At 66.6% G+C, this 57112-nt stretch carries 50 protein-coding genes, 2 tRNA genes and 1 pseudogene (2 of these 53 running past the window's edge); 26 read left to right on the forward strand and 27 right to left on the reverse strand.

All coding sequences use genetic code 11. From position 1 onward, the window contains the following. On the reverse strand, positions 1-670 hold the 5' portion of the coding sequence (locus tag LOC59_RS15540) for a sigma-70 family RNA polymerase sigma factor (RefSeq protein ID WP_227896162.1). It extends 179 nt beyond the left edge of the window; the window shows 670 of its 849 coding nt (coding positions 1-670); its start codon is at positions 668-670; the stop codon falls past the left edge of the window. Between the two features lie 263 nt (positions 671-933). On the opposite strand from LOC59_RS15540, the gene flgN reads away from it, so the two are divergent. Genes flgN through fliW form a run of 4 tightly spaced genes read left to right on the forward strand, consistent with a single transcriptional unit; the run spans position 934 to position 4147 of the window. Continuing rightward, positions 934-1419, forward strand: coding sequence for a flagellar export chaperone FlgN (flgN, locus tag LOC59_RS15545; RefSeq protein ID WP_229972972.1), 486 nt, complete (start codon positions 934-936; stop codon positions 1417-1419). 29 nt (positions 1420-1448) lie between these two features. After that, positions 1449-2849, forward strand: a complete 1401-nt coding sequence (flgK, locus tag LOC59_RS15550; RefSeq protein ID WP_229972980.1) for a flagellar hook-associated protein FlgK — start codon at positions 1449-1451, stop codon at positions 2847-2849. Positions 2850-2852: 3 nt separating this feature from the next. Further along, the gene (gene flgL, locus LOC59_RS15555; RefSeq protein ID WP_229972982.1) at positions 2853-3752 is read left to right on the forward strand and encodes a flagellar hook-associated protein FlgL; all 900 of its coding nucleotides are present in this window, start codon (positions 2853-2855) and stop codon (positions 3750-3752) included. Continuing rightward, positions 3749-4147: a flagellar assembly protein FliW gene (fliW, locus tag LOC59_RS15560; protein ID WP_227896166.1), complete on the forward strand. Its 399-nt coding sequence runs from the start codon at positions 3749-3751 to the stop codon at positions 4145-4147. The genes flgL and fliW overlap by 4 nt, the downstream gene beginning before the upstream one ends. 98 nt (positions 4148-4245) lie before the next feature. Here the strand turns inward: fliW and LOC59_RS15565 are convergent, their stop codons facing one another. From LOC59_RS15565 to LOC59_RS15590, 6 genes are all read right to left on the reverse strand, one after another. Further along, positions 4246-5082: an aldo/keto reductase gene (locus LOC59_RS15565; protein ID WP_227896167.1), complete on the reverse strand. Its 837-nt coding sequence runs from the start codon at positions 5080-5082 to the stop codon at positions 4246-4248. A 116-nt stretch (positions 5083-5198) separates the two neighbouring features. Next, positions 5199-5672 (reverse strand): hypothetical protein, encoded by a 474-nt coding sequence (locus tag LOC59_RS15570; protein ID WP_227896168.1) that lies wholly within the window; start codon positions 5670-5672, stop codon positions 5199-5201. A 13-nt stretch (positions 5673-5685) separates the two neighbouring features. After that, a complete protein-coding gene (locus tag LOC59_RS15575; RefSeq protein ID WP_269437265.1) occupies positions 5686-6387 on the reverse strand; it encodes a bacterial proteasome activator family protein in 702 nt (233 codons plus the stop codon). Between the two features lie 214 nt (positions 6388-6601). After that, positions 6602-6793 carry a YbdD/YjiX family protein gene (locus tag LOC59_RS15580; protein WP_227896169.1) on the reverse strand — a complete coding sequence of 64 codons (192 nt, stop codon included), beginning with the start codon at positions 6791-6793 and terminating at the stop codon, positions 6602-6604. Beyond that, entirely contained in the window at positions 6793-9096 is a 2304-nt protein-coding gene (locus LOC59_RS15585; protein WP_227896170.1) for a carbon starvation CstA family protein, read from the reverse strand. Before LOC59_RS15585 ends, LOC59_RS15580 begins: the two co-directional genes overlap by 1 nt. A gap of 123 nt (positions 9097-9219) precedes the next feature. After that, complete coding sequence (locus tag LOC59_RS15590) at positions 9220-10197, reverse strand: NAD(P)H-quinone oxidoreductase (protein WP_227896171.1); 978 nt, start codon at positions 10195-10197, stop codon at positions 9220-9222. A gap of 66 nt (positions 10198-10263) precedes the next feature. Between LOC59_RS15590 and LOC59_RS15595 the strand changes: the two genes are divergently transcribed. From LOC59_RS15595 to LOC59_RS15610, 4 genes are all read left to right on the forward strand, one after another. Next, positions 10264-10351 (forward strand) — tRNA-Ser (locus LOC59_RS15595). Between the two features lie 230 nt (positions 10352-10581). Beyond that, on the forward strand, positions 10582-11154 hold the full coding sequence (locus tag LOC59_RS15600; protein WP_227916845.1) for a septum formation family protein: 573 nt from the start codon (positions 10582-10584) through the stop codon (positions 11152-11154). 219 nt (positions 11155-11373) lie between these two features. Continuing rightward, complete coding sequence (locus LOC59_RS15605; protein WP_229972984.1) at positions 11374-15858, forward strand: ExeM/NucH family extracellular endonuclease; 4485 nt, start codon at positions 11374-11376, stop codon at positions 15856-15858. Positions 15859-15968: 110 nt separating this feature from the next. Continuing rightward, a complete protein-coding gene (locus LOC59_RS15610; protein WP_227896174.1) occupies positions 15969-16841 on the forward strand; it encodes an alpha/beta fold hydrolase in 873 nt (290 codons plus the stop codon). 75 nt (positions 16842-16916) lie between these two features. Here the strand turns inward: LOC59_RS15610 and LOC59_RS15615 are convergent, their stop codons facing one another. The 7 genes from LOC59_RS15615 to LOC59_RS15645 form a co-directional block, all read right to left on the reverse strand. Then, positions 16917-17867, reverse strand: a complete 951-nt coding sequence (locus LOC59_RS15615) for a zinc-binding dehydrogenase (RefSeq protein ID WP_229972986.1) — start codon at positions 17865-17867, stop codon at positions 16917-16919. A gap of 344 nt (positions 17868-18211) precedes the next feature. Next, positions 18212-19963 (reverse strand): aa3-type cytochrome oxidase subunit I, encoded by a 1752-nt coding sequence (ctaD, locus tag LOC59_RS15620; protein WP_227896176.1) that lies wholly within the window; start codon positions 19961-19963, stop codon positions 18212-18214. A 160-nt stretch (positions 19964-20123) separates the two neighbouring features. Next, complete coding sequence (locus LOC59_RS15625; RefSeq protein WP_229972987.1) at positions 20124-21347, reverse strand: amidohydrolase family protein; 1224 nt, start codon at positions 21345-21347, stop codon at positions 20124-20126. After that, positions 21344-22735 carry a formimidoylglutamate deiminase gene (locus LOC59_RS15630; protein WP_229972989.1) on the reverse strand — a complete coding sequence of 464 codons (1392 nt, stop codon included), beginning with the start codon at positions 22733-22735 and terminating at the stop codon, positions 21344-21346. The genes LOC59_RS15625 and LOC59_RS15630 overlap by 4 nt, the downstream gene beginning before the upstream one ends. After that, positions 22732-23931 (reverse strand): allantoate amidohydrolase, encoded by a 1200-nt coding sequence (locus LOC59_RS15635; protein ID WP_229972991.1) that lies wholly within the window; start codon positions 23929-23931, stop codon positions 22732-22734. Before LOC59_RS15635 ends, LOC59_RS15630 begins: the two co-directional genes overlap by 4 nt. 9 nt (positions 23932-23940) lie before the next feature. Then, positions 23941-25626, reverse strand: coding sequence for a urocanate hydratase (gene hutU, locus LOC59_RS15640; protein WP_229972993.1), 1686 nt, complete (start codon positions 25624-25626; stop codon positions 23941-23943). 24 nt (positions 25627-25650) lie between these two features. Then, the gene (locus LOC59_RS15645; protein WP_229972995.1) at positions 25651-26385 is read right to left on the reverse strand and encodes an IclR family transcriptional regulator; all 735 of its coding nucleotides are present in this window, start codon (positions 26383-26385) and stop codon (positions 25651-25653) included. Positions 26386-27260: 875 nt separating this feature from the next. On the opposite strand from LOC59_RS15645, the gene LOC59_RS15650 reads away from it, so the two are divergent. Then, positions 27261-28742, forward strand: a complete 1482-nt coding sequence (locus LOC59_RS15650; RefSeq protein WP_229972997.1) for an aldehyde dehydrogenase family protein — start codon at positions 27261-27263, stop codon at positions 28740-28742. Here LOC59_RS15650 and LOC59_RS15655 read toward each other — a convergent pair. Both LOC59_RS15655 and LOC59_RS15660 read right to left on the reverse strand, forming a co-directional pair. Next, on the reverse strand, positions 28705-30705 hold the full coding sequence (locus tag LOC59_RS15655; RefSeq protein ID WP_229972999.1) for an FAD/NAD(P)-binding protein: 2001 nt from the start codon (positions 30703-30705) through the stop codon (positions 28705-28707). The two genes, LOC59_RS15650 and LOC59_RS15655, sit on opposite strands and share 38 nt — an antisense overlap. Positions 30706-30779: 74 nt before the next feature. Continuing rightward, on the reverse strand, positions 30780-30965 hold the full coding sequence (locus LOC59_RS15660) for a hypothetical protein (protein WP_227896187.1): 186 nt from the start codon (positions 30963-30965) through the stop codon (positions 30780-30782). A 338-nt stretch (positions 30966-31303) separates the two neighbouring features. On the opposite strand from LOC59_RS15660, the gene LOC59_RS15665 reads away from it, so the two are divergent. From LOC59_RS15665 to LOC59_RS15695, 7 genes are all read left to right on the forward strand, one after another. Further along, positions 31304-31393: a potassium-transporting ATPase subunit F gene (locus tag LOC59_RS15665; RefSeq protein WP_229973001.1), complete on the forward strand. Its 90-nt coding sequence runs from the start codon at positions 31304-31306 to the stop codon at positions 31391-31393. Then, positions 31393-33054: a potassium-transporting ATPase subunit KdpA gene (kdpA, locus tag LOC59_RS15670; RefSeq protein ID WP_227896189.1), complete on the forward strand. Its 1662-nt coding sequence runs from the start codon at positions 31393-31395 to the stop codon at positions 33052-33054. The genes LOC59_RS15665 and kdpA overlap by 1 nt, the downstream gene beginning before the upstream one ends. A gap of 1 nt (position 33055) precedes the next feature. Beyond that, entirely contained in the window at positions 33056-35221 is a 2166-nt protein-coding gene (gene kdpB, locus LOC59_RS15675; RefSeq protein WP_229973003.1) for a potassium-transporting ATPase subunit KdpB, read from the forward strand. Positions 35222-35243: 22 nt separating this feature from the next. Further along, positions 35244-35837, forward strand: coding sequence for a potassium-transporting ATPase subunit KdpC (kdpC, locus tag LOC59_RS15680; RefSeq protein WP_229973005.1), 594 nt, complete (start codon positions 35244-35246; stop codon positions 35835-35837). A 3-nt stretch (positions 35838-35840) separates the two neighbouring features. Then, positions 35841-38342: an ATP-binding protein gene (locus LOC59_RS15685; RefSeq protein WP_227896192.1), complete on the forward strand. Its 2502-nt coding sequence runs from the start codon at positions 35841-35843 to the stop codon at positions 38340-38342. After that, entirely contained in the window at positions 38339-39013 is a 675-nt protein-coding gene (locus LOC59_RS15690; RefSeq protein WP_227896193.1) for a response regulator, read from the forward strand. The genes LOC59_RS15685 and LOC59_RS15690 overlap by 4 nt, the downstream gene beginning before the upstream one ends. Before the next feature lie 79 nt (positions 39014-39092). Beyond that, complete coding sequence (locus tag LOC59_RS15695) at positions 39093-39587, forward strand: MarR family winged helix-turn-helix transcriptional regulator (RefSeq protein ID WP_229973007.1); 495 nt, start codon at positions 39093-39095, stop codon at positions 39585-39587. A gap of 30 nt (positions 39588-39617) precedes the next feature. On the opposite strand, the gene LOC59_RS15700 is transcribed toward LOC59_RS15695, so the two are convergent. From LOC59_RS15700 to LOC59_RS15715, 4 genes are read right to left on the reverse strand one after another with little or no spacing between them, the layout of a single operon-like run. Then, positions 39618-40385 carry an ABC transporter permease gene (locus LOC59_RS15700; protein ID WP_227896195.1) on the reverse strand — a complete coding sequence of 256 codons (768 nt, stop codon included), beginning with the start codon at positions 40383-40385 and terminating at the stop codon, positions 39618-39620. Beyond that, positions 40382-41221 carry an ABC transporter ATP-binding protein gene (locus tag LOC59_RS15705; protein WP_227896196.1) on the reverse strand — a complete coding sequence of 280 codons (840 nt, stop codon included), beginning with the start codon at positions 41219-41221 and terminating at the stop codon, positions 40382-40384. Before LOC59_RS15705 ends, LOC59_RS15700 begins: the two co-directional genes overlap by 4 nt. Further along, a complete protein-coding gene (locus LOC59_RS15710) occupies positions 41218-41589 on the reverse strand; it encodes a DUF1048 domain-containing protein (RefSeq protein ID WP_227896197.1) in 372 nt (123 codons plus the stop codon). The genes LOC59_RS15705 and LOC59_RS15710 overlap by 4 nt, the downstream gene beginning before the upstream one ends. Further along, complete coding sequence (locus tag LOC59_RS15715) at positions 41586-41915, reverse strand: PadR family transcriptional regulator (RefSeq protein ID WP_227896198.1); 330 nt, start codon at positions 41913-41915, stop codon at positions 41586-41588. Before LOC59_RS15715 ends, LOC59_RS15710 begins: the two co-directional genes overlap by 4 nt. A gap of 188 nt (positions 41916-42103) precedes the next feature. Here LOC59_RS15715 and LOC59_RS15720 point away from each other — a divergent pair, with 188 nt between their 5' ends. The 3 genes from LOC59_RS15720 (at position 42104) to LOC59_RS15730 (ending at position 44430) form a co-directional block, all read left to right on the forward strand. After that, the gene (locus tag LOC59_RS15720) at positions 42104-43240 is read left to right on the forward strand and encodes a sensor histidine kinase (protein WP_229973015.1); all 1137 of its coding nucleotides are present in this window, start codon (positions 42104-42106) and stop codon (positions 43238-43240) included. After that, positions 43237-43887, forward strand: coding sequence for a response regulator (locus LOC59_RS15725; protein WP_227896200.1), 651 nt, complete (start codon positions 43237-43239; stop codon positions 43885-43887). Before LOC59_RS15720 ends, LOC59_RS15725 begins: the two co-directional genes overlap by 4 nt. 93 nt (positions 43888-43980) lie before the next feature. Then, positions 43981-44430, forward strand: a complete 450-nt coding sequence (locus LOC59_RS15730; protein ID WP_229973017.1) for a hypothetical protein — start codon at positions 43981-43983, stop codon at positions 44428-44430. Positions 44431-44454: 24 nt separating this feature from the next. Here LOC59_RS15730 and LOC59_RS15735 read toward each other — a convergent pair whose 3' ends face one another. Next, positions 44455-45087 carry a trimeric intracellular cation channel family protein gene (locus LOC59_RS15735; RefSeq protein WP_227916862.1) on the reverse strand — a complete coding sequence of 211 codons (633 nt, stop codon included), beginning with the start codon at positions 45085-45087 and terminating at the stop codon, positions 44455-44457. Between the two features lie 84 nt (positions 45088-45171). On the opposite strand from LOC59_RS15735, the gene LOC59_RS15740 reads away from it, so the two are divergent. From LOC59_RS15740 to LOC59_RS15750, 3 genes are all read left to right on the forward strand, one after another. Further along, positions 45172-47286: a prolyl oligopeptidase family serine peptidase gene (locus LOC59_RS15740; RefSeq protein ID WP_229973019.1), complete on the forward strand. Its 2115-nt coding sequence runs from the start codon at positions 45172-45174 to the stop codon at positions 47284-47286. A gap of 72 nt (positions 47287-47358) precedes the next feature. Next, positions 47359-47449, forward strand: a tRNA-Ser gene (locus LOC59_RS15745). A gap of 285 nt (positions 47450-47734) precedes the next feature. Then, the gene (locus tag LOC59_RS15750) at positions 47735-48757 is read left to right on the forward strand and encodes an aldo/keto reductase (RefSeq protein WP_229973021.1); all 1023 of its coding nucleotides are present in this window, start codon (positions 47735-47737) and stop codon (positions 48755-48757) included. On the opposite strand, the gene LOC59_RS15755 is transcribed toward LOC59_RS15750, so the two are convergent. Continuing rightward, complete coding sequence (locus LOC59_RS15755; protein ID WP_227916865.1) at positions 48754-49260, reverse strand: GNAT family N-acetyltransferase; 507 nt, start codon at positions 49258-49260, stop codon at positions 48754-48756. The genes LOC59_RS15750 and LOC59_RS15755 overlap by 4 nt on opposite strands. 50 nt (positions 49261-49310) lie before the next feature. Further along, positions 49311-49952, reverse strand: a complete 642-nt coding sequence (locus LOC59_RS15760; RefSeq protein WP_229973023.1) for a hypothetical protein — start codon at positions 49950-49952, stop codon at positions 49311-49313. A 104-nt stretch (positions 49953-50056) separates the two neighbouring features. Here LOC59_RS15760 and LOC59_RS15765 point away from each other — a divergent pair, with 104 nt between their 5' ends. Together LOC59_RS15765 and LOC59_RS15770 are read left to right on the forward strand one after the other, a co-directional pair. Next, positions 50057-50881, forward strand: a complete 825-nt coding sequence (locus LOC59_RS15765) for a crotonase/enoyl-CoA hydratase family protein (protein ID WP_229973025.1) — start codon at positions 50057-50059, stop codon at positions 50879-50881. Positions 50882-50910: 29 nt separating this feature from the next. Further along, positions 50911-51582: a FadR/GntR family transcriptional regulator gene (locus LOC59_RS15770; protein WP_227896208.1), complete on the forward strand. Its 672-nt coding sequence runs from the start codon at positions 50911-50913 to the stop codon at positions 51580-51582. A 21-nt stretch (positions 51583-51603) separates the two neighbouring features. On the opposite strand, the gene LOC59_RS15775 is transcribed toward LOC59_RS15770, so the two are convergent. After that, positions 51604-53784 carry a RecQ family ATP-dependent DNA helicase gene (locus LOC59_RS15775; RefSeq protein ID WP_229973027.1) on the reverse strand — a complete coding sequence of 727 codons (2181 nt, stop codon included), beginning with the start codon at positions 53782-53784 and terminating at the stop codon, positions 51604-51606. Positions 53785-53915: 131 nt separating this feature from the next. On the opposite strand from LOC59_RS15775, the gene LOC59_RS15780 reads away from it, so the two are divergent. Beyond that, complete coding sequence (locus tag LOC59_RS15780) at positions 53916-55322, forward strand: phosphomannomutase/phosphoglucomutase (protein ID WP_227916867.1); 1407 nt, start codon at positions 53916-53918, stop codon at positions 55320-55322. A 4-nt stretch (positions 55323-55326) separates the two neighbouring features. After that, positions 55327-55797, forward strand: a complete 471-nt coding sequence (locus LOC59_RS15785) for a hypothetical protein (protein ID WP_227896211.1) — start codon at positions 55327-55329, stop codon at positions 55795-55797. An 83-nt stretch (positions 55798-55880) separates the two neighbouring features. Here the strand turns inward: LOC59_RS15785 and LOC59_RS15790 are convergent. The 3 genes and pseudogenes from LOC59_RS15790 to LOC59_RS15800 all read right to left on the reverse strand — a co-directional run. Next, positions 55881-55958: pseudogene (locus LOC59_RS15790) on the reverse strand (IS3 family transposase); the annotation flags it as partial. A gap of 168 nt (positions 55959-56126) precedes the next feature. Further along, positions 56127-56573: a hypothetical protein gene (locus LOC59_RS15795; RefSeq protein WP_229973029.1), complete on the reverse strand. Its 447-nt coding sequence runs from the start codon at positions 56571-56573 to the stop codon at positions 56127-56129. After that, positions 56570-57112: the 3' end of an SdrD B-like domain-containing protein gene (locus LOC59_RS15800; RefSeq protein WP_229973030.1), read on the reverse strand. Its footprint extends 14709 nt past the window's final position; 543 of the gene's 15252 nt are visible here — the last part of the coding sequence; the start codon falls outside the window, past its right edge; its stop codon occupies positions 56570-56572. The genes LOC59_RS15795 and LOC59_RS15800 overlap by 4 nt, the downstream gene beginning before the upstream one ends.

Below are 57112 nucleotides of genomic sequence, written 5' to 3' on the forward strand. Positions count from 1 at the left end.
AATAGTGGGTGCCCAGCCCGTCACGCAGCAGACGGACAGCTTCGGCACGCTGCTGGGACACCGCGGAGTGGGTAGCGCCCAGTTCAGCGGCAAGGTCCTTGACCGAGCGGTCATGGAAGTAGACCTGTTCAACGATGTAGCGCATTTTCTCCGGCAGGGCCTCTACGGCGGCACGCAGGTACTGCATCCGCTCGGAGGACAGGGCGGAGCCTTCGGGCGAGGGCAGCGCGCTGACCAGGGAGTCCGAAGCCGCGTCGTCCAAATGGGAGACAGTGCGTGATGCATCCGCCAGCGCATCCTCGGCCGCAGCCCGGTCCACGCCCATGGCGGAAGCAATCTCGTCCACCTTCGGTGAGCGGCCCAGGGCAGCAGTCAGCGCTTCCTTGACTGCGAGGGTTTCCTTGATGCGCTTGCGTGCGGTCCTGGTTGCCCAGTCGTTCGAGCGCATCTCGTCGGCAAAAGCGCCAACGATCCGCCGTCTGGCGTAGGCCCCAAAAGGCACACCCAGCTCCGCGTTAAAGGAGTCGGCGGACGTAATCAGGGCAATTGCCCCAACCGATGCCAGGTCATCCCTGGAAAGATGCGTGGCTTTGGCACACACCTCTGAGACCAGATAACCAACCAAAGGTAAGTTTTCGACAACCAAAAGGTTGCGTTCTTCGCGATTCAACTAGTGGACCCCCAAGTCCTTGTTCCCCAACAAAACACGCTGACCGCTTGGACAGGAGCTGAGACTCCCGGTTCATCCCTTACTTTGGCGTAATAGCTGCAACATACCACTAACATTGTGGGTAGAAGCGCCGATAGGTGTTTCCGACGGATTAAAAGTTTTTAGGGCCTGCGTCAGCGGGTGTCTTTGAACCCGTTGCTGGGTGTGCGTCCACACCCATCGGAGACAAGACATTCGCGTGCATCGCGGGAGGTGAGCTAGGCATGGGTACCCAGAAATTGTCCGCATTACTCTGGGAAGAACGGGAACTCCTGGAGCTCCTGACCTTCAAGCTCGAAGAAGAACAGCTCCTCCTAACCTCCGGCAAGACGCGTTGGCTCCAGCACGCCACCCGGGAAGTCGAACAGGTCCTTGAACGCCTGCGTATCGCGAATCTGGCCAGGACGGTGGCCGTTTCCGAGCTCGCGCAGGAGTGGGGCATAGCCGAAGACGCAACTCTTCGGCAGATTATCGCCGCCGCACCTCCGGGGCCGTGGACTGAGATCTTCATGTCGCACCTGCAGGCTATGACCGAACTGACCGTGAAGATCCGCGACCTGCGGGACACTAACGAGCAGTTCCTCCGCACAGCGGCGCGGTCCGCCCAGGAAACCCTCGCGGGCCTGGGAACCGAAAGCAAAACGTATAACTCCAGTGGAACTTCGGCCGGGTCCGGAAGCGGCGCCCGGATCGTGGATAAGCAACTCTAGAGACCTGTGAACAAAGGAATCATCACGCCATGAGCACCTTCAGCGGCTTGAACACCGCCTACACCGGTCTGAGTGCAGCCCGAAAGGGTCTCGACGTCGTCGGGCAGAACATCGCCAACGTCAACACTCCCGGCTACACCCGCCAGCGGGTCACCACCTCCGCCATGGGCGGCGCAGCCATCACCGGCAAGTTCGCCACCGGTGCCCGGGTGGGCCAGGGCGTCTCCGTCGACGGCATCGCACGGCTAGGCAGCATGCAACTGGACACCCGGGTCCGTGCCACGGCCGCGGCCTCCGGCTTCTCCGCTGTCCGCGCCAATGCGTTGGCCGGCCTCGAGGCCAGCCTCAACGAGCCGGGCAAGAACGGCATCTCGGCCTCCCTCACGGAGTTTTGGGCGGCGTGGCAGGGAGTGTCCAACAAGCCGGGCAACGAAGCTGCCGCCACCGCACTGATCGGGCAGGCCACCATGCTCGCCACTCAGGTTGCCACCGGCTACCAGGCTGTGGAGGAACAGTGGACCGGCGCCTACAAGCAGCTCAAGGACATGGAAGCCGAGCTCAACGGCACCGCCTCCCAGATCGCCTCGCTGAACGCCCAGATCCGCACGACGCAGGCTTCAGGCGGCACCGCCAATGAGCTCATCGACCAGCGAAACGCACTGACCACCACCATCGCTGCCCTGGCCGGCGGCACCGTCCGCGAGTCGGACAACGGCATGGTGGACGTGCTGATCGACGGCAATGCCATTGTTTCCGGGGACATCGTCCGTCCGGTACAGGTTGCCGGCGGAATCGCCATGGGTGCCGAAGCGCCCCGCCTCGAATGGAGCCACCGCCCGGGCATTAACATGGCCGCCAGCGGCGAGATCGCGGGTGTGCTCAGCGTCCTGGCTCCGGCAGCCGACGGCGGTATCCTCGCCTCCGCTGCCGAGGGCTACAACAACTTCGCCAGGTCACTGGCCACCGCGGTGAACGCCGTGCATAACGGCGGCACCAATACCGCAGGCACCGTCGTCGGCGACTTCTTCAGCCACACCACGGATCCCGCTGCACTGTCACTGAAGGTTGTCCCGGCGAATGCCTCTGGCATCGCCACCGGCGCTGTTGGCAACGGCAACCTGGACAACTCGATTGCGGACGCGATCGCCCAGCTGGGTGCCGGAGCAGGGTCGCCCGATTCCATCTGGGCCAACTTCGTCAGCGGCATCGGCGCCAGTACCCGGGTAGAGATGCAGCAGGCAGACCTCGCCGGTGTAGCCGCTTCCGCCGCCGTCGGCATGCAGCTCTCCAACTCCTCGGTGGACCTGGATGAGGAAAACCTCAACCTGCTGGCCTACCAGCACGCCTACCAGGGCGCAGCCCGGGTCATGACCGCCATCGACGAAATGCTCGACACACTCATCAACCGCACCGGCATTGTGGGAAGGTAACCCGTGATCACCCGCACCTCCAACCTGATGATGGCGCGCAACGCGCAGCAGAATCTTCAGGCGAACATGTCCCGGCTCGCCAAGCTCCAGGAGCAGGCCCACACTTCGGCAGCCATCACCCGCCCGTCGGACGACCCCGCAGGCACTGCGGACGCACTGAAGGTCCGCGGCGAAATCCGCGCCAACACTGCGTACAAGGGCAACATCTCAGACGCGAACAGCTGGCTGGCCACCCTGGACAACGCGCTGACCCGCACCAACGACATCCTGACCCGGATCAAGGACCTGTCGATCACCGCAGCCACCGCGACGACGATGCCCGCCAGCAAGGCTGCCATCGCCACCGAGATCGAGGGCCTCAAGTCGGACCTGATCACCCAGGCCAACACCTCATACCTGGGCCGGACCATCTTTGCCGGTAACTCCGATGCCGGTGCCGCCGTCGTCGTGAATCCGCCCGTGCCGCCCGCCACAGCGTCGACCTACACCTTCACCGGCGCCGGTGACGGCCCGGTGACCCGCAGGATTGACGCCAGCACCACGGTGCGGGTTGATGCCAGCGCCGCTGAAATCTTCGGCGACGTCTTCACCAAGATCGACTCCCTGGTCACCGACCTGCGGGCCAACGCCAGCATCAGCAGCCACCTGGCCGCCATCGACGAGAGCATCAACACCGTGCTCACCGCGCAGACCGATGTTGGCATCCGCCACGCCCGCGTGCTGAAAGCAGAGGAAACCAACGTGGAGCAGTCCGTCAGCCTGGAAACCCGGCGCTCTGGCATCGAAGACCTGGATACCGCGCAGGTCATCCTGGACCTGAAGCTGCAGGAGCTGGCCTACCAGTCATCCCTGGCGGTCACGGCCAAGGTCCTGCAGCCCACGCTGATGGACTTCCTGCGATGAGCACCGTAACGCCGGTTTCCTTCCTGGCCCCGCCTCCCGGGCTGGAGCCCCTCACCGAGTTCGCGCTCGTGGACGTCGACGGCGCCAGCGGCCTGTACTCGCTCACCGGAACGGATACCTCCGCGGGAGTCCGGCGTTTCTACGCCATTGACGCCTCGGTGTACCTGCCGGAGTACCACCCGGAGATCTCTGATGAGCAGGCCGGCCAGCTGGGCCTGACCGACCCCGCGGACGCCCGCGTCCTGGTGGTCGCCAACCCGGCGGACTCCGGAACCACGGTGAACCTGCTGGCACCGGTCATCATCAACACCCGCACCTGGCAGTGCGCCCAGGTCATCCTGGAGGGACGCGACCTGCCGCTGCGTGCGTCGCTGGAAACGGTCGCTGCGGCGTAACCGGCTTCCTCCCCGCCCCTCCCCCCATCGAGATAGCAGAAAGTGCACGTCCCAAAGCTGGGACGTGCACTTTCTGCTATCTCGTTTTTTGGGTGAGGCTAGGCGAAGTCGGACGTCGCCGGGTCTGCGCCGAAGCGGGTGCCGTTATCCAGGGCGTTGATTGCCTGGATGTCCTCGTCGGAGAGCTTGAGGTCCAATGCGGCCCAGTTCTCCTGGATGCGGGACTCTGTCACTGACTTCGGGATCACGATGTTGCCCAGTGCCAGATGCCAGGCGATGACCACCTGGGCCGGGGTGGCGCCGTCGTACTTTGCGGCGATTTCCTGCAGCACTGCGTCATCCAGCAGGCCCTGGCCGGAGCCGAGCGGCGAGTAGGACTCGTGCTTGATGTTGTGCTTCGCTTCGAACTCGCGCAGCTCGGACTGGGCCAGGTACGGATGGGTTTCCACCTGGTTCAGGACCGGCACGACGCCGGTGGCATCAATGATTTCCTGCAGTGCCTCAACCGTGAAGTTGCAGACGCCGATCGACTTCACCCGGCCGGACTTCTGGAGCTCGATCAGCGCCTTCCAGGTCTCCACGTACTTGCCCTGCTTCGGCTGCAGCCAGTGGATCAGGTACAGGTCAAGGTATTCCAGGCCCAGGCGCTCCATGGACGCGTCGAAGGCCGCCAGCGTCTCTTCGAAGCCCTGGTCGGCGTTCCAGACCTTGGTGGTGATGAACAGGTCTTCGCGCGGCAGGCCGGAAGCGGCAATGGCGCGGCCGACGCCTGCTTCATTGCCGTAGATCTTGGCGGTGTCGATGTGGCGGTAGCCGGCCTCGAAGGCCATGCCCACGGTCTTCTCCGCGAGGTCGTCCGCAACGCGCCAGACGCCGTAGCCGAGCTGGGGGATGGTGTTGCCGTCGTTGAAAGTCACGAGTGGGGATGTAGTCATGGTCACCATCCTCCACCCAGTACCCCCGGCTCCAGGACCAAACCGGCCGCTGTTTGCTGGACGCGAAATCGGTGCGGGAAGGGTTTGGGCAATGTGACGCCCGGTTACTGCCGCTCCTACGCGGGGGTGCTGCCCGCCCGGTACGTTCCCAGTGCCCGCTCAGCTTCGGCGATGTCCTCTTCCACGAGCTGGGCCCTGCGCCGGACGTTCTCCAGGCCTGCGGAGGCAATCCCCCAGCGTTCGCCTTCCAACCGGGACATGGCTGCGGCTTCGGCTGTGGCAGCCAACGAGTTGCCGGACCGGGACAGGGCACGGTGCACGGCGATCAGTCCGCCCGGAATGTCCTGCCCGGTGCTGGGCAGGTGTTTCTGGGCGGCTGCACAGACGGCGCGGACGCGCGGCAAAAGTCCCGAGAGCTCGTTCGCTACCAGGGCCAGCTCGTTGTAGAGCGCGTCGTCAGCTACGCCTTCGAGCATCTGGTGGTAGCGGTCCAGCCCGCGGGTGAAACGGTCGTGGGCGCGGCGCCACACACCCTTGCCGAGTTCAACGTCGTCCTTGCGCCCCTGCCGGGCTGCTGCGAAAAGTGCCATCCTGCCCGAGATTCTACAGATATTGTCCGGGGCCGGCCTGGGGCTCGGCCTGGGAACCCATTCCGCCCTGGCCGGACTGGCCCGTACTGCCGGCCATGCGGCGCGGTTCACCGTTCTCCCCGATCACCACGCCGGGGGCGAGGACTGTCCCAGGTGGGAGCTGCCGCAGCTGCAGCCGGCTTTGGAGCTGCTGGTTGGCGGTCTGCTGGGCGGCAATCGCAGTCTGGATCCCCCGGAAGAGTCCTTCAAGCCACCCCACCAGCTGAGCTTGGGCGATCCGCAGCTCGGCGTCCGTAGGGGTGGCGTTGTCCAGGAAGGGCAGGTTGATGCGTTCCAGTTCGCTGACCAGTTCCGGGGCCAGCCCGTCACAGAGTTCCTTCAGCGACCGGTCGTGGATCTCCGCCAGACGGTTGCGGGCGGCGTCGTCCAGTGGGGCGTTGCGCACCTCTTCGAGAAGCTGCTTGATCATGGTTCCGATGCGCATGACCTTGGCCGGTTCATCCACCAGCTCATTCAGTTTGGGCGGGCCCGACTTGCTCGGAGTCTCTGCCGCTTCGTCGGACTGGTCTCCGGGCTGCCCGGCTGATCCGCCCGTCCGGGCGTCCGGGCCGGCCGCGTCCCGGGACTCAGCAGCCGGGTCCGCCGCTGGGCCCGCACCGGGACCCGCAGCGTGTTCGACACCGGGACCGGCGCCAGGTCCGTTCTGTTCAGTCATGGATTAATGCTCTCACGCCTGCCCCGGGATGTTCCGGGGTCCTGCCCGCTTTCGGGTTCTTCCCCGCGCTTTTCTGCGAAGTAGTGGCGGCCGCGCGCTGCCCCTCACACCGAGAGGCCAGTTGCGGCTCTTTTCAGGGCTGAAAGGAGCCGTAACTGGCCTCTCGATGGGTAATGCACCGGAGGGGGCACGGACAGGATGCGGATTTACGGGGTCAGCAGCAGCGCCCGCCGGGATTGGCGTCCTGCCGGTCCATCTTGTCCCGCCAGAACTCCCGCTCGCTCAGCATCGGCCCGGAACAGCCCGACGCCGCATGGTGGGCCTGGTACTTGCGGTACGCGTCCTCCCCCATCACGTCGCGGAAGAAGCGGACAAATCCGCGCAGGTGTCCAACTACGGCTGTCATCAGTGCCCCGCCACCGCCGGTTTCTTGTCCTCCGGCAGTGCATCCCACTCTGCCTGGATCTTCTTCTCCTCCTCAGTGGCGAAGAAGCCGGCCGGTGCGAAGGTCCGCGACGGCACGGCGGGATCCTCGGCGCTCGGAGCCCCGCCGGAGCGGTAGGACCGGATCGAAGCGATCACTGCGGTGATGATCACGATGATCGCCAGCGTCACGAACAGGATCGAGAGCACACCCTGCACGAACGTGTTCCGCACAACGGCTTCCATTGCCTCCACCGTCTTTGCAGTGCCGAAGCTGGTCTCCCCTGCCTCCAGGGCGTTCCGGAACGCGTTGTGCTGCGCCCAGTAGCCCACGGCCGGGACGGGGGAGAAGATCTTGTACATCGACGCGGTGATGGTCACGACCGATGCGAACGCCAGCGGAAGCACCACTACCCAGATGTATTTGAAGACATTCTTCTTGGCCAGGATCGCCAGGCAGATGGCCAGCGCAATGGCTGCCAGGAGCTGGTTGGCTATGCCGAACAGGGGGAAGAGCGTGTTGATGCCGCCCAGCGGATCGGTGACGCCCATGATCAGGATCGATCCCCAGCCGGCGACCATGATCGCCGTACAGATCCAGGCGCCGGTGCGCCACCCCGTATCCCGGAACTTCGGAATGAAGTTCCCGATCGAGTCCTGCAGCATAAAGCGGGCCACGCGGGTGCCGGCGTCAACGGCGGTGAGGATGAACAGCGCCTCGAACATGATCGCGAAGTGATACCAGAACGCCATCATTGCCGGGCCGCCGATGAAGCTCTGCATGATCATCGCCAGGCCGACTGCCAGCGTTGGCGCACCGCCGGTGCGCGACACAATGGACTCCTCGCCGACGTCGGACGCCAGGGAGGTGAGCATGTCCGGCGTGAGGTTCACGCCCACCAGGCCCAGGGAGTTCACGAACGCGACGGCGCCCTCCACGGTTCCGCCGGTGGCAGCGGCGGAGGAGTTCATGGCGAAGTAGATGCCGCGGTCCAGGGAGATTGCCGCGACCAGGGCCATGATGGCCACGAAGGATTCCATCAGCATGCCGCCGTAGCCGATGAACCGGGTCTGGCGTTCCTTCATGATCATCTTCGGAGTGGTTCCGGAGGAGATCAGGGCGTGGAATCCGGACAGTGCACCGCAGGCAATCGTGACGAACAGGAACGGGAACAGCGGGCCGGCGACCACCGGGCCGTCGTCCCGGGAAGCGAACTCGCTGAAAGCCGGAACGCTGATCTCCGGCCGCACAACAATGATTGCCACGGCCAGCATGACGATCGTGCCGATCTTCATGAAGGTGGAGAGGTAGTCGCGCGGGGCCAGGAGCAGCCAGACGGGCAGGACGGCGGCGATGAAGCCGTAGATGATGATGCCCCAGGCGATGGTGACGCGGTCCAGGGAGAAGATCGCCACGCCCCACTCGGTGTCAGCGATCCAGCCGCCGCCAACGATCGCGAGCATGAGCAGCACGAACCCAATGATGGAGACTTCGCTGACCTTGCCGGGGCGCAGGTAGCGCAGGTACACGCCCATGAACAGCGCGATCGGGATGGTCATGGCCACGGAGAAGACGCCCCACGGGCTTTCCCCGAGCGCGTTCACGACCACCAGTGCCAGGATGGCCACAATGATGATCATGATGGTCAGGGTGGCGATCAGGGCAGCCGTGCCGCCGATCAGGCCGAGTTCCTCGCGGGCCATCTGGCCCAGGGACCGGCCGCCGCGGCGCATGGAGAAGAACATGACCAGGTAGTCCTGGACGGCGCCGGCCAGGATGACACCCACGATGATCCAGACCGTGCCGGGCAGGTAACCCATCTGGGCGGCCAGGACCGGACCGACCAGCGGGCCGGCACCGGCGATCGCAGCGAAGTGGTGGCCGTAGAGCACCCGCCGGTCGGTGGCGGCGTAGTCCTTGCCGTCCGCCTTGTACTCCGCGGGCGTTGCCCTGCGGTCATTGGGCTTGAGCAGATGCCGCTCGATGTACTTGGAGTAGAACCGGTAACCAATCAGGTACGTGCAGACCGCAGCAAAGACGAACCAGATGGCGTTGACCGTCTCGCCGCGGACGATCGCCAGCATGGTCCAGCTGATGCCACCAAGCAGGGCGATGCCCACCCAGACGGCAATCTTCAACGGCGTCCAGCGGCGTTCCTCCGCCTGCGCTGCGTCGTCGTCAACGGCAACGGGCGGCAGGTCCGGGTCCTGGACCAGGACGTCTGCGTCGGACGCTCCCGGGTCCCGGCGGTCCGGGTCCCTTCGGCGCCGGTTGTTCTCACTCATGATGCGTACCCCTTGTCAGCAGTGCGGGTCCGCACCCCGATAGGGTGCAGGTGATGCGCAAGAGGTTAGCAGTGCCGGTGCGGTGCAGCTCACATACACGCCGGACCCGCCGGGGGCGCGCCGCTAGACCGTGAGGAGGATCTTCCCGGTGTGCCGACCGGAATCAAAGTACTCATGTGCCGCGGCAGCCTCGGCGAGGGGGAAGGTGCGGTCCACCAAAGGCTTCACAGTCCCGTCGCGCAGCAGCGGCCAGACGTACTCGCCGACGGCTGCCATGATGGCACTCTTCTCGGCTTCCGGCCGTGCGCGCAGGGTGGTGCCCATGACAGCGCAGCGCTTGGTCATCAGTGCGTTCAGGTCCAGCTCTGCCCGGGTGCCGCCCTGCAGGCCGATGATCACCAGGCGGCCTTCAACGGCGAGCGCATCCAGGTTGCGCTGCAGGTACTTGGCTCCCATGACGTCCAGGATGACGTCCGCTCCCCTGCCGTCCGTGGCCCGGCGGACCTCTTCCACGAAGTCCTGCTCTTTGTAGTTGATCAGCACTTTGGCGCCGAGGCTCTCGGCGAGCGCCAGCTTTTTCGGGCTCGAGGCCGTCACCATGGGAACCGCCCCGAACGCCGCCACCAGCTGGATGGCCATGGTCCCGATTCCGCCGGCCCCTCCGTGGATCAGGACATACTCGCCTTCGCGGACCCCGGCAGCCATGAAGAGGTTGGAGAACACAGTGGCCGCGACCTCCGGCAGGGCCGCGGCCGTGACCAGGTCCAGTTCCGGCGGGACCGGAAGCACCTGTCCGGCCGGCACCGCCACCTGCTCCGCGTAACCGCCGCCCGACAGGAGGGCCACGACGTCGGCCCCCACTTCCAGGCCCTCCACCCCGGTGCCGACGGCAGCGACCCGGCCCGAAACCTCCAGGCCCGGATACTCCGGGGCACCCGGGGGCACCGGGTACTTGCCCTGCCGCTGCAGCACGTCGGCGCGGTTGAGTCCCGCTGCAGCAACATCGATGAGGACTTCTCCGGGACCGGGGACGGGAGCGGGCACGTCGCGGAGGGCCAGCACGTCCGCGTCGCCTGGTTCGGTAATGACAATCGCCTTCATGATGCCTCCTGCGGACGTGGCGAAAATTTTGGTGAACTGCGCTCATCTGCCAGACTACTAAGCGGAGGAAGGTTGTCCGAGCGGCCGATGGAGCTGGTCTTGAAAACCAGTGTGCGGTAACCCCGTACCAAGGGTTCGAATCCCTTACCTTCCGCTCCTGCGGAAGCCTGCACATCCTCAAGGGATGTAACGGCTCAGCAAAACACCCCGGTCTGCGGACCGGGGTGTTTTTGTTTGCCATCTTCGATGCCAATGCATACTGCTCACGGATGTTACTTTGCCAATTTATAAGCGTGCTTGCGGCGCACATAGGCTCTTCTGGTGGTTTCCGGCCCATTGGGGGATGGAGAACCAAAACCAATTACCGCAGAAGGAGTTACTCGCATGAATCCCGCCCGCCAGGTACCTCTGGCCCGCGCCGGAAAAGCCATCACGGCTGCCGCCTTTGCACTCTTGCTCGCCGGCTGCGGAGCCTCAGTCTCCGCAGACAACGACGAACCGAAGGCCGGCGAGTCACCCGCCGCGGCATCGGCCTCGCCGGAAGCCGAGACCGTAGCCCGCGAGGAGGCAGAGGAAGAGGTCTCTGCGGCAACCGTCGACGCTGTCGACTTGAAGGTCGGGGACTGCATGGCCGAAGACCCGGATGCTGAGGAGGTCGACGCCGTTGACGTGCTTCCCTGCACCCAGCCGCACGATTCCGAGGTCTACGCAGCCATGGACATGGAAGCGGGCCCCTACCCCGGCGACGAGGCCGTGGACGCCATGGCCCAGGATTTCTGCCTCGCTGAGTTCCAGCCCTACATCGGCACGGACTACTCCGTATCCGCTCTGGATATCGGCTACCTGACACCAACCCCGACATCCTGGACGCTGGGGAATGACCGCGAAATCCTCTGCAGCGCCTACCGGGTGGACGGCGAGAAACTGAGCACCACGGTGAAGAACTCGAACGTCTAGTAGTTCTTGCGCTGAAAAGGGGGCCTAACCAAAGCGGTTAGGTCCCCTTTCTCCTATTTGTCAATAGTTACCTCCCGTTAGGCCCCCAAAGGGAGGGAATTAATATGCCTGTCACTCCGGGATGGTATCCAGAAGGGGTTCACCGCACCCACTGCCGCTTTTCCGGGCCGCTACCGCCTGCCCAGCAACCGGCACCCGTTCCCCAAGGAGCAATGAGGCATGAGATTTACCCGATGGAAGGCAGCGCTGGGAACAGCCCTGTCTGCCGGCCTTTTGGCCGGCCCGCTGGCGGCGCTGCCCGCCCACGCCGAGGAAGCGCTTCCCGGCGTCATCATCAACGAGGCCTACCTCAGCGGCGGAAGCGCCAACGCTCCGTTCACCAACAAGTTCGTTGAGCTGTACAACCCCACCAGCGCCCCGGTCAGCCTGGACGGGTGGTCGCTCCAGTACCGCGCCGCAGGTACGACGGCGCCGCCCACCGGCGTCGGGCGGCTCTCCGGCACGATCGCCGCCGGCGGGTACTACCTGATCCAGGGCGCCAGCAACGGCACCAACGGCACGGCGCTGCCTGCTGCGGACGCCACCATCGGGGCAAGCTTCTCTGGTTCCGCCGGAACCCTGGTGCTCTCCAACCAGGCCGCTGCGGTGAACCCGCTTCCCACCGGCTCCGTGACCGGCCAGGCCGGCGTCGTCGACCTGCTCGGCTACGGCACCTCCAACACTTTCGAAACCGCGCCTGCCGCGGCTCCCGCCGGAAATTCTGATCCGAAGTCGCTGAACCGGACCGGGTTCGCGGACACGAACAACAACGCCTCAGACTTCACTCTCAGTGCTTCCGTCACTCCGACGAACACCGCGGGCGGGGGAACCATTCCGGACCCCGAGCCCACAGATCCCGAGCCGACGGACCCGGAGCCCACTGATCCTCCGGCCGGCGCGGTTACGATCGCCGAGATCCAGGGCACCGGGGACACCAGCGCCCTGGTCGGCCAGAACGTCACCACCCGCGGAAAAGTCACCGCGGCCTACCCCACCGGCGGCTTCAGCGGCTACTACCTCCAGACCCCCGGTACCGGCGGCGACCTGGACCCCGCAACCCACACGGCATCCCACGGCATCTTCGTCTTCTCCTCGGCCACCGTCGGCCAGGTAGCGATCGGCGATTACGTCGAGGTCACCGGCACCGTCGGCGAGTACTTCGGCCTGACCCAGCTGACCGTTCCCGCAGGTGCACTGACCAAGCTCAGCGAACCCGCTGAAGAGGTCAAGCCCGCCACGGTCACCTGGCCCGCCACGGACGCCGAGCGGGAAACCCTCGAGGCCATGCTGCTGGCACCCCAGGGCGACTTCACCGTCACGGACAACTACACGCTGAACCAGTACGCGGAAATCGGTCTCGCCGCCGGCACCGAGACGCTGGTGCAGCCCACCGCCGTCGCGCCCGTTGGTACCCCGGAGCACGCGGCGGTTGTCGCCACCAATGCGGCGAAGGCCGTGAAGCTCGACGACGGCGCCACGACCAACTTCCTCTCCGCAGCCAACCAGTCCAAGCCGCTGCCGTACCTGACGTCCACCGACCCGGTGCGCATCGGTGCCCCGGCGCAGTTCACCACGAATGTGATCCTCGACTTCCGCAACAGCGCCTGGCGTTTCCAGCCGCTGACCGAACTGACTCCGGCCAACGCGGACACTGTCCAGCCGGCGTCGTTCGAAAACACCCGCACGCCGGCACCGCAGAGCGTGGGCGGCAACCTCAAGCTCGCCGCCTTCAACGTGCTGAACTACTTCAGCACCACCGGTGACGACCTCACCGGCTGCACCTACTACAACGACCGCTCCGGCGCTCCGGTCACCGTCCGCGGCGGCTGCGACGCCCGCGGCGCAGCCAACGAGGCGAACCTCGAACGCCAGCAGGCGAAAATCGTTGCGGCGATCAATGCCCTGGGTGCCGACGTCGTCGGTCTCATGGAAATCGAGAACTCCGCCGAGCTGGGACAGGACCGGGACACCGCCCTCGCCCACCTCACCGAGGCACTGAACGCAGACGCGCCCGGCACCTGGGACTACGTCCGCTCCCCGTCGGCGCTGCCCGACGACGAAGACGTGATCCGCACTGCGTTCATCTACCGGACCGCTACCGCTGAACCGGTGGGCGAGTCCGTGATCCTGAACGATGAGAGCGTCTTCTCCAACGCCCGCGAACCGCTGGCCCAGGCCTTCAAGCCGGCCGGCGGGGAAGACAGCGAGAGCTTCGTGGCGATCGCGAACCACTTCAAGTCCAAGGGTTCCGCGCCGGCGAGCGGCGAAAACGCAGACAACGGGCAGGGCGGCTGGAACGCCGACCGCGTCCGCCAGGCCCAGGCAGTGGCCGCGTTTGCGGACACAGTGGCGCAGGATGCCGGAACCGATCGGGTCTTCCTGCTCGGTGACTTCAACTCCTACGCCGCAGAAGACCCCATGCAGGTCTTCGCTGAAGCCGGGTACCTGAACCTGGGCAAGGCCACCGGCAAGCACTCCTACGCCTTCAGCGGCCTGGTCGGATCCCTGGATCACATCCTGGCCTCCCCCGCTGCTGCTGAGGATGTCACCGGCACCGACATCTGGAACATCAACTCGGTTGAATCGATCGCCTTCGAATACAGCCGGTACAACTACAACGCCACCGACTACTACGCAGCGGATCCCTACCGTTCCTCGGACCACGATCCGATCCTGGTGGGGATGAACCTGGTTCCGGCTGAGGCCGAGGTCACGGACCTGAACCTGCTCAACATCAACGATTTCCACGGCCGCATTGACGCCAACACCGTCAACTTCGCCGGTACCGTCGAGCAGCTCAAGGCTGCCGCTGAAGAGGGCAGCTCGCTGTTCCTCTCCGCCGGCGACAACATCGGTGCATCCCTGTTCGCCTCCTCGGTACAGCAGGACCAGCCCACCATCGACGTCCTGAACGCGCTGGGCCTGCGGGCCTCGGCAGTGGGCAACCACGAGTTCGACGGCGGCTTCGCGGACCTCACTGACCGTGTGGTTCCCGCCTCCGACTTCGACTACCTGGGCGCCAACGTCTACCTCAAGGGCACCACAACCCCGGCGCTGCCGGAGTACACCATCCTGGACGTGAACGGCGTTCAGGTGGCTGTGATCGGCGCCGTCACCGAAGAGACCGGCACCCTGGTTTCCCCCGGCGGCATCTCCACGCTCGAGTTCGGCGATCCGGTGGAAGCAGTGAACCGAGTCGCTGAGCGCCTGGATTCCGAAGGCCTCGCCGACGTCATCATCGCCGAATACCACGAGGGTGCCGGCTCCGGGACCCTCGACGGCGCCACGCTGGAGGAGGAGATCGCCGGCGGCGGTGCCTTCGCGGAGATCGTGACGGAAACCAGCGCACTGGTGGACGCCATCTACACGGGCCACACGCACAAGCAGTACGCGTGGGATGCACCGGTCCCCGGTGTTGAGGGCAAGACCCGTCCCGTGGTCCAGACCGGCTCCTATGGTGAATACATTGGCCAGATCCAGCTCGAATACAGCGCCGAGACGGATGAGGTCCTTTCCTACGCGGCCGGCAACGTGGCCCGCACTGCTGCTCCGGCAGCAGAGCTGGTTTCCGCGTACCCGGCGGTTGCCGAAGTAAAGCGGATTGTCGACGCCGCCCTGGCGTTCGCGGCCGAGGTCGGCAACCAGCCGATCGGCTCGGTCACAGCGGACATCACCACGGCGTTCGCCGGAACATCCCGCGATGACCGCGGCAACGAGTCCACCCTGGGCAACCTGGTGGCCGACTCGCTGCTCTCCTCGCTCGGCTCACCTGAGCGCGGCGGAGCCGAAATCGGCGTCGTCAACCCGGGTGGCATGCGGGCCGAGCTGTACTACGACGAGGACGGCGTGATCACCTACGCCGAAGCCAACGCCGTGCTGCCGTTCGTGAACAACCTGTGGACCACCACCCTGACCGGTGCGCAGCTCAAGTCGGTCCTCGAAGAGCAGTGGCAGCCTGACGGAAATTCCCGGGCTTTTCTGGCCCTGGGGCTTTCCGACAACGTGACCTACACCTACGATCCGGACCAGGCCCGCGGCTCCCGGATCCAGTCGGTCACCGTCAACGGCGAAGCACTGGACATGGACCGGGCCTACCGCGTGGGTACGTTCAGCTTCCTGGCGCAGGGCGGGGACAACTTCTCCACCTTCGCCCAGGGCACGGACACCCGTGACTCCGGCCTGATCGACCGTGACGCGTGGATCAGCTACCTGCAGGCCAGCAGCCCGGTCTCCCCCGATTTCGCCCGCCAGGGCGTAGTCGTCAAGGGTGCTCCGGCCACCGCAAAGGCCGGTTCCAGCGTCGCCTTCACCGTGGAGAAGCTGGACCTGACCTCCCTGGGCAGCCCGGCCAACACCACACTGGCCGTGAGCTGGGTCCCTGCCGGCGGAACCGCCGTCGCACTTGGAACGGTCCCGGTAACTGCCGGTGCCGCCAGCGTCACCGCCGCCATTCCGGCGTCGGCGTCCGGCCCCGGCTCCCTGGTGCTGACCGCTGATCCGTCAGGGACAACGGTCACCATCCCGGTCACTGTTGAGCCCGCAGCACCGGAGCAGCCCACCTGTGTCCGTCCCGTCCAGCCGAAGAACTGGTGGGATCTGCGGGGCTGGCTCAAGTACGCGGTGGACTACGCACGGTACCTGATCTGCCTCTCCGGCCGCGGCTAACCCGCACCGGCTAGGCAATGGCTAAGCGGCGCCGTCCGAGGGGAGACCCTCGGACGGTGCCGCTTTTCGCTATCCAGTTCCCGGCCAAAGGGAGCACGAAGGGAGAAACCATGACCACCACCGTTGAGGATGCCCTGCACCCCACCGAACGACGCCGCTGGGTGAGTGCCCCCGGCGCCCAGCTTGCCGTCTTCGAGTACGGACCGGAGCCGGGTCCGGGTGTTCCGGAAGTGCTGGCGGTCCATGGTTATCCGGATGACCATACTGTGTTCGCCGGGCTCATCAGCGAACTTGCCGAAGACCACCACATCATTACCTATGACACACGCAATGCCGGGCAGTCCGCCGCCGCTTCCTCGCGGCTGGACGCGTTCCGGCTGCCGGTGCTGGTCGAGGATCTCTACGCCGTGCTGGCAGCCACGGCCGCGGGGCCCGTCCAGCTCGTCGGCCATGACTGGGGATCCATCCAGGGCTGGGCCGCTGTCCGTGATCGGCGGGCCGATGCCGCCATCAGCCGGTACATCAGCATTTCCGGCCCTGACCTGCATCACTTCCGCCGGTGGTTCACCGAACGGCTGCGAAGCCCGCGGCGCTGGTTCGACGTACTGAAGCAATCGTTGCGCAGCGCCTACGTGGCGTTCTTCCAGCTGCCCGTGCTTCCGGAACTGCTGTTCTACGCCGCCGGCGCCCGGCTCTACGAGCGGACCCAGGGCCGGCCGGCAGGGCGCAACCTGCAGCGGGGGCTGGCGCTGTACCGGGCCAACTTTGCCGCTCCCGGGGACACCGCTCCCCGGGAGCCAACTGCTGTTCCGGTGGAGGTTGTTGTTCCCCTTCGGGACCCCTTCCTCTCACCTGCGCTGAACCAGGGTGTGGAGGAGTTCGCACCCCGCGTCCGTTTCACCGCCGTCGACGCCGGACACTGGTGGCCGGCGTCGCACGCTGGGGACCTGGCAGCGCGAATCAGGGCCGTTTCCCGGAACTGACACTTTTTCTGGAACTGATCCGCCCTTAGCCGTGGTTTTGGATTGGCGTTGCCGGGCGGGTGTTGGCGGCTGCCCTTAGCCGCCAAACCTCGCCACGAGGCGGCCGAGGACCTCATTGTTCTTCAGCCGCTCCAGGCCCTTGTCGATTTCATCGAAACCGATTTCCTCATAACCGGGACGGATCTCTCCGCGCAGCATCAGGTCAAAGACTTTCTCGATGTCCTCCACGGTGCCGCCGAGCGAGCCTTCGAGCTTCTTGCCCAGGATGGTGTTGGTTGCCACCGTGAACGTGGGGTTGCCCAGGCCGACCTGCACCACCTTTCCGCCGCGCTTCACGGCGTTGATGGCTTTCTGCGTGGTGTCGAAGCCTGCGTAGTCGACGATCAGGTCGAAGTCGCCGCCTGCGCGGGGATTAGCTACCCACTCTGCTGCGTCCTTGACACAGCTGACCGCACCCACCTCGCGGGCGTTGTCCCAGGCTGCTTCCTTCATCTCGGCGACGTGGACTTCAGCACCGGCAAGCACGGCTGCGCGGGCGCCGATCTGGCCCAGGCCGCCGAACCCGATGACCCCTACTTTCATGCCCTTCGCCGCGCCGCCGACCTTGATCATGGCGTGGTAGGAGGTCATGCCCGCATCAGTGGCGAGGGCAGCCAGGGAGAGGTCCAGTCCTTCGGGGACCCTTGCAAGGTCGCGGTAGTCAGCCGCGAGTTTGTCGGCGAAACCGCCCGGAGTGAACATCCCCAGCGGGGCCTGCACTCCTGAGGAGCAGACGCCCACAACGTCGCCCACCTTGAAGCCGGTGACCTCGGCTCCGAGTGCCGTGATGACCCCGGCGTTCTCATGCCCCTGCGTCATGGGCAGGAACGGCATGGCCTGGTCCCCGACTTCCATGTACATCACGTCGGAGTGGCACAGTCCCGCGGCTTTGACGTCGATGATGACCTGCGTAGGACCCGGAACAGGTTCCGGAATCTCATTCAGCTGGATCGGCTTGCGCTCCCCCATGTACTGCCAGGCTTTCACAACAACTCCTCTCACCAGGGCCGAAGGGCGGCATTGCCCCTGCGCGTGCACTCTGATGGCACGTTCCTGCGGTGGAATCCCCTGGTTTCAGTCTAGGGCGGCTCAGCGTCTGCCCACCGAGCGCATCCGGTCCTTCAGCCGCCGATACCGGCGCCGCAGGAGGCTGACCAGCTGCGTTTCGGGAAAAACCGGTCCTTCGGGGAAAATCTGGCCGCGGCGCCGCGCAGCATAATCCCACAGCGAACGAATCCGCCCGAAACGCAGCAAAACCGGAACGGGGCTCCCGAGTCACTGACGCGAGTAACGGGAACGCCGGCGTACTCGGGGCACCGCAGTGGGCCCGCTTACTGCCGGGGATCCGGATTCTTGGGATCCTCGCTGCCCATGTCCGCCGCGCCGAAGATATTGGCCGCCACGGAGTCCGACTTCTCGTTGGCACGGGGTTTCAGCTCCGGATGGTGCAGGTCCAGCGCCGGCCGCTCGGACCGGATGCGCGGCAGGGAGGTGAAGTTGTGCCGCGGCGGCGGGCAGGACGTTGCCCACTCGAGCGAGCACCCGAAGCCCCACGGGTCGTCCACCTCCACCTTCTTGCCGCGGCGCCAGGTTACGTAAACGTTCCAGAGGAACGGAACCATGGAGAAGCCCAGGATCATGGAGCCGATAGTGGAGAGCTGGTTCATTCCGGTGAAGTTGTCCTCCACCAGGTAGTCGGCGTAGCGCCGGGGCATACCCATCACACCGAGCCAGTGCTGAATCATGAAGGTCATGTGGAAGCCCAGGAAGAGCAGCCAGAAATGGATCTTGCCCAGGCGCTCGTTGAGCATCTTTCCGGTCCACTTCGGCCACCAGAAGTAGAACCCGCCGAACATCGCGAAAACCACGGTGCCGAAGACGACGTAATGGAAGTGGGCGACGACGAAGTAGGTGTCCGAGACGTGGAAGTCCAGCGGCGGGGAGGACAGGATGATCCCGGTGAGGCCGCCGAAGAGGAACGTAATCAGGAACCCCAGGGCCCATATCATCGGAGTTTCGAAAGTCACGGAACCGCGCCACATAGTGCCGATCCAGTTGAAGAACTTCACTCCGGTCGGCACGGCGATCAGCATGGTCATGATGGCGAAGAAGGGCAGGAAGACCTGGCCCGTGACATACATGTGGTGCGCCCACACGGTCATGGACAGCCCGGCGATCGCAATTGTGGCAAAGACCAGGCCCTTGTAGCCAAAGATGGGTTTTCGGCTGAAGACCGGCAGGATCTCGGAAATGATCCCGAAGAAGGGCAGGGCGATGATGTAGACCTCGGGGTGGCCGAAGAACCAGAACAGATGCTGCCAGAGGATGGCCCCGCCGTTCTCCGGATCGAAGATATGGGCGTCGAACCTGCGGTCCGCTCCAAGCGCGAACAGGGCCGCGGCCAGCGGCGGGAAGGCCATCAGGACCAGGATGGCGGTCACCAGGGTGTTCCAGGTGAAGATTGGCATCCGCCACATCGTCATCCCGGGGGCACGCAGGCAGATAATCGTGGTCACGAAGTTGACTGAGCCCAGGATGGTTCCGAAGCCGGACAGGGCGAGCCCAAAGACCCACAGATCACCCCCGACCCCGGGGGAGAACGTCGTGTTGGACAGCGGCGCGTAGGCAGTCCACCCGAAGGACGCTGCACCCTGCGGCGTGATGAACCCGGACACGGCGATCAGGGAGCCGAACAGGAAGAACCAGTAGGCCAGGGCATTGAGCCTGGGAAAGGCGACGTCGGGCGCACCAATCTGCAGGGGCATCATCACGTTCGCGAAACCGGCGAACAGCGGAGTTGCGAACATCAGCAGCATCAGGGTGCCGTGCATGGTGAAGAGCTGGTTGTACTGCTCCCGCGACGACACGATCTCCAGCCCGGGCTGGAACAGTTCGACCCGGATAATCAGGGCCATCACCCCGGCCAGGCAGAAGAAGATGAAGGACGTGATCAGGTACAGGTAGCCGACCTTCTTGTGGTCCGTCGTCGTCAGCCAGTCGACCACCGCCCGCCCTTTGGACACCGGCACAACGCGGGGAGGTACAGTCGTTCCTTCGTCTGCCGAATACTTCAAAGTAGACATCAACGCCGCCTTGGGTCCGCAGGAGGTCCTGACCGTCCACCGCCCGGTTCACACGCAGGCCAGTGTGCCTTGTATCGTAGGTGGCCCGCCGGGGGCAGTCCAGAGAACGTGCTCGTAAACTGCCCTGATTTCCTGCCTCCGCTCTGCGGACCAGGCGACGCTAGCGGACGACCCGGGTTCCGGCCCGCCACACGGCTGCCGTCAGCGGCATCCCCGGCCGGTAGGCGAGGTGCGCTGCCGAGGGCGCGTTCAGCAGATGGAGGTCGGCACGGTGCCCGACGGCGAGGGAACCGACCGCCCGTGCACCGTCCCGGTCCTCCCCGGCGTGCCGGCGCAGGGCCAGGGCACCGCCGTAGGTTGCTGCCCGGACCGCCTCGGGGACGCTGAGCCCCATCTGCAGCACGGCAGTTGCCACGCAGAAGTTCATGGACGAGGTGTAGGACGTTCCCGGGTTGCAGTTGGACGCCAGCGCAATTTCGACGCCGGCGTCGAGCAGGCGGCGTCCGGGAGCCAGCGGCTGCCGGGTCGAGAGATCGCAGGCGGGCAGGCAGGTAGCCACGGTTCCCGGAGTTCCCTCTCCGGCGGCGGCGTCCCAGCCGGCCCAGCTGCCCGCGAGCGCGTCGACGTCGTCCGCCGAAAGATAGTTGACGTGGTCCACGCTGGCAGCAGCGAACTCCACTGCAAGCTGGACCCCGGCCCCCGGACCCAGCTGGTTGCCGTGCACCCGCAGGCCCAGCCCGGCCTCCCTGCAGGCGGTGAGCACCCGCCGGGATTGGTCCTCTGTGAAGGCCCCGCGCTCGCAGAACACGTCGGCCCACTGCACGTACGGCCGCACCGCCGTAAGCATCGGACCGCAGACCAGGTCGGTGTATTCCTCCGGGTCGCTCCCTGCGGGCACCAGATGAGCACCGAGGAACGTCACGTCATCCACTACGGTGGAGGCAATCCGGGCGCTGCGGGCTTCCTGCTCCACGTCCAGGCCGTACCCGGTCTTGGTTTCCAGCCAGGTGGTGCCGCCCGCGGCGGCTTCGGCCTGCCGGCCGAGCAGCAGCCGGGTGAGGTCATAGTCCCCCGCCGCGCGGGTTGCCTCGGTGGTGACGGCGATCCCGCCGGCAGCATAGGGCTCCCCGGCCATCCGCGCCTCAAACTCCGCGCTGCGGTCTCCGGCGAAGACCAGGTGGGTGTGGGAATCCACCCAGCCCGGAAGCATGGCCCGGCCGCCGGCGTCGAACGCTGCGTCAGCTGCCGGGGCTTGCCCCGCGGAGCCAATCCAGGCGATCCGTTCGCCTTCAAACACGACAGCCGCGTCCCGGAGCACCGACTCCCTGCCCCGCGCAGGGTCCATCGTGGAAAGCTCACCGATATTGGTGACCAGGGTGCTCATGCCTTGGCCCCGGACACGGTTTCGGTCATCTGCACGCCCGCAGCGGCGTCGAGGTTCCGGATCGCAGTGGCCAGCAGGCGCCCCGGATCCCCCAGCCGCACATGCTGCCCCCGGTCAGCGGCCAGCACACCGCCGACGACGACGGCGGTCACGTCCTGCGCCGTTGCACAGAGTGCCAGCTGGGCTGGGTCCGCACCGGCGGTCCGTGCGCTGGCGGGATCCACCGCCATCAGGTCGCACATGCGTCCGGCAGCGAAACCGGGCACGCGCCGCCCCTGCGCGGCAGCACCGCCGTCGGACAGCGCCTGGTGCAGGTCAGCGGGGGCAAACCGGCCGCGGGTCCCTGAGGCCAGCCGTTCACCGTGTTCCAGCGCCCGCATCTCCAGCCACGGATCGAGAACGGCGTGCTGGTCCGAGCCCAGCGCGATCCGCACCCCGGCAGAAGCGAGCCCTGCGGCCGGTCCGATGCCGTCCGCGAGGTCCGCCTCCGTAGTCGGGCACATTACGACTGTGGCGCCCGCACTGCCCAGCAGCTCGATATCCTGCGGGCACAGGTGGGTAGCGTGGATTGCGGAAAGGCGGGGGCTGAGCAGATTGTGCTTTCCCAGCAGCTGTACCGGGGTCAGGCCGGTGGCCCGCAGGCAGGCGTCGTTCTCGGCGGGCTGTTCGGAGACATGGACGTGCAGCGGAAGTTCGGGATCCAGACCGCCGGCGATATCTGCCAGGGCTTCCTCGGGGACGGCGCGGACGGAGTGCAGGGCCGCTCCGATGCTCGCCTCGGACGGGTCGAACTCTGCCTCGAACGCCTCCCTCAGGCGGGCGAGCCGCTGCAGCCACGCCTGGGCACTGCCGTCCCCGAAGCGGAGCTGTTCCGGTGCCAGGGGTTCCCCAAACCCTCCGGCCAGGTAACAGGTGTCCAGCAGCGTCAGCCGGATACCCGCGGCCCGTGCTGCGCGGCCCAGCGCCAGTTCCATGTCGTGACCGGAATACGGAGTGCCGTCGGGCTGGTGGTGGACGTAGTTGAACTCGGCCACGGAGGTATAGCCGGCAGTCAGCATTTCGGCGAAAACAGCGGTGGCTGCTTCCTCATACAGGTCAGGGGTGAGCGTCCCGGCGGCCTGGTACATGGCCTGGCGCCAGGTCCAAAAACTGTCCGCTCCCCCGGTGTGGGTGCGGCCGCGCAGCACCCGGTGGAAAGCGTGCGAATGCGCGTTGGAGGCGGCAGGGAACACGACGCCGTTCAGGACCAGGTCCCCGGGCCGGGGTGCCGCGCCGGTTTCCACGGCAGCAACGACTCCTCCGGAGTCAACACTCAGGCGGACGCCGTGTTCGATTCTGCCGTCCCACATGGCCTGCTCGCACCAGACCCCCGCCGCACGGCGGGTCACAGCAGGTCCTCCAGGACATCTGCGAGCGCTGTGGCGGAGTAGTCGGCGTCGGCGTCTTCCACGTATTCCTCCGGCGAGTGCGAAATCCCGCTGGGGTTGCGCACAAAGATCATGCCCGCCGGGACGTGGCCGGCGAGGATTCCGGCGTCGTGCCCTGCTCCGGTGACCAGCACCGGAGCCTGCGGCAGGGCAAGCTGCAGCTGGCGCTGGAGTGCGGGGTCAAAATTCGTGGTGGGGCTGAAGGATTCCTGAGCCAGTGTCACGGAGCACCCCTCGAAGGCGGCGATCTTCTGCGCCTTCCCGTGGATGGTTTCCACCAGGCGCGCGGTGACCGCGTCCTCCTCGTGCCGGGCGTCCAGCCACAGGTCCACCCGGGACGGAATGACGTTGGTCCCGCCGGGGATGGCCTGGATCCGGCCCACGGTGGCGCGGGCACCGGGCTGCGCGCCGGCGGTCTGCTGGACAGCGGTAATGATCTGCGCGGCTGCGACCATCGGGTCCGCGCGGTCTTCCATCAACGTGGTTCCGGCGTGGTTGCCCTGCCCATGCACGGTCAGCTTCCAGCGCCCGTGGCCCAGGATGGAACTGCCGACGGCGACGGCGGGACCGTCTTCTCCGAGTCCGCGGCCCTGCTCCACGTGCAGTTCCACGAAGTCCCCGATCCGGGCGAGGGCGTCCTCGTCCCGGCCGAGGTGTTCCGGGTCCAGCCCGGCGGCACGGGCGGCGTCGGCGAAGGTGGTGCCGGCGTCGTCGCGCAGGTTTCGGGCAGTGTCCGGGTCAACGGCACCGGTGAGCAGGCGGGAGCCCAGGCAGGCGACGCCGAAGCGGGAGCCCTCTTCCTCCGGAAAGACGGTGATGGCCAGGGACCGGTTGCGCTGGACACCGCGCTCTTTCAGAACGTCGACGGCGGCGAGCGCGGCAGCGATGCCCAGCGGTCCGTCAAACGCGCCGCCGCCGGGAACTGAATCCAGATGGCTGCCGGTGACCAGTGCGCCCTTTTGGGGTTCGCCCCACCAGGCCCAGAGGATGCCGTTGCGGTCGGTCTCCACGGCGAGTTCGCGGGACTGTGCCTCGGCGGTGAACCATGAGCGCAGCTCCGTTTCCGCGGCCGAGAACACCGGGCGGCTGTAGCCGCCGCGGACCGGATCCCGGCCGATATCGGAGATGCTGTCCAGAAGGGAAGTTACTGCTGCCATGGGTTTACCCTATTCGGCCATCGGGATACGGACGCCGCGCTCTGCTGCGACCTGCGCTGCCTCGTCGTAGCCGGCATCGACGTGCCGCATCACTCCGGTGCCGGGATCGTTGGTAAGCAGCCGTTCGAGCTTGCGGGCAGCCAGGTCGGTGCCGTCGGCCACGGAGACCTGCCCCGCGTGCAGGGACCGGCCGATGCCGACGCCGCCGCCGTGGTGGATCGATACCCAGGTGGCGCCGGAGGATGTGTTGAGCAGGGCGTTCAGCAGCGGCCAGTCAGCGATTGCGTCGGAGCCGTCCTTCATCGCCTCGGTTTCACGGTAGGGGGAAGCCACCGATCCGGAGTCCAGATGGTCCCGGCCGATCACGATGGGCGCGGAGACCTTGCCCTCGGCGACCAGCCGGTTGAACAGCAGCCCGGCCTTGGCACGTTCCCCGTAGCCGAGCCAGCAGATCCGGGCGGGAAGGCCTTCAAATTCGACGTGCTCGGCCGCAGCGTCCAGCCAGCGGTGCAGGTGTTCCTTCTCCGGGAAGAGTTCCTTCAGCGCGGCGTCGGTGACGGCGATGTCCGCGGGGTCACCGGAGAGCGCCACCCAGCGGAACGGGCCCATGCCCTCGCAGAACAGCGGCCGGATGTAGGCGGGGACAAAGCCGGGGAAGTCGAACGCACGGTCATAGCCGCTCTGGCGTGCTTCGTCACGGATCGAGTTGCCGTAGTCGAAGACCTCCGCTCCGGCGTCGGAGAAGCCGACCATTGCTTCCACATGGCGGGCCATCGATGCCTGGGCCTTCTTGGTGAACCCCTCCGGGTCCGCCTGCGCTTCGCGGTGCCAGTCCTCTACCGTCACACCCTCCGGCAGGTAACTGAGCGGATCATGGGCCGAGGTCTGGTCGGTGACGATGTCGAAGTCAGCGCCTTCCCCCGCATTTCGGCGGCGGAGCAGCTCGGGGAAGACCTCGGCGGCGTTGCCGACCAGCCCCACGGAGAGAGCCCGGCCCTCTGCCTTGGCGGCCATCACCTTGGCGAGCGCGGCGTCGAGGTCGGTTTCGACGTCATCCAGGTAGCGTTTGCCGGCGCGCCGCCGCAGCCGGGACTCGTCGACGTCGACAATCAGCACCGCTCCGCCGTTGAGCGTGACCGCCAGCGGCTGGGCTCCGCCCATGCCGCCGCAGCCGCCGGTAAGCGTGGCGGTGCCGGCCAACGTTGCGTTTTCATTCTTGAAGAGCTTTTTCGCAATGGCAGCGAAGGTTTCGTAGGTTCCCTGCAGGATGCCCTGGGTTCCGATGTAGATCCAGGATCCGGCGGTCATCTGCCCGTACATGGTCAGGCCCTCCGCCTCCAGCCGCCGGAACTCGGGCCAGGTGGACCAGTCCCCCACGAGGTTGGAGTTGGCAATCAGTACGCGGGGCGCCCATTCGCTGGTCCGGAAGACGCCCACGGGTTTGCCGGACTGCACCAACAGGGTTTCATCGTCTTCGAGCGTTTTCAGGGTGCGGACAATCGCGTCGAACGATTCCCAGTTCCGGGCGGCCTTGCCGGTCCCGCCGTAAACCACCAGGTCCCCGGGACGCTCGGCGACCTCCGGGTCCAGGTTGTTCATCAGCATCCGCAGCGGTGCTTCGGTCTGCCAGCTTTTGGCGTTCAGGCCGGTGCCGCGCGGGGCCCGGACGGTGCGCGGGGTGTGTGTGGTGGTCATGGTGTTCTCCGTCGTCGTTGTCGGTTAGCCGTGTGTTTGGACTGCACTGGTTTCTGCGGTCAGGACCCGGCAAATGTCATCGATCCGGGTGGGTGTCATCCGGTAGCTCGGGACGACGACGCTCATCGCCGCCACGGGCTTTCCCCCGGCGATGAGCGGCACGGCAATGGCGGTGATATCGGGTTCGACGCCGTCGCTCACCACTGCGCAGCCGGTTGGTCCCGCGTCGGCGGCGGCCATGGTTTGGCCGGCGGCGGCTTTGCCGGCGGCGGCTTTGCCGGCGGCGGAGCCTGAGGAGTCGACGTCGCCCCACATCGCTTTGCCTGCTGCGCTTCCCTCAAGCTGGAAGCGGCGGCCGACCCAGTTGGCGTGGCGGACGGACTGGGTACCTTCGGCGATGGCGATGTAGAGGCCGTGGCCACCGGCGGCCGGGATGCTCAGGTAGGTCGATTCCCCGGTCTGCTCCACGATCCGGTCCATTGCGGCACGGTAGGTGGAGATCAGCGATTCCGAGCTCAGCGCCAGCACTCCCAGCTGTACGACCGCCGGTCCGGGCCGGTAGCTGCCGTTGTCTTCACGCCGCACGAAGTCGGTGCCTTCCAGGGTGCGAAGCAGGCGAAGTGCGGTGCTGGCGGAGAGCCCGGTGGCCTTGGCCGCCTCTGACTGGGTGACTGAGCCCTTCCGGCACACCACGCTCAGCAGGGACAAGGCGCGTTCGACTGTCCGTGTGGTGCTGTCTGGCTTGACGGCCTCGGTCATTCTGCTGCTTTCTCCCACCCTGCTAATGCCACCTAGTAAAACAGCAATTTCACTAGGTGGCTAGGATTCTGCGGTGCGCTGGGGTGGCGTGGGGTGAGGGTGTGTGCGGGAGCGGGTGCGGGTGCACTGGCCGCCGCGCAGTCGTCGAGACCGGTCTGACCACTGCTGAGACAGGTCCGGCATTCATTGACGCAATAACGCTGTCTAGAGCGGTCGTTTCCATCTGTTGCTGCAATGATGTCGCTTTGGGCCGGCCAGAGGGACGTCATTGCGGCAAAGGAATCCGCGGCGGACCCATAACAGCGTTTGTGCAGCAGAGGATTTAGGTGCAACCGCCCGGGCCAGTCCGGCTCCCGCCGAGCGGCGCAGTGAGGGAACCGGAATCCGGGCGCCCCGTCCGGTTTTGCTGCGTTTCGGGCTGATTCGATTGCTGTGGGAATTTGCTGCGCGGCGCCTTGACCAGATTTTCCCCGAACGACCGGTTTTTCCCGAAACGCAGCGAATCCGTGTCACAGGGTGCAGCGAAATCCCGGAACGCAGTGTTTCCGCACCCAAAATGCAGTGTTAACCCAAGATGCAGTGTTTCCGCGCCCACCCGGCGCCCCGCCCTGCGGCCCCTCCCACGCGGCACCGCACCGGCACCGCACCCGGCCGCCCCCGACATCAACCACCCTGCACACGCCCGGCCACCCGCCCGGCAGCCCCAGCCCGCACACACCCGGCCACCCGCCCGGCAGCCCCAGCCCCACCCTGCACGCACCCGGCAGCCCCAGCCCCACCCCGCACCCACCCGGCACCCACCGGGAACAACACAGCACCCCGCCCGGTTGTACCCATCACCGTCAGAAACGTGACCCGTCCAAAGGAGATCGCCCATGACCACCCCCAATCCCGCAGCATCCGGCTGGATTCCGGCCAAGCAGTTCATCGCCGGACAGTGGAGCGAAGGCCGCTCGTCCAAGACCATGCCGGACACCAACCCGTTCACGGGCGAAGAGCTTCTGAGCCTGCGGCTGGCCTCCATCGAAGACCTCAACGATGCTTACGAAAGCGCGCAGGAAGCCCAGCCCGCCTGGGCCGCAACACCCCCGGCCGAACGCCGCCGCATCCTGGAACGCGCCTCCGACATCCTGACCGAACGCCGCGATGAGATCGCTGCCTGGCTCGCCGCCGAATCCGGCAGCACCGCGGTCAAGGCCGCCATCGAGATCGACTCCGCCATTGCCATCACCCGGGAGTCAGCATCCTTCCCGCACCGTGTCCACGGCCAGATCCTCGATTCCGACATCCCGGGCAAGGAAGACCGTGTCTACCGCGGACCGCTCGGCGTCGTCGGCGTGATCAGCCCCTGGAACTTCCCGCTGCACCTTTCCCAGCGTTCGGTGGCTCCAGCCCTGGCCCTGGGCAACGCCGTCGTGCTCAAGCCGGCCAGCGACACCCCGGTGACCGGCGGACTGCTGATCGCGAAGGTCTTCGAAGAGGCAGGGCTGCCCGCCGGCGTGCTGAGCGTCGTGGCCGGTGCCGGCTCGGAGATCGGTGATGCCTTCGTGGAGCATCCGGTGCCGTCCCTGATTTCCTTTACGGGTTCGACGGCGGTGGGCAAGAACGTTGGTGCCCTCGCCGCAAGCGGGGAGCACCTGAAGCACACGGCGCTGGAGCTCGGCGGCAACGGACCCTTTGTGGTCCTGGCCGACGCCGACGTGGACCAGGCCGTCCGTGCCGCAGTGATGGGCAAGTTCCTGCACCAGGGCCAGATCTGCATGGCGATCAACCGCATCATCCTGGAGGACCCGGTCCACGACCAGTTCGTGGAAAAGTTCACCGAGCATGTCCGCGGACTGCCGGCCGGGGATCCCTCGGATCCCACAACCGTGATCGGCCCGATCATCAACGCCAAGCAGCTTGAAGGCCTGGAGGAGAAGATTCGCACCGCCAAGGAAGAAGGCGCCGAAGCCGTACTCGAAGGCAGCACCGACGGCCAGGTCCTCACGCCGTGGATCTTCACCGGCGTCAGCCAGGACATGGAACTGGCCCGCGAAGAGATCTTCGGACCGATCGCCGGAATCCAGCGGGCACGCGACGCCGCCCACGCCCTGGAGCTGGCGAACGCCACACCGCAGGGACTCTCCGGCGCGGTCTTTACCGGTTCAGCCGAAGGCGGGCTGCAGTTCGCCCGGAAGCTTCAGGTGGGCATGGCCCATGTGAACGACATGCCTGTCCATGACGAGGTGCACGTGGCGTTCGGAGGCGTGAAGAACTCCGGCCTGGGACGGTTCAACGGCGAGTGGGCCATCGATGAGTTCACTCAGGACCAGACTGTCACGCTCCAGCACGAACCGCGCCGGTATCCGTTCTAGCGGAATCTGACTGGTCCCGGGGCACCCCGGGGCCGGCCAGGACTGCGGCCGCGATGTCGTCCGCATCGCGCAGGGTACGGGCGCCGGAATCGGCCGGCGCCCCGGCCTCGGCCGCGATCGCGGTTCCCCACTGGACTGAGGAGAGCTGCAGTCCCAGGATGTAGAGGTTCTCCTGCGGTTCGCCCTTCACGTCCAAAGGCCGGTAAGGGGGCAGGGAAACATCCAGTCCGGGTGTCAGCACCGGGGTGCCGCCGGCTGCCATCATGACCTTGGGCCGTGCCTGTCCCCGGTGCAGCAGGTCGGCCAGCAGCGGGGAGAGCGTGGCATTGACCCGGTTGGGCGGCATCATCGCTTCGACCATGGTCCGGGCGGCGTATTCTCCCGGGGTCCACGGAGACGAAGCGGTGAAGACTGAGCGCGCCTCATCGACGTCGAACCTCGGATCCGGGCCCACGAAGTGGACCAGCCCGGCACGGGTCAGGGCCGCGAGCTGCTCGATCCGTTCCGGCGGCGGGCCGCTGGCCAGTCCTTCCACCAGGGGTTCGAACCAGCCGCGAAGTTCGGTGAGCCAGGATTCCTCGGACAAACCGCCGTCGGCCACCACGGCTTTCAGGACTGAACGACCGGCGTTCAGGGCGCCAATGGCCATTTTCAGCGGGTCGTCCTCGCCCTTCGCGGACCCGGCGGCGTCGTCTTCGAGGTAGGCCAGGACGGTTGCATCCAGCTCCGCGGCGTCAGCGAACGGACGGCGCCCCAGCGGCTGTGCCAGGGCCTCCAGGCTCGTCCGGTTTTCGGCGGGTACACAGCGCCTCAGGACCTCTTCCTTCGCCGCGTCCCAGTCCGGTCCGTCAACGTTCAGCGCTGCGTCCAGGTCGGCGAGGAATGATTCCGGCGGCACGCTGAGGCAGTGCGGTGCGGTGCGGGCCAGGGTTGAGTAGTAGGCCCACACGGCATCGCGGTGCAGCAGCGGCCAAAAGTCATGGTCGAAACCTGGCTGGATCCCTTCGGCGGCGAAGCTGGCGGCAGCTTCCCGGGTGAACCAGCGCAGCGTCACGCTCTTGGGCAGGTAGCTCTCCAGCTGCGCCTTGGCCCGGTACGGCGTTCCGCGGCGGGACGCGGCCACCAGGACCGGCTCACGCCCGCTGGGTTCATAGCGCAGGGAACGTCCGGCTGGTTCGCCCGTGGGAACAAAGCGGCCGCCGCGGCCCAGCGTCACCTGGGCCATGATGTCGAAGAAGTTCAGGCCCAGGCCGCGGACCAGAACCGGTTCGCCGGCGGGCAGCACGGTGAAATCCGCGTCCGACGGGACAGCCGGAGGCAGGTAGCGCAGGCCCAGCCGGGCGGCGGCATCGCTGAGCCGGGACTGTTCGGGGTTCAGGGCGGCCGGAAGGTGTCCCAGGGCCAGGACGACGGCGTCGGCAATCAGCGCGTCCTCCCCTGCCACCTCAATCTCGAAGCCGTCCCCGGCACGGCGCAGTGCCAGCGCCTCCGTCCGATGGTGGACGACGGCGGCACCGGCTTCCGCCGCAGCCGCCGCGAGCTCCGCGTAGGTCCATTCCAGGTACCGTCCGTAGATCGCCCGGCTGGGGAAGTCCGACGGCGACAGGCGGGCCGCTTCCGCACGGTCTGACTCGTTGAGCCCGGACCCCGGGTCAGTCAGCGCCTGGCGCACCCAGTCGCCAAAGGAAAGGCCGGTAACCGACGGAGCGAACGCATGCTCCGTTCCAGCCGCCGGGACAACGGTGGGGAAGAGCACCGGCGTGTTCATCAGGAAGTGGCGGGACTGCCCGGGACGCCAGACATGGCCCGATCCGGGGGGAAACGGATCAATCATCAGGATCTTCAGATCCGGGCGGTCTTCCGCGGGATGTGTGAGGAAGCGCGCCAGCAGGCGGTCCAGGACAGAGATCCCGCGCGGGCCGGCTCCGATGACGGCAACGCGGAGTCCCTGTGTTTTGTCCATGCTTCTAGGGTATCCGCCGAAGTCGGGGGCTCTGCCGCTGCCCTCCTGGGACGGGCTCCCGAGAGCCCGAAAGGTCAGGTGAAGGATGCAAAGATAAAAACCGCCGCCACAAAGACTGCCAGGATCCAGAACCAGCGGTTGACCCGTCTGCGTCCTTCAACGTCCTCGACCGGGATCCGGGAGCCGCGGAAGATCAGCACGATCAGGACCACTGCGGCAATGATTCCAGCCAACAGCAGGAACGTCATGAGCATCGGCACAGCAAGGTTCCTCTCGCGGGGGTCTGCGTGCGAAGAACCTTACCCGCGTGCCCACGTGCAGCGGAACGCTGCCCGCCGGGGAGCCCGCCGCAGGGAAGGCAACTGCTGGGTTTCCGTTATGGTCCGTGAGTCCCGCGTTAGGAATCCGTGAGGATTCCTAAATCTGCCCTGCATCAGGTTTTTACTCATTCCGGCGCCTAAGTGCGCCCCTCCTGCCGGACCGGCGGGAGGAGCGACGAGTTTCTTGGGGGGAATCCCATGCTGGACGTAGTAATCATCACGGGCACGGCGGCGTTCTTCGCCGGCCTTGCCCTGCTGGCCAGGGCGGTGGAGAAGCTGTGACCTTCTTCGACTGCGCCGCCTTGGTCCTGGCAGCCGCTTCGGCGGTTTACGTACTGGCTGCCCTGCTGCGGCCGGAGAAATTCTGATGGCGGGGTGGCTGGCGCTGGGCCAGTTCCTCGCCGTCGCACTGGTTCTTGCCCTGGCCCACCGCCCCCTCGGTGACTACATGGCGCGCACCTACACCTCTGAGAAGGACTTGGCCGCGGAACGCGGCGCCTACCGGGTGCTCGGCATTGCTCCCCGGAAGGGGCAGTCCTGGCAGAGCTACTTCCGCGCTGTCCTGGCGTTCTCCGCCCTGGGCGTACTGGCCCTGTACCTGCTGCAGAGGCTGCAGCCCCTGCTTCCGGCGGCGCTCGGCCTGCCGGCCGTTCCCGAAGCACTGTCCTTCAACACGGCTGTGTCCTTCGTGACCAACACCAACTGGCAGTCCTATGCGCCTGAAGCCACGCTGGGCTACGCCGTGCAGGCTGCGGGGCTGGCGGTGCAGAACTTCCTGTCCGCCGCCGTCGGGCTGTGCGTTGCCGTTGCCCTGGTCCGCGGATTCGCCGCCCGCGGCGCGCAAACGATTGGGAATTTTTGGGTGGACCTCACTCGGTCACTGACCCGGATCCTGCTGCCCGGAGCGGCGCTGGCCGCGCTGGTGCTGCTGCTCGGCGGGGTGATCCAGAACTTCAGCGGTTTCACCGAGGTTTCCACCCTGGCGGGCGGAACCCAGAGCATCCCCGGCGGGCCGGTGGCGACGCAGGAGGCCATCAAGCTCCTCGGCACCAACGGAGGCGGGTTCTTCAACGCCAATTCCGCGCACCCCTTTGAGAACCCGACGGCGTTCACCAACCTGTTCTCGGTGCTGCTGATGCTCATTCTTCCGTTTTCGCTCCCCCGGACCTTCGGGACCATGATCGGCGACCGCCGGCAGGGCTATGCCATCCTGTCCGCGATGGCCGGAATCTTCGTGCTCTCCCTGGCCGCCATGACGGCACTCGAGTTCGCCGCAGCGGACGGCGCGGCCGGTTCAATGGAAGGCAAGGAAACCCGCTTCGGTATCGCCGGGTCCACCCTGTTCGGCAGCACCAGTACCCTCACCTCCACCGGAGCCGTCAACTCCATGCATGACAGCTTCTCCCCGCTGGGCGGCCTCATGGCCATGCTGAATATGATGCTGGGTGAAATCGCCCCCGGCGGCGTGGGATCCGGCCTGTACGGCATGCTGGTCCTCGCCGTCGTCGCCGCCTTCATCTCCGGGCTGCTGGTGGGCCGCACACCGGAATACCTGGGCAAGAAGATCGGGCCGCGGGAGATCAAGCTGGCCAGCCTGTATGTGCTGACCATGCCGGCACTGGTCCTGGCCGGCACCTCGCTGAGCTTCGCGCTGCCCGGCATCAGCGCCGAGATTCGGGAAACCTCCATGCTCAACGCCGGTCCGCACGGGTTCAGTGAGGTGCTGTACGCCTTCACCTCAGCGGCCAACAACAACGGATCGGCCTTCGCCGGGCTCACCGCCAACACCCCCTGGCTGAACACCGCCCTGGGCCTGGCCATGCTGCTGGGCCGCTTCCTGCCGATCCTTTTTGTCCTGGCCCTGGCCGGAACCCTGGCGGCGCAGGGCAAGGTACCGGTCACTGCGGGCACCCTGCCCACGCACCGGCCGCAGTCCGTGGCCGTCCTTGGCGGCGTCACCGTGCTCGTCACCGCCCTCACGTTCTTTCCCGTACTCGCGCTGGGTCCCCTGGCAGAAGGACTGATCTGACATGTCCACCCTCACCAAACACCGCACTGAACCGGGCAACACTCCGGTCCCGTCCGCCCCGCACCCGGCATCGGCAGCCGGTTTCAGCTGGCAGCAGGCGGTAAAGGCCTTCCCTGTTGCACTGGCCAAACTGGATCCGCGCCGAATGTGGCACACCCCTGTCATGTTCGTCGTGGAAACCGGCGCCGTGCTCATCACCGCCATCGCCGTCGCTGAATCCCTCACCGGCGGCTCCTCCTCCTCCGGCGGCAGTCCCGTACCGGCCGGGTTCACCTGGCTGATCGCCGTGTGGCTCTGGCTCACCGTGCTCTTCGCCAACCTTGCCGAAGCGGTCGCGGAAGGCCGCGGCAAGGCGCAGGCCGCCACGCTGCGGGCCACCCGCACCACCACAGCCGCCCGGCGCGTGTGCGGCTACAACCCCCAGCCGGATGCTGCTGCCCTGCAGACACCAGTGGAGTCCGTGGCTTCCGCGGACCTGGTGCTGGACGACGTCGTGGTGGTCACCGCCGGGGAGGTCATCCCCGGCGACGGCGAGATCGTCGACGGCATTGCCTCCGTGGACGAATCGGCAATCACCGGAGAATCCGCGCCCGTGGTGCGTGAATCCGGCGGTGACCGGTCTGCTGTCACCGGCGGCACCCGCGTGCTTTCAGACCGGATCGTGGTGCGCATTACCAGCCGCCCGGGTGAGACTTTCGTGGACCGGATGATCGGCCTGGTGGAAGGCGCTTCCCGCCGCAAGACCCCCAACGAGGTGGCGCTGGACATCCTGCTGTCCACCCTGACCCTGGTCTTCCTTTTGGTGGTGCTGACCCTGAACCCGATGGCCGGGTACGCCGGTGCCACGATCAGCGTCCCCGTGCTCACCGCCCTGCTGGTCTGCCTGATTCCGACAACCATCGGCGCCCTGCTCTCGGCGATCGGCATCGCCGGCATGGACCGGCTGGTGCAGCACAATGTGCTGGCCATGTCCGGCCGTGCCGTGGAAGCTGCCGGGGACGTCACCACCCTGCTGCTGGATAAGACCGGCACCATCACCTACGGCAACCGGCAGGCTGCAGCGTTCTTCCCCGTGGCCCGGACGGAGAAGGAGGAACTCATCCGGGCAGCTGCCCTGGCGTCATCACTGGACCCCACGCCTGAAGGACGCTCCATTGTTGAACTGGCCGCCTCCCAGGGTGTTGTTCCGGCTCCGGTGCCGGACGCGGAGGACATTCCCTTTACCGCCCAGACCCGGATGAGCGGCCTGGACTACCCGGACGGTTCCAGCATCCGCAAGGGTGCCGGATCGGCCGTCCTGGACTGGGCCTCCGAGAGCGGCGGCATTGAGGTTTCCGTCCTCGCGGACCTGACCTACCGGGCAGACGCCATTTCCGCTTCCGGCGGCACCCCTCTGGTAGTGGCGGTCCGGGACGCCGGCGGCGCCGCACGGATCCTCGGCGTCGTCCATTTGAAAGACGTGGTGAAGGAGGGTCTGAAGGACCGGTTCGCCGAGCTGCGCCGGATGGGGATCCGCACGGTCATGGTCACCGGAGACAACCCCCGCACTGCGAAAGCGATCGCTGCTGAGGCCGGCGTGGACGATTACCTCGCCGAGGCCACTCCGGAAGACAAGATCGCGCTGATCCGCCGGGAACAGGAGGGCGGCCGGCTGGTCGCCATGACGGGGGACGGCACGAATGACGCCCCGGCGCTGGCGCAGGCGGACGTCGGCGTCGCCATGAACACAGGTACGTCCGCGGCCAAGGAGGCCGGCAACATGGTGGACCTGGACTCGGATCCCACCAAGCTGATCGACATTGTCCGGATCGGCAAGCAGCTGCTGATCACACGCGGGGCGCTGACCACGTTCTCCATCGCGAACGACGTCGCCAAGTATTTCGCGATCATCCCCGCCATGTTCATGGGCCTCTTCCCCGGCCTGGCGGTCCTGAACGTGATGGGCCTGCACTCCCCCGCCTCGGCCATCCTGTCCGCGGTGATTTTCAACGCCGTCGTCATCCTGGCCCTGATTCCGCTGGCCCTGCGCGGGGTGAAGTACCGTGCGGCCGGCGCTTCCGGGATCCTCAGCCGGAACCTGCTCGTCTTCGGGGTGGGCGGTGTGGCCGCACCGTTCATCGGCATCAAGCTGATCGACCTGGCCGTCTCCCTCCTCCCCGGTTTCTAGACCACCCACTAAAGGACCTCCCATGACCGCGTTTCGCTCCGCCACCCGTCAGCTCGCCGTTGCTGCCAGGGCGCTGGCCCTCTTCACCCTGGTGCTCGGCATCGTGTATCCCCTCCACGCCACTGCTGCCGCCTCCGCTTTTCCCCGCCAGGCCGGCGGCTCACCGGCGATCATTGACGGCACCGTCACCGGATCCACCCTGATCGGACAGTCCTTCACGGACAGTTCCGGTACCGCGCTCCCGGAGTTCTTCCAGTCCCGGCCAGGGGCTTACGACGGCGCTGCCTCCGGCGGCAGCAACCTGGGCCCGTCCAGCACGGAACTGGCGGAAACCGTGGCGGAACGGCGACGGGAGGTTGCGGCTCTCGAGTCGGTGCCCGCGGACCAGGTCCCGGCCGACGCCGTGACCGCCTCCGCCTCCGGACTGGATCCGCACATCAGCCCGGACTACGCCTACCTGCAGGTGCCCCGCGTGGCGCGGGCCCGGGAACTGCCCGAGGACGCCGTCCGAGCCCTCGTGGATGCCGCCGTCGCCGGCCGCACCGCCGGATTCCTGGGCGAACCAACCGTAAACGTGTTGGAACTGAACATGGCGCTGCAGGAGCTGGACACTTAAGCAATGACGCGAGGAGAGCTCCGGGTTTTCCTGGGCGCAGCACCGGGGGTCGGGAAGACCTACACCATGCTGGACGAAGGCCACCGCCTTCACGATGACGGACAGGACGTGGTGGTGGCCGTGGTCCAGACCCACGGCCGGGCCGCCACGGCCGCCGCCGCCCAGGGCCTGGAGCAGGTGCCGCAGCTCCGGATGGAGCACCGGGGACTGCTGCTGGAGGAACTGGACCTGGACGCCGTGCTGGCCCGCCGCCCGGGCTATGCGCTCGTGGATGAACTGGCACACACCAACGCCCCGGGACTCCGGCATGCCAAGCGCTGGCAGGACGTCCAGGCACTGCTCGACGCCGGCATCAACGTGCTTTCCACCGTGAACATCCAGCACATTGATTCGCTGAACGACGTCGTTGAAGGCATCACGGGCACCGTGCAGCGCGAAACGGTGCCGGATGACGTACTGCGGTCCGCGAACCAGATCGAGCTCGTGGATCTGGCCCCGGAACTGCTGCGCCGCCGCCTCGCCGAAGGCCTGGTCTATCCGGCAGTACGGGTGGATGCGGCTCTTTCCAACTACTTCCGGGTGGGCAATCTGACCGCGCTGCGCGAGCTGGCACTGCTCTGGCTGGCCGACGAGGTGGACAGTGCCTTGAACCGGTACCGCACGGAGAAGGGAATCCGCAGCAAATGGGAGGCCCGCGAGCGCGTGGTCGTGGCCCTGACCGGTGGACCGGAAGGCCAGACCCTCCTGCGCCGGGGTGCCCGGATAGCTGCCCGCACTTCCGGCGGGGAGCTGCTGGCCGTGCACGTCACCAATCCCGATGGACTGCGCGAAAGCCACCCTGGGGAACTGGCAGTGCAGCGTGCGCTGGTGGAAAAGCTCGGCGGAACCTTCCACCAGGTGGTCGGGGCGGACATTCCCGGCGCGCTGGTGGATTTCGCCCGCTCCGCGAACGCCACTCAGCTGGTGATCGGCGTCAGCCGCCGCCCGCGGCTGCGGGCATTGTTCGGCGGACCAGGCATCGGAGCCACCGTCATCCGGCTCTCCGGAGACATTGACGTGCACATTGTGAACCACGGTGCCGCAGGCGGGCACCGCAGCCTGCCCCGGCTGGGCGGCGCACTCAGTGCCCGACGGCGGCTGGCCGGTTTCGCGCTGGCGCTGGCAGGCGGACCTCTGCTCACCTGGCTGCTGGTAGGGGTCAGCACCCCGGAATCCATTACCAGCGATGTGCTGGCCTATCAGCTGCTGGTCATCCTGGTGGCGCTGGCGGGCGGCATCTGGCCTGCGCTGTTCGCCGCGCTGCTCTCCGGGGTGACACTGGACTACTTCTTTATCCAGCCGCTGCACACAGTGACCGTCTCAGAGCCCCTGCACCTGTTCGCCCTGGTGCTCTACTCCGCCAACGCCATGCTGGTCAGCTTCGTGGTGGACCGCGCCGCCCGGCGCTCTCGCGCAGCCCGCCGGGCGGCGACGGAGTCGGACCTGCTGGCCGCCGTCGCCGGCAACGTGCTGCGCGGGGAAGACACGGTGGAAGCCCTGGTGGGCAGGGTCCGGGAGGCGTTCAACCTCGACGCCGCCCGGCTGCGGTCCGGGGAAGCGGACCTGGCGGTTGCCGGCAAAGTGTCCGGGCAGCCCACTCACCGGGTGCCCGTCGGCGCTGCCGTCCTGGAGTTGTACGGCAGCGTTCCGGAGGCAGCGGACCTGAGGCTGCTTGAAGTCATCGCGGCGCAGCTTGGAGCTGCACTGGATTACCGGGACTTGTCAGCCAAGGCTGAAGGCATGGGCCCCCTGGCCGCTGCCGACAAGGTCCGCACGGCGCTGCTGGCCGCCGTCGGGCATGACCTGCGGCGGCCCCTGACTGCGGCCACGGCGGCCGTCACAAGCCTGCGGGCCGAAGATGTGGACTGGAGTGTCAGGGACCGGCAGGAGCTGTTGGCCACCGCGGAAGAGTCGCTGAACGCCCTCTCCGAGCTGGTGACCAGCCTGCTGGACGTCAGCCGGCTGCAAGCCGGAGCCCTGGCCGTCTCCCTGGCCCCCTTGGAAGCGGCGGACGCCGTTCTGCCCGCTCTTGAAGAACTCCGCGTGGGGCCCGCGGAGGTGCAGCTGGATCTGGCGCCCGGCCTGCCTCCCGTGCTGGGAGACGCAGTGCTGCTGCAGCGGGTGCTGGTCAACGTCTTGGCTAACGCCGTCCGCTTCTCTCCTGGGGATGCCAAGGTACTGCTCACGGCCAGCGAGTTTGGCGGCCGGGTGGAAATCCGCGTCATAGACTGCGGACCTGGCGTCTCCGCCGAACGCGCGGAAGAGATGTTCGTTCCCTTCCAGCGGCTCGGGGACACCGATAACGAGACCGGTTTGGGACTGGGCCTGGCTGTAGCGAAGGGATTCATGGAAGGCATGGGCGGAACCCTGGAGACGGAAGAGACACCCGGCGGAGGCCTGACCATGGTGCTGATCCTGCCGGCGGCAGCGGCTTCCCGGCCTGCGGATGCTGCGGAGGCTTTGTGAGGATCCTGCTCGCCGACGACGACGTCCAGATACTGCGCGCCCTGAAAATCACCCTGGCGGCATACGGCTACGAGGTGGTGGCAGCCCAGGACGGCGCCACCGCCGTGCGCCGGGCGGTGGACTCGCATCCTGACCTTTTGGTCCTGGATCTGGGCATGCCGGGGCTCAGCGGCATGGAAGTCATCGAAGCTGTGCGCGGCTGGAGCTCCATGCCCATCCTGGTGATTTCCGGCCGCTCCGATTCCGCGGAGAAAGTCCGCGCCCTGGATCTGGGCGCGGATGACTATGTCACCAAGCCGTTTTCCGCTGAGGAACTGCTGGCACGCATCCGTGCCCTGAACCGCCGGACCGGCGCAGCGCAGGAAAGCCCTGCCGTCAGTTTCGGCAATGTGCGCGTGGATCTCGCCGCCCGCCGGGTCACGCGGATTGACGACGGCGCCGCCGTCCGGCTGACCCCCACGGAATGGCATCTGCTTTCAGTGCTCCTTCGTCAGCCGGGCCGCCTGGTCACCCAGGCCCAGCTGCTCGCCGACGTGTGGGGGCCGGGCACAACAGACTCCGGCTATCTGCGCCTGTACATGGCCCAGCTGCGCCGGAAATTGGAGCCCGTCCCGGCAGCGCCAGCCCATCTGCTGACTGAGCACGGAATGGGTTACCGGTTCCAGCCCTGACACCGCAATAGGATGAGAGGTAGAACATTGGTACCCAAGAACATCTACGAAGCCGCATACCGGGGATAGTATGGAGGCCATGACCACCAACGCCTTACAGGAAAGCCGCACGCCCGGAACCGCGCCCGGAGACCTTGGCTGGGCCCTAGGCACGTTGGCAGGCTGCTACCAGTCCCGCACCGAGGCTGCCCTGGCCGGAACACCCGGCGGCCTGCGGGGCTTCCAGGTGCTTTCCGCCGTCGTGCGCCTGGACCTGCCGAACCAGCAGGCCCTCGGAGCGCATCTGGGCATCGACCGCACCGTCCTGACGTATCTGATCGACGCCCTCGCTGAGGCCGGAGAAGTGATGCGCGTTCCCGACCCGGCCGATCGCCGGGCCCGGAAGGTGGTAGCCACCTCCGCCGGACTGGAGAGGCTCGAATCCTCTGAACGCAGCGTTGCGGCGGAAGAAGAGGCCCTGCTCTCCACCATGGATCCGGCTGAAGCACGGGAGTTCCGCTCGCTGCTGCACCGGCTGGCGAGTCGTGCCCACCAGCCCGGGCGCAGCGTCAGCGACGGCCCGGACGCACCCTAGCCGAGGCCCGGCGCCCGGGAGCGTCCCTGCCTAGCGAAGCTTCCTCCGGTAGGCGGCCATCGACAGTCCGTACGCCAGGAGAAGGATTCCGGCACACCACGCGAGCGCAATCCACAGGTCCGCACCGACAGGCTGCCGTGCAAACAGGTCCCGGATGGAGTTGACGATCGCGGTGACCGGCTGGTTTTCCGCGAACCAGCGCACCGGTCCCGGCATCGTCTCGGTCGGCACGAAGGCTGAGCTGAGGAACGGCAGGAAGATCAGCGGATAGGAAAAAGCGCTGGCCCCCTCCGCGCTTTTTGCAGTCAGGCCCGCCAGCACGGCGACCCACGTCAGGGCCAGGGTGAACAGGGCCAGGACGGCGGTCACCGCGAGCCATTCCCCCGGCCCTGCCGCCGTCCGGAAGCCCAGGGCCAAAGCAGCCCCCACCACTATCCCGAGGGAGACCAGGTTGGCGGCCAGCGATGTGACCACGTGGGCCCAGAGAGTGCTGGCCCGTGCGATCGGCATGGATTGGAAGCGGTCGATAATCCCGGTTTGCAGGTCGGTGAAGAGCCGGAAAGCCGTATAGGCCACCCCGGACGCAACCGTGATGAGCAGGATGCCCGGCAGCATGTAGTCGATGTACTGCGGTGAACCGGTATCAATCGCGCCGCCCAGGACGAAGACGAACATCAGCATGATCGCGATCGGCATGACGGCCGTGGTGATGATGGTGTCGGGGCTTCGCAGGATGTGCCGCAGGGACCGGCGGGTCAGGACCGCGGTATTGGCATAGAAATGTGCTTGGGCAGTCATTGCGGTTCCTCACGTTCCGGCCGGCTTTCGGGCGCCTGGCCGGCGGGAAGTCCGCCGTCCTGCGCCGTGGCTCCGCTGCCCACGACAGCGAAGAAAACTTCCTCCAGGGTGGGCTGCTTCTCCACGTATTGGACTGTTGGCGCCGGGAGCAGCTGCTTCAGCTCGGCGAGTGTCCCGTCCGCGATGATCTTTCCTTCGTGCAGGATCGCGATCCGGTCCGCCAGCTGCTCGGCCTCCTCCAGGTGCTGGGTCGTCAGCAATACCGTGGTGCCCTGCCCGGCGAGCTGCCGGACCATGTTCCACACATCGAGCCTGCCCTGCGGGTCAAGTCCGCTCGTGGGCTCATCCAGGAAGATTACGGATGGTCCGCCGACCAGGCTCATCGCAATGTCGAGCCGCCGGCGCATCCCTCCGGAGTATGTTCCCGCCCGCCTCCCGCCGGCGCCGGCGAGCGCGAATTTGTCCAGAAGTTCGTCGGCTGCCGTACCGGGGTGCTTCAGCCGGCGCAGCTGGGCGACCAGCACCAGGTTTTCCCGTCCGGTGAGCATGTCGTCCACGGCAGCGAATTGTCCGGTCAGGCTGATGGCCTCCCGGACGGGCGCTGCATCCGCGACGACGTCGTTGCCCTCCACAGCCGCGGATCCGGCGTCGGGCTTGAGCAAGGTGGCAAGGATCCGCACCAGGGTGGTCTTTCCGGCGCCGTTGGGCCCCAGCAGGGCGAAGATACTCCCGGCCGCAACCTCGAAGTCCACGCCCTGGAGCACCGCCGTCCTTTTGAAGGACTTCTCCAGGCCGGACACGCGGATGGCCGGCGCTGCTGCCGCTGCCGCCGTCATGATCCACCGCCTCCTTCGTCCTCCTCGGCGCTGTCGATGGCCCGGATGAGCCGTTCCCGTTCTTTGTTGATCCACTGTCCGTCGGAGTAATTCCGCAGGAAAGTTTCCGCGAACTCCACCGGATCTTCGCCCACCACGGCACGGACCGGGGTGCGGTCCGCGGCGGCGCGTTCGAAGAGATCGGCAAGGTCCTCCAGCATCGACATCAGAATGGAGCCGTTGCTGAGGGCGCCCAGATAGGTCAGGTACCTCTCCACTGCGTCAAGCGATGTGCCGTACGGGGCGGGGAGCGTCTTTTTGCGTGCCTTGTACTCCCGCCAGCGGCGCTTGTCCCGCAGGCTGCCCGTGATTTTCTCCAGCATGGTCATTCCTCTCCTTTGCGGAGCTGTTCCAGATGTCCTGCCAGGAAGCTCCATGTCCTCCAGAACTCGCTCAGATAGTCCTCTCCCTGCTGATTGAGGGAGTAGACCTTGCGCGGCGGGCCTTTTTCCGAAGGCACTTTTTCCACGTCGACGAGTCCGCGCTGCTCGATCCGGATGAGCAGGGCATAGATGGTTCCCTCGGCGATATCCGTGAAGCCCTTGTCCCGCAGCCACGCGGTGATCTCGTAGCCGTACGCGGGCCGGCCGGAGAGGAGCGCCAGGACAATACCCTCCAGAACGCCCTTCAGCATCTCCGTTGCCTGCTTGCCCACACGCCGCTCCTTAATACCTAGCAATACTGAGTACCAGTACATAGTAACGCTGGGTAGTCAGTGCGCAACAGGGGTCCGGAGATTTGTCGGCAAGGGAAGTCCCCCTGCCGCAGCCGGATGTCCGGCCGTACCATGGGGAAATGGCCGCGTCCGGTGCTGCCCGGCCAGCGGGCAGGCAAGCAGTGGGCATGAGGTTGTGGTCCGCACCCCGGTTCCACGACGCGCTCCTCGCCGCCGGGGTGTTCCTGATCCTTGCCGCCTTCATCACTGCCGACGTCGAAGGCACCCAACCAGAGGCGTGGACATATTTGTGGGCAGCCGGTTTCGGTGCCCTGATGTTCATCCGGCGCACCTACCCGGTCCTGGTCGTCCTGCTGTCCGTTCTTGGTTTCCTTGCGTATTACGCGTCAGGATTCACCGCCATCGGCACCGCGGTTCCAATCGCAGCCGCGGTTTTTTCCGCCGCGGAATGCGGGAGGCTTCCAACGGCCGTGGCAGGATCCGCCGTCGTCGTCGCCGTTTCCCTTGTTTACCGCCTGTCCGCCGGGCAGGATGCCGCGTTCGTGCTTGCCTACGACCTTCCGCAGAACCTGCTGATCCTGGGTGGCGCGGTTGGTCTGGGTGACAGCGTCCGCTCGCGCCGGGAACTGCAGCGCCAGGCCTCCCGGATCGCGGACCTGACGGCCCGGCAGTATCGCCGGGACGCGCAGGAGCGCATCGCTGCTGAGCGGCTTGCCGTCTCCCGGGACCTGCACGACTCGATGGGCCATTCGCTGGCCGTCATTTCGCTGCATGCCGAGGTTGCCCGCGAAGCGGGGACGGACGACGCCGCGCGGCAGCAGGCGCTGGAAGTCATCCGTTCCACGACGGCTGAGGCCGGGTCTGAGCTGCGGCGCACTGTTGCCGGCCTGCGGAACGGCGGGCCGGGTTCCGGCGGCGAGCCGGGGATCCGGTCACTCGGCTCCGCCGTGGCTCCGGCACAAAGCGCGGGCCTGGAGGTCTCGCTGCGGAACGAGGTCACGTCCCGGGTCCCGCAGCCGGTCCAGGCGGCACTCTTCCGCACCGTACAGGAGGCCGTGACCAACGTCGTCCGCCATTCCGATGCCACCGCCGTTGCCATAGACCTCTCTGAAGACCGCGCTTCGATTCTGCTGAGGGTCAGCGACAACGGCGGGCGCCGCGGGCAGCCCGAGGCAGATCTGCCTGCCGGATTCGGCCTGGCAGGGCTGCGTGAGCGCACCGAAGCACTTGGCGGACGTTTCACCGCGGGCTGGGGTCCGGCAGGCTTTGAAGTCACAGCAGTCTTCCCGATGGAGCTGTCATGATCACCGTCGCCCTCGTTGATGACCAGCACCTGATACGCGCGGGACTGCGAAGCCTGCTGGCAAGCGACCGAGATCTCCAGGTAGTCGCCGAAGCGTCCGACGGGCGCCGCGGGGTGGACACCGTCCTCCGGACCCGGCCCGACGTCGTCCTGATGGATCTCCGGATGCCGGTCATGAACGGGATCGAAGCCACCCGCCTCATCCGGGCAGAGGAAAGCCTCGCGCAAACGCACGTGCTGGTCCTGACCACGTTCGACGACGACCGCGACGTCCTGGAGGCTGTCCGGGCCGGCGCCGCGGGTTACCTGATGAAGGACGCCGCAGGCACGGAACTGCGCGACGCCGTCCGCCGGGCTGCCTCCGGAGAGAGGCTCCTGTCCCCCGCAATCCTGGACCGGCTCCTGAAGATTGTGGCGTCCTCCCCCGCCGCGCCGGAACCGGATCCCCGCCTGTCCCAGCTCAGCGAACGCGAACTGGAAGTCCTGATCCGTGTGGGGCACGGGGACACGAATGAAGAGATCGCCGGAACGCTGTACATCAGTCCGGCCACGTCCCGGACGTATGTCAGCCGCATTCTGGGGAAACTCGGTGCCAGGGACCGGACGGAGCTCGCAGTCATCGCGTACCGGTCAGGACTGGTCCGCTGACGGGAAAGCACAGGCCCCGGTCGCCTGCAGGCGAGGGGCATTGACGCTTTCAGGACGACGCGGCGGCCCCGCAGCTGAACCTACCGTGGCCGCATGAGAGAAAACCCAACCACGCGAAATACTGCCCCGGCACGCCTGTACTTCGGTATGCCGCTGACGCTCATGGCCGGACTGGCACTGCTCGGCCTGCCCCGCGTCATCCTGCATGATCTGCACCTCCTCGGTGAAAGATCGCCGGGAACGTGGATCCTCGCCATCGGACCGGTACTGGTGTGGATCGCCGTGACCGTCCTTTCCCGGTCTCCCCGGCCCTTCCTGTCCGTCCTGGTCATCGGGCTGATATTCGGGGTCTTGCTGGTCCTCACCCATCAGCTGCTGTGGACCTCGGCCTTCGCGGGCAACACCTCACCGGTGCTGAATTCCCCGGCTGCACGGATCGCCGCGATCCCGAGCGGCTTGATGACGGGCGCGGCCATCGGCGCGATCGGCGGGCTGGCCGCCCTGGGCCTCAGCGCGGCTGCCAATCGCCGCAGCCGCGTCTAAGGCTCGACGCCAGCCTCCCCGGCCCTAGGAGTCCAACGACCCCGCGCCGGAGGTCCGCCCGGCCAACGGAATCCGCCACCCGTACCGCAGTGACAGGACACGGAGCGTGAAGACCAGCACTGCCACTGCGGTACCGACCACGGGATTGAAAACGCCCAGCACGTGGAACAGCGACACCAGCCCTGCACCGAGCATGGCCGGGACGGCATAGACACCGCGGGGATTGAACAACTGCGGCACCTCATTCGCGACGACGTCGCGCAGCAGCCCGCCGCCCACCGCCGTCGCGACTCCCAGCAGCGCGGATGACACCGGATGCAGCCCCGCGGCGAGGGCAGTCAGCGTCCCGGTGACGCAGAACAGGGCCAGCCCGGCGGCGTCGAACACCAGCAGCGCGCGCCGGTAGCGCTGCACCCCAAGCACGTGCAGGAAGACCAGCAAGGCTGCCAGAACCGGCGGCAGCAGATACAGGGGGTCGGTGAAGGCCTGCGGCACTCCCTGGCTGATGATCAGGTCCCGTGCCACGCCGCCACCCAGGCCGGCGAGTGAACCGAGCAGCAGCGAACCGACGATGTCGAAATTCCGCCGCGCGGCCAGCAGCGAGCCGGAGACCGCGAAAAAGAAGATTCCGGCGAGGTCCAGGATCAGCAACGTCATGGCCGGAGCTTAGCCCGATTCGGCACGTGCATTGGGCCCGCATCGAGAGACCCGCGTCACCGCCCCCCCCTTTAGGATGGGCACATGACTTCCGCGAGCGCAGCAACGCCCCAGGACACTGACGACGAATTCCTCTGGCTGGAGGATATCTACGGTGACAAGCAGCTGGACTGGGTCCGGGCGAGGAACTCCGAAACCGAGGAACTGCTCTCCGCAACGGACTTTGCCGGCACCGAAGAACGGCTGCTGGAGGTCCTTGATTCGACCGACCGGATTCCCATGGTGGTCAAGCGCGGCGACTGGTACTACAACTTCTGGCGGGACGCGGAACATCCCAAGGGCATCTGGCGCCGTGCAACGTGGGAGGGCTACACCGGCACCGGTACCCAGTGGGAAACCCTCCTGGACCTCGACGCCCTCAGTGCCTCCGAAGGCACGGAGTGGGTCTGGGGCGGTGCACGTTTCCTGCGCCCGGAGGACGGCGTGTCCTACCGCCGCGCTTTGCTCGTCCTCTCCCCCGACGGCGGCGACGCGGCGCGCTACCGGGAATACGACGTCGTAGACCGGGAGTTCGTCCCCGGGGGCTTCGACCTGCCCGTCGCCAAGACACAGGTCTCCTGGGCCGGACCGGATGCACTGTACGTCGCCACGGACTTCGGCCCGGGGAGCATGACTGCTTCCTCCTATCCGCGGACGGTGCGCACGGTGCGCCGCGGCCAGCCGCTCGCGGACGCCGGACTGTACTTCGAGGTCCCTGAGGACCACATGATGGGCTACGTCCACCATGACCAGACCCCGGGGTTCGAGCGGGACCTGGCGCTGGACATCATCGACTTCTATGACAGCATCACCTACCTGCGGCGGGACGATGACTGGCAGCGCATCGACGTTCCGCTGGATGTCTCGGTGGACCTGCACCGCCAGTGGCTGCTCATGCGGCCGCGCACCGACTGGCTGGTCGGCGAAACCCTGCACAAGGCAGGGTCCCTGCTGGCAGCGGACCTGGAGGAGTTCCTCGCGGGCGGACGCGAACTGCGCACACTTTTCAGTCCCGAGCCGTCGGTCTCACTGCAGTCCTGGAGCTGGACGCGGGACTATCTGCTGCTGAACCTGCTGCGGGACGTCTCCTCGGAAATCCAGGTCCTGGAACCGGCCGCGGACTGGCAGGCTGCAGCCCTGGACGCCTGCCCGCCGCTGCATTCGGTGGACGCGTACGCCGTGGATGACGAGGACGAAGCTGCCGGAAACGACTACTGGCTGGTGAGCACGGGCTTCACGACCCCGTCTACCCTGTCCCGCGGAACCCTTGGCCCCCAGGGCACGGCGGCGGAGGCAGTGAAAACCTCCCCGTCGTTCTTCGACGCCTCCGACTGCACCGTGGAGCAGCACTTCGCCGTGTCCGACGACGGCACTCGGGTGCCCTATTTCCAGGTCGGGCACAAGGACATGGTGCTCGACGGCGGCAATCCCACCGTCCTGTCAGGTTACGGCGGGTTCGAGCAGGCCCTGACCCCTGCGTACAGCGGCATTGTGGGCCGCGGCTGGCTTGAGCGCAGCTACACCGACGACGGCGGCACGGTCCGCCGCGGAGTGTATGTCCTGGCGAACATCCGGGGAGGCGGCGAATACGGGCCGGACTGGCACCGTGCTGCGCTGCAGCGCAACCGGCACCGTGCCTATGAGGATTTCGCCGCAGTTGCCCGTGACCTGACCACCCGCGGCGTCACCAGCCGGGAGCACCTCGGCTGCACCGGCCGCAGCAACGGCGGCCTGCTGGTGGGGAACATGCTCACCCTCTACCCGGAGCTTTTCGGGGCGGTGTCCTGCGGGGTGCCGCTGCTGGACATGCGCCGCTACACGAAGCTCTCCGCGGGCGCTTCCTGGATTGCGGAATATGGCGACCCCGATGATCCGGAGCAGTGGGAATTCATCAAGACCTTCTCGCCGTACCACCTGCTGCGCGAAGACGCACCATACCCGCCCACGCTGATCTGGACTGCCACCAGCGACGACCGCGTGGGCCCGGTCCAGGCACGGAAGATGGCCGCCCGGATGCAGGCACTCGGCGTTGACCGGGTCTGGTTCCACGAGGCGCTGGAAGGCGGCCATGCCGGGGCGGCGGACAACCGGCAGTCCGCACGGATGCACGCCATGTCCTATGAGTTCCTGTGGGAAGCGCTGACGGGCCGCCTGTCCTGAACGTGTTTTGCCGAAAGCACCCCGTTGTGGGTAGTCTTGACAGGCTGGCAGCGTGAGTTAGCCAGGGCAAATGGAGACGTGCCAGAGCGGCCGAATGGGCTTCACTGCTAATGAAGTGTGGGCCTAAAGCCCACCGGGGGTTCAAATCCCCCCGTCTCCGCCACATGAAGGTCCCCCTCTCACCAGGGGGACCTTTTTTGTTGCCCCGCCCCCTCTCCCCCCACCGAGAGGTCAGAAGAAGCTCTTTTCAGGCCCGAAACGAGCCGTAAATGGCCGCTCGGCGGAAGGATGCGCAGGGGACCAGGTCGGCTGGGCGACCCTGCTGCGGAACGCGCCCTCGCCGTCTGCGACGTCGTCCCTCTCCATCGCCGATTATGTGGTTGAAACTATTTGACGCCAGGGGCATAGGGTGGAGCGCAACACCAGACGCCGGCCGGGAGGTACCCCAATGGATATGCGCCTGCTGGGCAACAGCGGAACCGTTGTCAGCAACTTTGCCCTGGGCACCATGACGTTCGGCAACGAGGCGGACGAGCGGACGTCGCACCGGATGATGGAGGACTACCTCTCCGCAGGCGGCAACTTCATCGACACCGCGGATATCTACAATGCCGGTGCGTCGGAAGAGATTGTGGGCAAGTGGCTGCACTCCAACCAGGCTGCCCGGAACTCCATGCTCCTGGCAACAAAGGGCCGCTTCCCCACCGGAGACGGCCTGAACGACGCGGGCAATTCGCGCCGCCACCTGCGGCGCGCGCTCGAGGGTTCGCTCCGTCGGCTGGGCGTGGAGCATATTGACCTCTACCAGCTGCATTCCTGGGATCCGCTGACCCCGCTCGAGGAAAGCCTGGCCTTCCTGGACGACGCCGTGTCCTCCGGACTCATCAGCTACTACGGCTTCTCCAACTTCACCGGCTGGCAGCTCACCAAGGCGGTGTGGATGGCCAAGCTGCACAACTGGCAGCCGCCGGTGACCCTGCAGCCGCAGTACAATCTGCTGGAACGGGAGATCGAGTCGGAGATTATCCCCGCAGCGCTCGACGCCGGACTTGGGCTGCTGCCCTGGTCACCGCTGGCAGGCGGCTGGCTCACCGGGAAATACCGCAGGGAGAGCGTCCCTGCGGGCAATACCCGGGTGGGCGAGAACCCGACGCGTCAGTTCCAGGAATGGGATCTGCGCAGCAGCAACCCGCGGACCTGGCACATTCTGGATGCGCTGGCGCAGATGGCGTCCGCGCACGGCGCTGAACCCGCCCAAATCGCGCTTGCCTGGCTGGCCGGGAGACCCGGCGTCACGTCGGTGATCCTCGGCGCGCGAACTCCGGAGCAGCTGGAGAGCAACCTGCAGGCCACCGGCGTCGAGCTCTCCGAAGCCGAAACACAGCGGCTCGACGCGCTCAGCGCCCCGGTGGTCGGCAACTACCCCTATGGGCCGGACGGGGTGAACCAGCGCGCGCGCAGGGTCAGCTAACGGCGCAGCGACATTCCCATGACGGTCCGGACGGGGATGTTTCCGCCGTAGTCTTCGTCGATGGGCAGCATGCCGAGCTTCTCGGCGACCCGCCGCGATGCGGTGTTCTGCGGATGGATGATGGCGACCAGCGTCTCTGCCTGAAGATCGTCACGGGCGAGGTCCTTGCAGGCGGTGGCTGCTTCGGTGGCGTAGCCGCGGCCCTGCAGGAACGTGCGCGTGTGATAGCCGACCTCCAGCTCAGGGTGCCCGTTGACCTTCTGCCAGGTGAGGCCGCAATCCCCCACGAACTCGCCGTCGTGCGTTTCCACGATCCACAGCCCATGCCCGTAGGCGGCATAGTTGTCCTGGTTCCACTGGATCCAGCGGGCTGCTTCATCCCTGGTTTTGGGAGCGGGGTAGTAGGTCATCACCTCGGGATCCCCCAACAGGCCGCTCATGAGTTCGAGGTCAACCGGCGTCATTTCGCGAAAGCGCAGCCTGGCGGTGGGAGCGGGGAGCATGTTGCCACACTAACGGGCCGTGCGGCGGCACGTAACGCCGGGGTGCGTGCCTAGAAGTCTTCGGGGCGCAGGTTCTGCGCCCATTTGCTGATCTCGGCTTCGTCGGGCAGTGCCTCCGCGTCCTTTGCCTTGGCATCCTTATCTGCGGAATCCGCGGACTTTCCGTCGCCCGGAGCCTTGGCCGGCTTGCCGGCTGCAGCAGGCTTTGCCTGTCCGGGAGCCGCACCCGCTAGGTCGGGGCTCTCCTCAGTTGCCGTATTGGAAAGGGTTGTTTCCGGTGCTGCTGCCTCTTCAAGGGCCGCAGGGGCTGCTTTGGGCTTGACGTACGGAAGCGGGTGGGAGGCCATGGACGCGACGGCGGTGCTGGCGGCCCGCAGGCCGGAGCCGGTCAGCTGGGCATAGAGCTGAATAGCCCGGATGGGCTGGCCCTGCGCGATGGCCGCGTAGACCTGCTGATGGCCCTTTTCGTCGAGCCGGGAGACAGCCTCACGGGCAGTCTCAAAGGATGTTCCCGCGGGTGCACGGCCGCCGGGGATGGACGTCGCGGCCTTGGACGTTCCGGCCTTCGGCGTTGCCTGTCCGGCCTGTTTTGGTTCGGCGGGACGTGCAGCACGGCGGCGCTGGGCCCTGCCCACCAAAAAGTTCACGAGCACGATCGCGGCGACGAACAAGACAATGACCACAAACTCCATACCTTGATCCTAGCTTTTCTCCGCCTGCCTTGTTCCGCCCGCGGTATATTGGCGCGCAGGTCCAGCTCCCGCCGGTTCGTCCGGCCCAGCCCGCGAAGGATGCCATGACATTCGATTCCGCCCTGCTTTCCCTGAACGTCGAGCTCAAAGGACCGGTTGCCGAGGTCCGGCTCATCGGCCCGTCCAAGGGAAATGCCATGGGTCCGGACTTCTGGACCGAACTGCCGCGGGTGTTCGAAGCCCTCGGCGCTGACGATGAGGTCTGCGCCATCCTGCTCTACGGATCCGGCGGAACCTTCAGCTACGGACTGGACCTGCCTGCCATGCAGCCCGTCTTCGCTCCGGTGCTGGAATCCCGGGGAACGGATGCTCGCCTGCGCAGCAGCTTCCGCCGGCAGATCCAGGAACTGCAGGACGCGGTTAGCTCCGTGGCCCGCTGCGGCAAACCGGTTATCGCCGCCGTCGAGGGATGGTGCATTGGCGGCGGTGTGGACGTGATCTCGGCCGCGGATATCCGGATTGCATCGCCCGGTGCCACCTTCAGCATCCGCGAGGTGCGGGTGGGAATCGTGGCGGATCTCGGCTCCCTCCAGCGGCTGCCCGCGATCATCGGCGCCGGCGCCACCCGGCACCTCGCCCTGACCGGTGAAGACTTCACGGCCCAGCGCGCCCATGAACTGGGCCTTGTCACGGAACTGGCTGACGACGTCGTTGCCCGCGGGCGGGAGCTCGCGGGCCGGATCGCAGCGAATCCTCCACTGGTGGTCCAGGGCGTGAAGCGGGTTCTGGACCAGGGTGCGGAGCAAGCTGTCCAGACGGGCCTGGACTACGTGCAGGTCTGGAATACCGCGTTCCTGCCCAGCCGGGACTTCGCAGAAGCCACCCGCGCCTTCGCCGAGCGCCGTCCCGCAGTCTTCACCGGGGACTAGGTCCACCGGCTGGAAACTAGACTGGGTGCATGGCAGTAACGGACGAAGCGATCACCAAGATCAAGGACATGCTCATCTCAGGTGAGCTGAAGGCCGGTGACCGGCTTCCTCCGGAAAAGGACCTCAGCGAGCGGCTCGGACTCTCACGCAGCTCCCTGCGAGAGGCAGTGAAAGCGCTGGAGCTGATCCGTGTCCTGGACGTCAGGCGCGGGGACGGGACCTACGTGACCAGCCTCGAACCGTCGATCCTCATGGAAACCATGTCCTTCGTGGTGGACCTCCACCAGGAGAATTCGGCGGCCCAGCTCCTGGAAGTCCGCCGGATCCTTGAACCGGGTTCAGCTTCGCTGGCTGCCAGGCGCATCAGCCCGGAAGCCGCCGCGGATCTCCGGGACTGTGTGGCAGTCGTCGGCGAGAACTCCTCCGAGGAGGAACTGGTCGCCCACGATTTGGCTTTCCACGCGCGGATCGCCAAGGCTTCTGGCAACTCGTACCTGCAGAGCCTCCTCGACGGCCTGGCAGGGAGCACGATGCGCTCCCGGATCTGGAACGAGTTGACGCTGGACAAGGCGGTGGCGGCCACGCTGGCCGAACACGCGGCCATAGCCCGGGCCATCAGCACCGGCGACCCGGACTTGGCGCGCGCCCTGATGACCGTGCACGTCAGCGGGGTTGAATTACGCCTCTCGCAGGCCGCCTGAGCGCCTGCCCCCGACGAACCGCTATGCCTTCAGCGCCAGCACAAAAGGCAGCACGGATTCCGCCCCGGCCAGCCGCAGCACGCGCCCGGCCTCAGTGAGCGTCCAGCGGCTGTCGGAGAAATCATCGACCAGCAGCACCGGACCCGGGTTGGCGGCAAACCAGTCCGCACCGCCCTCGGGCACAGCGAACTGCTCCCAGACCGATGCCAACCGGAAGGCACTGTTCCCTCCGGGACCGCCGGAGGGTCCGCCGTGGGGCAGCTGCAGGGCACCGAGGTAAGGGATCCGTCCCAGTTCCGAGAGCCCCTGGGCCAGGGAACCGACCAGCTGCGGACGGGACCCGCTGGGGACTGACACGATGGCTACCGGACGCTGGTCCCAGCCCCACTGGGCCAGGACCTGCACGCAGCCCTGCAGCAGCGCCGGGTCAACCGGAGCGTCGGGCGCACCAGGAGCAAAGATTTCCCGCAGCCGTCCGCCCCAGCCCAGGTCCGTCAGGCGGGCCAGCGCCCGCCCGGTGGAGACGGCGGCGTCGGGCTTGATCTTGCCCTTGACCGGCACGCCGAGCCGGTCCATTCCGGTGGGGTACATGCCCCGCGGGTCAATGTCCACGCCCACGCGGCTGAGTTCCTGGCTGGCGCTGTCCGTCGCCTCGGAGGCGATGTCGTCCGGGTACCAGCGGCCGGCACAGTTGTCGCAGCGCCCGCAGGGAGCCGCCGCGGGATCGTCCAGCTGGCGGGACAGGAACTCCATCCGGCAGCCGCTGGTGTTCTCGTAGTCCAGCATGGCCTGCTGTTCCTTGACGCGGGCGGCAGCGATCCGCTCGTAGCGTTCACGGTCGTACGTCCAGGGCTGCCCGGTCCCGCGCCACCCGCCGGTAACGCGTTCCACGGCACCGTCCACGGCAAGGACTTTCAGCAGCAGTTCCAGCGGCGATCGTTTCAGGTTCACCAGGGTTTCCAGCGCCCCGGTCGAAAGCACGGACCCGTCGGCCAGTTCCCGCAGCACGGCGTTAGCCGGGCCCTCCGCGGGCATGGACGACGTGGCGAAGTATTCCCAGATGTCGCGGTCCTCGCTTCCGGGCAGCAGCAGCACGTCGGCGTTCGGGGTCCCGCGGCCTGCACGACCCACCTGCTGGTAGTACGCCACGGGCGACGACGGCGCCCCCAGGTGGACCACGAATCCGAGGTCCGGCTTGTCGAAGCCCATACCGAGCGCGCTTGTCGCCACCAGGGCCTTGACCTCGTTGTTCTTCAGGGCAGCCTCGGCCTGCTCGCGGTCCGCAGGATCGGTCCGGCCGGTGTAGGCCAGGACGCGGTGCCCGGCCTTTTGCAGCAGGCGTGCGGTGTCCTCCGCGGCAGAAACCGTCAGGGCATAGATGATCCCGCTCCCGGGCAGCTCACCGATGTGGGTGAGCAGCCAGGCGAGCCGGCTGCGCGGGCTGGGCAGCCGCAGCACCCCCAGCCGCAGGGATTCACGGGCCAGGGCTCCGCGGATGGTGAAGACGTCTTCCCCGCCGGCGGCCAGTTGCTCTTCGACGTCCTTCACCACGCGGGAGTTAGCGGTGGCCGTGGTGGCCAGGACGGGAACGCTTGCCGGAAGCCGTTCGATCAGGTGGCGGATCCGGCGGTAGTCGGGCCGGAAGTCGTGCCCCCAGTCGGAGATACAGTGTGCCTCGTCGATCACGAGCAGTCCCGAGCGGCGGACAAGTTCCGGAAGATGGTTCTCCCGGAAGCCGGGATTGTTCAGCCGCTCCGGTGAGACCAGGAGGACGTCGACGTCGTCAGCTTCCAGCCGGGCGGAGATGTCCTGCCATTCGAGCTGGTTCGCCGAATTGATGGCCGCGGCCCGCACACCGGCGCGTGCCGCAGCGGCAACCTGGTCCCGCATCAGCGCCAGCAGCGGCGAGACAATCAGCGTGGGACCGGCGCCCCGGGAGCGGAGCAGCAGGCTTGCCACGAAGTACACGGCGGACTTTCCCCAGCCGGTCCGCTGGACCACCAGGGCCCTCCGCCCTCCGCGGACAAGGGCCTCTATGGCTTCGTACTGGCCTTCGTGGAACTGCGCATCCTCCCGGCCCACCAGCGCCCGCAGCAGGGCGGTTGCTTCGGTACGGAGAGCCTGGGCATCCTCCGGGCCGAAGGCTTCGGAGGATGCTGACAGCTGTACGGGCTGGACGGGCGGCACGGATACGGGTTCCATGCCTTCCACTATTCCAGCCTCCACCGACATGTCCCTGCGTTCCCGGCACCGGATGTGGAAAAGAACACCTGTGCGCGGCAGCACGCCCCGGCTGGGCCGGCCCGCCCGCGCTCCCCTATAGACTTCAAGGCGTGACTACTGCATTCGATCTTTCCGAGTCCTTCAAGGCCTACGACGTCCGGGGCATCGTGGGCGAGACCATTACTCCGCAGATCGTGAAGGCCGTCGGCGCCGCATTCGTCGATGTGCTTGAGCTCGCCGGCGAAACCATCGTGGTCGGCGGCGACATGCGCCAGTCCTCCCCCGAATTCATCAAGGACTTCGCTGCGGGGGCCACTGCCCGCGGCGGATACGTCCTGGTGGTGGACCTGATCTCCACCGACGAGCTCTACTACGCCTGCGGCTCCCTGAACGCTGCCGGTGTCACCTTCACCGCCAGCCACAACCCGGCCCAGTACAACGGCATCAAGATGGCCAAGGCCGGAGCAGTCCCCATCTCCTCCGAGACCGGGCTGAAGGAAATCCAGAAGGCTGCGGAACGGTACCTGGACGACGGCGTGATCCCGTCCGTGGAGAAGCCCGGGCTGATCAGTGTCCGCGATGTGCTGGGCGACTACGCCGCCTATCTGCGCGAACTCGTGGACCTGCGCGGCATCCGCCCGCTGAAGGTAGTAGTCGATGCCGGCAACGGCATGGCCGGGCTCACCACCCCCGCCGTGCTGGGCGATTCCCTGCTGCCCGGGCTGCCCCTGGACATCATCCCCCTCTATTTCGAACTGGACGGCTCGTTCCCCAACCACCCGGCGAATCCGCTGGAACCGGAGAACCTGCGCGACCTGCAGGCCGCCGTCGTCGAACACGGAGCAGACCTGGGCCTGGCCTTCGACGGCGATGCCGACCGCTGCTTCGTCATCGACGAACTGGGCGCACCGGTGAGCCCCTCGGCGATCACCGCACTGGTGGCGCGGCGCGAAATTGCCCGAGCCCAGGCAGCCGGTGAAGAGGTCCCCGTCATCATCCACAACCTGATCACTTCCCGTGCCGTACCCGAACTGGTCGAAGCTTCCGGCGGCCGTGCCGTCCGCACCCGGGTCGGCCACTCCTTCATCAAGGCGCTCATGGCCTCCGAGGGCGCGGTCTTCGGCGGGGAACACTCCGCGCACTACTACTTCCGCGATTTCTACAACGCCGACACCGGCATGCTTGCGGCCATGCATGTCCTGGCCGCCCTGGGCGAGCAGGACCTTCCGCTCTCGGACCTCGCCCGCGAGTACGAACCGTATTTCTCCTCCGGCGAGATCAACTCCAAGCTCGACGACGTGCAGGCGGCCGTAGACCGCGTCCGTGCCGAATTCGAGCGGCCGGGCGTCACCGTTGACTCCCTCGACGGATTGACTTTCACCTCGGATGACGGACAGTGGTGGTTCAACCTCCGCGCGTCCAACACAGAACCCTTCCTCCGGCTCAACGCCGAGGCAGAGGACCTCTCCACCATGGAACAGGTCCGCGACCGTGTCCTTGAACTAGTTAGGAAATGAGCTCATGGCTGACGTAGAACTGGCTGGCGGAGAACCGTCCGCCCAGGTACAGGATGACCTGAACTCCCTGCTGGGCACCGCCCTCGGTGTCACACAGGAACAGCTCGAAGCGCAGGGCGCCTTCCTGCCCGCCGCACTGGTGGTGCAGAACGACGGCGAACTCCGCATGGTGGCCGTCTCTCCCGAGGAGAGCGATGAAGACCTGGATGCAGAGGCCATGATCGATGACCTCTATACCGTCCTGGAGGAGCAGAAGGACCAGAACCGCGCCGTCGCTGTTTTCTCCGACATCACGCTGCCTGACGAGGGAACAGACGCCATCCACGTGGTAGCCGAGCACTCCGAAGGAGTCTGCATCTCCGCGATCCAGGCCTACTCCGAGCAGGACGGCGTATGGACCTTCAGCGATCCCATCTGGGAGTCCGGAGAGCCGATCGTCTGGGCTGCCGGCGAGGAAGCGCCCGCTGAGTCCTAGACAGGGCAGAACTTAAGAGGACCGGGCCCGCACTCACTGAGTGTGAACTGCTCCCCCGAAAGCTGGACTGGCCAAATAAGATCCTAAGCCGCGAGGGCCTGGGCACGGTATTGGACCGGGCTCAGGCCCTTGAGCTTTGTCGAGATGCGTTCATTGTTGTACCTGTTTGAGCTGGGTTGGGGGGGCCAAGTCGGGCTACCGCTACCTCACGCTGTTCCTCCGATAACGAACTTCTGCCATGCGCAGAACTGCTCCCCGAGAGTGAACTGATTTCTCAGTCCAACTTTCGGGGAGCAGTTCACTATCCGGCGGGGGTTCTTCTTTTCAAGCTACCGCTCGATACCGTCGATAATCACATGGATGGACGTATCCGGGAGTTCCAGGATGTGCTCACCTGGAACGAATGTATCGAGGCTTTGCAGCTGCTCCTGCAGCTGCTGTGTGGTGTCGGGGTCGGCGGTAACCACCTCGACCTCTTCGATGTCAGTGTTCACCGGCAGGTACATGTAGACCCCTCCGGCTTCCTCCTTGATCTCCACGTTCGAGGTGTAGTCCTCGCCCGCGATCTCGTAGGTGCGAGTGCCGTCCCCGGCGCCGAGGCCGGCCCAGACCGCCCCACCAACGACCAGGGCCAACATCCCGATGAGGGACCCGCGGACCCAGACGCGGGAGGAAGCATGAGACCGGCGGGCCCGGCGGCCCCGCCGGGCCGAGGGGGTTTCACCCCCGGCCTCAGCGGCGGCTACCGGCGTGGTTTCTTCGTGCGCAGTCTTCATACTCGCTCCTCCTGCATCTCTTCCTCTTCCTTCTTGCGGCGACGGGCTGCAGCCAGGAGCAGGATGCCCAGGACACCGGCACCCAGTGCGCCGAGGAGGAGCAGGCCGAAGCCCTTAGCCCCGGTGAACGCCAGTCCACCCTCGACCGGAACCAGCACGAACGGGAAGTCCAGATCCAGATCGTCGGTGAGCGCCAGTCCACCCTCGACCGGAACCAGCACGAACGGGAAGTCCAGATCCAGATCGTCGGTGAGCGAGGTGACCACGATGTTGCCGTCCTCGGCGACCTCCGTGATGAAGGCCTCCAGGGTCATCGCCTCGTTGTCGAACTGCAGGGTGGTAACGCTGTCAGCGGTGCTGAGGCGGTAGCCGTCAGGCATCACCATCGTGGTGCGGTACTCGCGCGGCTTCATGAAGCCGGCGTGATCCTCGTCGTAGTGAGTCGGGCTCACCTCGAACCCGTAGTAGCCGAGCTCATCGGTGACCTTGACCGAGTCGCCGTTTACGTCCTCGGCGATAACCCACTTGCCGCCGACCTT

The organism is Arthrobacter sp. zg-Y916, from assembly GCF_020907385.1.
In the GTDB taxonomy this organism is placed as follows: domain Bacteria; phylum Actinomycetota; class Actinomycetes; order Actinomycetales; family Micrococcaceae; genus Arthrobacter_B; species Arthrobacter_B caoxuetaonis.

Excerpts from the sequence above, each read along its gene's own strand:
- flgN (WP_229972972.1), top strand. The coding sequence starts at position 934 with ATGGGTACCCAGAAATTGTCCGCATTACTCTGGGAAGAACGGGAACTC.
- flgK (WP_229972980.1), top strand. The coding sequence starts at position 1,449 with ATGAGCACCTTCAGCGGCTTGAACACCGCCTACACCGGTCTGAGTGCA.
- fliW (WP_227896166.1), top strand. The coding sequence starts at position 3,749 with ATGAGCACCGTAACGCCGGTTTCCTTCCTGGCCCCGCCTCCCGGGCTG.
- LOC59_RS15565 (WP_227896167.1), bottom strand. The coding sequence starts at position 5,082 with ATGACTACATCCCCACTCGTGACTTTCAACGACGGCAACACCATCCCC.
- LOC59_RS15570 (WP_227896168.1), bottom strand. The coding sequence starts at position 5,672 with ATGGCACTTTTCGCAGCAGCCCGGCAGGGGCGCAAGGACGACGTTGAA.
- LOC59_RS15575 (WP_269437265.1), bottom strand. The coding sequence starts at position 6,387 with ATGACTGAACAGAACGGACCTGGCGCCGGTCCCGGTGTCGAACACGCT.
- LOC59_RS15580 (WP_227896169.1), bottom strand. The coding sequence starts at position 6,793 with ATGACAGCCGTAGTTGGACACCTGCGCGGATTTGTCCGCTTCTTCCGC.
- LOC59_RS15585 (WP_227896170.1), bottom strand. The coding sequence starts at position 9,096 with ATGAGTGAGAACAACCGGCGCCGAAGGGACCCGGACCGCCGGGACCCG.
- LOC59_RS15590 (WP_227896171.1), bottom strand. The coding sequence starts at position 10,197 with ATGAAGGCGATTGTCATTACCGAACCAGGCGACGCGGACGTGCTGGCC.
- LOC59_RS15600 (WP_227916845.1), top strand. The coding sequence starts at position 10,582 with ATGAATCCCGCCCGCCAGGTACCTCTGGCCCGCGCCGGAAAAGCCATC.
- LOC59_RS15605 (WP_229972984.1), top strand. The coding sequence starts at position 11,374 with ATGAGATTTACCCGATGGAAGGCAGCGCTGGGAACAGCCCTGTCTGCC.
- LOC59_RS15610 (WP_227896174.1), top strand. The coding sequence starts at position 15,969 with ATGACCACCACCGTTGAGGATGCCCTGCACCCCACCGAACGACGCCGC.
- ctaD (WP_227896176.1), bottom strand. The coding sequence starts at position 19,963 with ATGTCTACTTTGAAGTATTCGGCAGACGAAGGAACGACTGTACCTCCC.
- LOC59_RS15625 (WP_229972987.1), bottom strand. The coding sequence starts at position 21,347 with ATGAGCACCCTGGTCACCAATATCGGTGAGCTTTCCACGATGGACCCT.
- LOC59_RS15635 (WP_229972991.1), bottom strand. The coding sequence starts at position 23,931 with ATGGCAGCAGTAACTTCCCTTCTGGACAGCATCTCCGATATCGGCCGG.
- hutU (WP_229972993.1), bottom strand. The coding sequence starts at position 25,626 with ATGACCACCACACACACCCCGCGCACCGTCCGGGCCCCGCGCGGCACC.
- LOC59_RS15645 (WP_229972995.1), bottom strand. The coding sequence starts at position 26,385 with ATGACCGAGGCCGTCAAGCCAGACAGCACCACACGGACAGTCGAACGC.
- LOC59_RS15650 (WP_229972997.1), top strand. The coding sequence starts at position 27,261 with ATGACCACCCCCAATCCCGCAGCATCCGGCTGGATTCCGGCCAAGCAG.
- LOC59_RS15655 (WP_229972999.1), bottom strand. The coding sequence starts at position 30,705 with ATGGACAAAACACAGGGACTCCGCGTTGCCGTCATCGGAGCCGGCCCG.
- kdpA (WP_227896189.1), top strand. The coding sequence starts at position 31,393 with ATGGCGGGGTGGCTGGCGCTGGGCCAGTTCCTCGCCGTCGCACTGGTT.
- kdpB (WP_229973003.1), top strand. The coding sequence starts at position 33,056 with ATGTCCACCCTCACCAAACACCGCACTGAACCGGGCAACACTCCGGTC.
- kdpC (WP_229973005.1), top strand. The coding sequence starts at position 35,244 with ATGACCGCGTTTCGCTCCGCCACCCGTCAGCTCGCCGTTGCTGCCAGG.
- LOC59_RS15685 (WP_227896192.1), top strand. The coding sequence starts at position 35,841 with ATGACGCGAGGAGAGCTCCGGGTTTTCCTGGGCGCAGCACCGGGGGTC.
- LOC59_RS15695 (WP_229973007.1), top strand. The coding sequence starts at position 39,093 with ATGACCACCAACGCCTTACAGGAAAGCCGCACGCCCGGAACCGCGCCC.
- LOC59_RS15700 (WP_227896195.1), bottom strand. The coding sequence starts at position 40,385 with ATGACTGCCCAAGCACATTTCTATGCCAATACCGCGGTCCTGACCCGC.
- LOC59_RS15705 (WP_227896196.1), bottom strand. The coding sequence starts at position 41,221 with ATGACGGCGGCAGCGGCAGCAGCGCCGGCCATCCGCGTGTCCGGCCTG.
- LOC59_RS15710 (WP_227896197.1), bottom strand. The coding sequence starts at position 41,589 with ATGACCATGCTGGAGAAAATCACGGGCAGCCTGCGGGACAAGCGCCGC.
- LOC59_RS15720 (WP_229973015.1), top strand. The coding sequence starts at position 42,104 with ATGAGGTTGTGGTCCGCACCCCGGTTCCACGACGCGCTCCTCGCCGCC.
- LOC59_RS15725 (WP_227896200.1), top strand. The coding sequence starts at position 43,237 with ATGATCACCGTCGCCCTCGTTGATGACCAGCACCTGATACGCGCGGGA.
- LOC59_RS15730 (WP_229973017.1), top strand. The coding sequence starts at position 43,981 with ATGAGAGAAAACCCAACCACGCGAAATACTGCCCCGGCACGCCTGTAC.
- LOC59_RS15735 (WP_227916862.1), bottom strand. The coding sequence starts at position 45,087 with ATGACGTTGCTGATCCTGGACCTCGCCGGAATCTTCTTTTTCGCGGTC.
- LOC59_RS15740 (WP_229973019.1), top strand. The coding sequence starts at position 45,172 with ATGACTTCCGCGAGCGCAGCAACGCCCCAGGACACTGACGACGAATTC.
- LOC59_RS15750 (WP_229973021.1), top strand. The coding sequence starts at position 47,735 with ATGGATATGCGCCTGCTGGGCAACAGCGGAACCGTTGTCAGCAACTTT.
- LOC59_RS15755 (WP_227916865.1), bottom strand. The coding sequence starts at position 49,260 with ATGCTCCCCGCTCCCACCGCCAGGCTGCGCTTTCGCGAAATGACGCCG.
- LOC59_RS15760 (WP_229973023.1), bottom strand. The coding sequence starts at position 49,952 with ATGGAGTTTGTGGTCATTGTCTTGTTCGTCGCCGCGATCGTGCTCGTG.
- LOC59_RS15765 (WP_229973025.1), top strand. The coding sequence starts at position 50,057 with ATGACATTCGATTCCGCCCTGCTTTCCCTGAACGTCGAGCTCAAAGGA.
- LOC59_RS15770 (WP_227896208.1), top strand. The coding sequence starts at position 50,911 with ATGGCAGTAACGGACGAAGCGATCACCAAGATCAAGGACATGCTCATC.
- LOC59_RS15775 (WP_229973027.1), bottom strand. The coding sequence starts at position 53,784 with ATGGAACCCGTATCCGTGCCGCCCGTCCAGCCCGTACAGCTGTCAGCA.
- LOC59_RS15785 (WP_227896211.1), top strand. The coding sequence starts at position 55,327 with ATGGCTGACGTAGAACTGGCTGGCGGAGAACCGTCCGCCCAGGTACAG.
- LOC59_RS15795 (WP_229973029.1), bottom strand. The coding sequence starts at position 56,573 with ATGAAGACTGCGCACGAAGAAACCACGCCGGTAGCCGCCGCTGAGGCC.